The following is a 57,671-nucleotide window of genomic DNA, read 5'->3' as shown; positions in this document are numbered from 1 at the left end:
CCGCGAGCATCGCAGGCATTTGAACAAGCTTGCCTGTTTAAATGCCGAGAAGCGCAGTCGGCTTCAACGCCATGGATAGGCGGAGCGCGGAGCGCATAGCCTACCATGGCGTTGAGAATAACAGCCGCCGATAATCTGGCTGCGGAGCGGTCAGATTATCAGTATTAATACATGGAAAATTTTCCATGATATTGATTGTTATAGGTGGATTTATTTTCCACCTATTCCGATATTCTTTTCAAAACAAGGAAATTTTATCTATATGTGCTTTTTATCTCTCATTTTATTGTAATTACTGCATTATTCGATTTAATATGGAAAATCAATTTAAAAACAAAAATTCAACCAAATGAAATCATTAATCAGAACCCTGCTTTGAAAATTTTTATACATCCGCAGGCATAATACAGGGTTTGAGGCGGCGGTGGTTTGTCGAGGAGGGTGGTGTGTGAGGTGTTGGAAATCGTTGATTGATATTCTGTACAGGTTGTTAATGCAGTGGAGCGTTAAGACCGGCAAGTGTCTGAGTGAAACGAGTTTTGCCGGTTAGCGCAACGAAATTTAGAACCTGTAAGAATAGGTCAATCGGATGAACAACACCCCGCACACCACCCGGAATCAATGCCAGGCACTCTTGAACATTTTTGATCATTCTTAGGGTTGACAGAATGGTATAAACATAATAATTGTATGTGCAAACGTTTATTTTTTGAGGTGAATATGGAAAACAATGAAAATTTTCTAGAAAGCTGCCTGTTCTTTAATACCAATGCCTTGTCCAGGTATTTATTAAAAATCGCAGAGAAAGAGTTTAAGCATTTAAACCTCTCCCCTGCCCATGCATCCCTGTTATTGCTGGTGTATGACACACCTGGAATCAGTCCAAAAGAGCTAAGCTATAATCTCCATCTGACACCATCCACCATTACACGATTTGTAGATGCACTTGAAAAAAAAAAAATGGTTAAACGTACAACCAAAGGCAAATCTGCATTTATTTCTCCCAGCAAAAAAGGTCTTGAATTAAAAAGACCCATTGCAATTGCATATAAAAATTTATATCTGAAATACACAAAAATTCTTGGCTCGAATACAGCCAATCAATTATCTTTTGCCATTTTTAAAGCCAATAAAAAACTATCTGATTTTTTAGACGATAATGGATAAAAATTTTAAACTCATTATTGAATACGATGGTACAAATTTTTTTGGGTGGCAGATACAAAATGACAGAAAAACCATTCAAGGTGAAATTGAAAAGGCTTTAAGCCTGATTCTGAACCAGAAGATAAAAATTACAGGATCAGGGAGAACCGATGCAGGTGTCCACGCGTTCGGACAGGTGGCTAACTTCCATGCTGATACAAATATCCAGCCGCAAAATCTTAAAAAAGGTATTAACAGTCTGATCAAACACCCCATTGTGATCAGGGAATGCAGTATTGTGGATAATGATTTCCATGCCCGATACAATGCTGTTTCCAAAGAATATCACTATTTTATTTTAAACAGGGAAGATCCCTGTGCCATAGAAAGGCAGTATCAATGGCATATCCGACATCCGCTGGATATTGAGGCGATGAACAAGTGTTGTCAAGCAATTACAGGAATTTTTGATTTTAAATCTTTTGAAAATACAGGAAGCCCGCGTTCTTCTACCATTCGCGAAGTCTTTTTTTCAAGTATCAGCCATTTGGACAACAGCAGACTTGTATTTAAAATTTGTGCCAAAGGATTTTTAAAGTACATGGTACGAAATTTCATCAGTACCATTGTCCTTACAGGGTTAAACAAAATAACACCACACGAATTTACCAGAATACTCGAAGCAAGGGACAGAACGAAGGCCGGTCCGACAGCACCTGCTCATGGGCTGTTTTTAAAAAAAGTAAATTATTCGTGATCTTTTATTTTTTTGACATGATCATTGTAATAAGAAATGATATCCCGCCTGTAAATTAAACCGATCAGCCGGCCTGAATCATCTTCATCCATAACGGGTAAGGCATCAATATTTTTTTGAGTCAGTTTTAACAGTACGGTGTTCAGATCTTCGGAAGATGTGGTAAAAATCAGATCAGACACCATGATATCTTTCATCACAACCAATTGCTCAATATGGAGTGTGAAAATGACTTCTCTGACATCATTGGAGGAAAAAATGCCGGATAAATCACCCTTGCGGTTAATAACGGGGAAATAGTGCTGCTTGGTGCTTGAAAATATTTTTTTAAATTCACTGAATGCCATGTCTTCATTCACACATCTGACTTCTTTGATCAAGTGCCTTAAATTACCCACCTTTATGGTTTGAAGGATATCCATCATAAATTCACCCGCATGGGCAGGAGAATCAATCCTGGATTTGACCTGATTTTCAAAGATTGTCCATTTCTGACATAATAAATAACAGATGGAACATACCAAAAGACTCGGTAACAATAAGTGATAGGAATTGGTCATTTCACTGATAAAAATAATCGTTGAAATCGGTGTATTGGAAGCAGCCGCAAAAAACCCGGCCATACCGACAATAACAAATGAACCAGGGCTGGTGACAACCGAAGGGATAAGCAGGTGGAAGAGTTTCCCGACCGCTCCTCCCATGGCCCCTCCTATCACGATGGATGGACCGAATACGCCGCCGCTGCCACCGGAGCCAATGGAGAATGATGTGGTAAATATTTTTCCTATGGCCAATGCAATCAAAGTGGGGATGGCCACCTGGTTAAAAATGGCCTGTTGGGTAATTCCATAGCCAAATGAAAGGGTATAGGGAAGGAAAAAACCAATGATACCCGTAACCAGACCACCCAGAGCCGGTTTGAAATGATTGGGAATTGACATTTTTTTAAACAGATCAATCACTCCATAGAATACTTTAATGTAAAGAATCGCCGTCACCGCAAGTACGCCGGCAAGAACAAGATATGGTCCCAACTCCAATGGATTCTGAAATTTAAAACTCGGAGAATCAAACAAAGAACCCCATCCGAAAACAAGGCAAAACGTGCAATAGGCAACAACAGAGGAAATGCCTGCCGGAATGATGACTTCCGATTCAAAATCAGGATCACGGTAGAGGACTTCTGCGGCAAAAAGCGCACCTGCCAGAGGGGCACGGAATATGGATCCAACGCCAGCACCAATGCCGGCGGCCATCATGATTCTTCTTTCTCTTTCCGACAGCTTGAATTTAGTGGCCAGAAAAGATCCAAACCCTGCACCGATTTGTGCAATCGGCCCTTCCCTGCCACCGGACCCACCTGTTGTCAGTGTTAATGTGGAAGCAATGGTTTTGATGATGGGAATCCTGCCGCGGATCAGTCCGCCTTTATGATGGTAAGCATCAATGGCAGCATCGGTTCCATGTCCTTCAGCCTCTGGGGCAAATGTGTAAACCAGCCACCCGCTTATTAAACCGCCCAGAGCCGGTAGAATCAGAAGTATCCATCGATTAAAAGGGGTTTGGGTGGAGGGCAGAAGAAGATGCTCGCCTGCCGGAGCCCCGGGTCTGTATCCTGCCATCAGATCCAGGAAATAATGCATGCCAAGTCCGCACAAATAGTGGAAAACAATAGCGCCGCAACCGGCAATAATACCGATTAAGACAAAATAGAACAGCCATTTCCCTGCGACTGCAATATCTCCTGAACCGATCTTTTCTCTGAAACCCACGACCATTAACCTTTTCTCAGGTCATTAATTCCGCTCAAAATGATATCAAACAATATTTCCACATCACTCTCTTCAAGGCAGGAAAATGCCACCCGGATATTTTTTTTACCAATGGAAATCAAACCGGTTCCATAATTTTCAAGAAGATGAAGCCTTAATTCTTCTGCATCCACATCCTTAAGCCGGATACACATGAAATAACCCGAATTAAATGGATAGACATCAAAAGCAGTATTAAATTTCGGGTTTTTTAAGACCGCTTTCATTTTTAATGCCCGATTTTTAAGGAGCTCAAATTTTTCTTTTTTATAGACCTCATAATTTTCATCTGCCATGGATCTTAAAAGAATGGTCTGGCTCAAATGAGATGAATTGGAAATATTTCCCCGGATACATCCGCCGGTCTTCTTTTCCAGTGCTTCAAGAACCATGTCATCATCCCCATAAACACCATAGGTAATAAAGCCGGTCCTGAAGCCCCAGACATAGTCTTCTTTTGTGGCTCCATCAAGTTTAACCGCTACAAGGCGTTTGTCTGCGCCTGCAAGCTGGGTAAAAATGGATTCTTTACTGGTCTGTTCTTCAAAAAAAAGCCCGAAGTAAGCATCGTCACAGGCGGCAACCACATTGGTCCCCTGCCGTGCTATATCGATAAGAATATCTGCCACCCTCTGAGCCTCGGATACACTCAGAGAATATCCGCTCGGGTTATGGGGGAAATTTAAAACAGTGATAATTTTATCATTTTCCCTTGCCTGTTGACGAATTACTTCTTCAAAAGAATCCAGATTAAACCGGGTCAACTGATCATCAAAGGCTTTGTAATGAACAATACGTCCGCTGTTCCTGACACAAAAGGTCATACTGTAATTACCCCACATCATGTCAGGCAGAACAATCACATCGTTTGCGTTCACCCACATATCAGACAATATGCTGACCCCGTGGGTGATACCTGAAGTCACAACAGGAAGGCTGATTTTTTTATTTTTAAGGAATGGATTCTTTTTATAAAGGTCAGCCTTCCATTTGTTCCGAAGTGCTGGAATACCAAACGATGGTGCATAAGGCAAATAATTATCCGGTTCAATATCTTTAATATACTTTGTGATGGATGAAAGGCTTAATACGGTATTTTTCTCTTTGGCAATGCCGATGGTCGCATTAATTTTATCTGCTTTTTGTTTGGCTTCAGCACTCTGACTTAAGATGCCTTTTGGAAAAAACAGTGCTTTCCCCATATCAGAAAGCATTTCAAAAATGTGGGGGTTGGATCCATTAATAATTTGGTTTAGTTCTTGTGCAATAGGATTCATAATTCACTCTTTTAAAATGGTTGATTGATAAATAAACCGTAAACAATTCATTAAAGCCTTTGAACCTAAAAAAAACTCCGCAGCTTTATTAAGACGGAAACCACAGAGTTTAAATAAAACTGATATATAAAGATTATCTTCTTTTGGATGCTTTGATCGGATTAATCTTTTGTTTTTTAGTGTCTGAAACGGTTTTGATATGGGTCGCGATATTACAATTTCCGATTTTCCATTTTAATGATGGATCCGGAGCGGCAATGCAATATACACCGGTTTCAAATTCTGAAGTTCTCCCGCATCCCTTGCATTCATCAATGATGGGGAAACAGGCGCCTTCATTGTAGCTACAGCCTTTTGCTGTCATGAACACGCAGTCGTCACCTTCCCTAATAGTTGTACAAATCATAATAATAATCCTGTAGTTTAATTCTGTATGTTAATCCTGTAGTTTGAATTCCTAAATAGTCTCTTAAAGACTATAAACCTCAATCAAATATCACAACATTAAAAAACTGTCAATATTTGACTCGAATTTCTCTATAACTTTTTTATATGAAAAAAGGATTTAGTATTGTATATAAATATCAATCATTCAAACCGTTCAATAAACAAAGGGTTAAATAGTATTCAACCATGATAATAGATACAGCAAAAGAAGTATTAAAAATAGAAGCCGACAGTATTTTAAAATTAACTCAAAGTATTAACGCCTCTTTTGAAGAACTCGTTAATGCAATATGCGGTTCTACGGGTCGGGTTGTAGTCTCGGGAATAGGAAAATCAGGCCTTATCGGCAAAAAGATTGTTGCCACCCTCATCAGCACCGGAACAAATTCAATGTTTTTACATCCGGTTGAGGCCCTTCATGGCGACCTGGGGATGGTGAGCAAGGATGATATTTTTATAGCCCTTTCCAACAGCGGTGAGACCAGCGAACTCAATCAATTGCTTCCTGTAATCAAAGATATCGGGTGCAAACTTGCCGGATTTACAGGAAAAACCGATTCCCACATGGCAAAATTATGTGATATTGTCATTAATACAGGGGTTGAAAAAGAGGCCTGTCCATTTAACATGGCACCGACTTCCAGTACGACGGCCCAGCTTGCCATGGGAGATGCCCTGGCAGTTGTTTTGATTACCAAAAAAAAATTCAAGCAGAGCGATTTTATGAAATCCCATCCAGGAGGAGTTTTGGGACAGCGCCTTTCCTGCAGGGTTGGTGAAATCATGTTTAAAGCATCCACTGCCCCATGGGTATTGACAGGATCTTTAATGAGTCTTGCCATAGAACAAATGGATAAATTCAAGTTAGGCGCAGTGCTTGTCCTGGATAAAGAAGAAAAGCTTAAAGGAATTATCACAGATGGAGATATCAGGCATTACATAGCCAATAATCAATTAAATTTAAATGCCCAATCAGTTGACACGGTCATGAGTGAAAACCCCCGCACATTAAGCGTAGAATCTTTTTTATATGATGCTTTAAATCTTATGGAAAAATACCAGATTACAGTACTCCCCATAGTTGATAAACATAACAGGCTTGACGGACTTTTACATTTACATGATATTCTTGGAAAAGGATCTTTTCAATTTAACGGGGGGGGGCAATGAAAACCAAAAATTTTAATGCCGACATCCCAACTCTTGGTGAAGCGAAAATCATTTCCCCGTTTAAATACCACACAAAACCGGGGGAACCTGTAAAAAGATTTGTTTCAGATGACGCAAGGATAATTGTTGATGTTCAAATGGATCATTTGGCAACAACCCGGGGAGAAATTATCAGTTTTGATCAGGCAGGTCCAAGAGAAAAAATATATTTTGATCCAAGCAAACTGAAATGCGCCATTGTAACCTGTGGCGGGTTATGCCCCGGATTGAACGATATCCTTCGGTCCATGGTATTGGAACTTCACCACATATATAATGTTAAGACAATTTATGGGATCAGGCATGGTCTTCAAGGATTTATACCTGATTTTGAACATGATGTAATGGATTTAAATCCTGACTCTGTCTCCGGAATCCAGAATACGGGGGGATCAATTTTGGGTTCCTCAAGGGGAACCCAGGATATCAGTATGATTGTTGATTGTCTTGAAAGGATGAATATTGGTATTCTGTTCCTGGTGGGTGGAGACGGAACATTAATGGCATCAAAAAAGATAGCAGATGAAATCGATAATCGAAATTTAAAAATATCGATTATCGCCATTCCAAAAACCATTGATAATGATATTTATCTGGTATCCCGATCATTTGGGTTTGATACGGCGGTGGATGTTGCAACACTTGCCATAAAGGGGGCTCACAATGAAGCTGAAGCATATCCCAACGGCATCGGGTTGATAAAGCTTATGGGCAGGCATTCCGGGTTCCTGGCCGCTACTGCTGCACTGGCACAGCAGGATGGCAATTTTGTTCTCATTCCTGAGGTTGATATTTCCTTGAATGGAAAAACCGGATTTTTACAGGCCCTTGAAAACAGAATTATTCATCGAAAGCACGCAGTTATTATTGTGGCTGAAGGTGCCGGTCAAAATCTTTTTGATGATCAGAAAAAAGAGTTTGACTCTTCCGGAAATATTATTCTCCAGGATATTGGTCTTTTCCTTAAAAATAAGATTTTACAATGGTTTAAGGCAAAAGATGTTCCCATTTCATTAAAGTATATTGACCCAAGCTATATTATCAGAAGTCTTCCAGCCAACGCCAACGACAGTGTGTTTTGCGGTTTTCTTGGCCGTGATGCCGTCCACGCCGGAATGGCAGGAAAAACAAAATTACTGATCAGCTTTTGGAACAATCATTATGTTCATGTGCCCATGGATGCGTCAGCAGGAAAGAGGAAAAATATAGATCCGCATGGGCGGCTTTGGCAGTCAGTACTGGAAGCAACCGGCCAGGATGCTTGTTTCACCGATTGATTTCAACAAATTTTCCTTTTTTAATCGTCATAAGAAAAAGTTCTCTGTGAGCAATCCCATCCTTGTCGAAAATGGTATTACCGGTCACGCCTTCAAAAATACGCTTACCCTGTAGGGAATCCTTTAAAGTTTGCCTGGAATCAATCGTTTCATCCATGGCAGTTAAAAAAAGCATGGAAGCTGTATCATAAGATATGGCTTCTAAAAATTTGGGCTTTGTATCAAACAGGGATTCAAATTTTTTTACAAACTGGACTATAACAGGATTTTGGCTGCCATCAAAAAATCCGTCAGTAATGATGGTGTGTTTGTTATATCCCTTTGCTTCTTTCAAAAGGCTTTTATGATGCCACAAGTTTGTTCCAATAAGATACATGCCCCTGGCATCATTAAATGCGAGTTGCGGTAATATCAAATTCACTTTGGAAGGAGAATCGGGAATAAACAATGCGTCAAAATCAATTTGAATTTTTTCTTCCTCATTTTCTTCCTGGGTTTCAGATTCTATAGCAATTTGCAGTAAATCGATCGTTTGATCTTCATAAAGCGCTGCATTGTTTTCAGGCTCAACAGCCTCGGGTTTCAGGAAATCAGGAACCGGAAAAAATTGTCCGGTAAGCTTTTGTATCGGCTCTGCAAAATCTGTTTTCTTTCCGTCATACGGCTCAACACCCACAACTTCTCCATCATATTCATCCACGATATCCCAGAAAAGTTCCATATATTTTTTACCATATTTTTCGTTTGGATAGAGAATTGCCACCTTTTTTATGCCCAGTTTTAAAAACAAATACGCGCCAAGTGTTTGAACCTGCATTTCAGGTGTAATAAAATTTGCAAACAGGTAATCTCCCTGCAAAGGAAAGTCACTCTTTTGTGTTAACGCGATTATGGGTATTTGTAATCTTTCGGCTTCCCGGCCAGCCTGATTGACGGCCAGCAAAGGTCCGATTATCCCGGCAACATTTTTTTGATGTAATTGTCTGACACCTTCAACAGCCAGATCCGGGTTTGCCTGGGTGTCTTTTATAATAAGTTTAAATTCCCTGGAATATTTTTTTGACAACTCCTGTATGGCCAACTGAACCCCGGATAATGCCCTTTGACCAAAAACGGCATATTTTCCTGTCAACGGCAAAAGACATCCGATTGTATCCCTGTTGAAAAGCGATTTTTTGATAACATCCACAAGATCGGCCGCGTCTGAATAATAAGGGTGATCAGGATATTGAAATAAAAATATTTCAAGTACTTCTTTGGACTTAACAGCATTATTTTCCAACGCATAATTCAACCCAAACCAATATAGCAATAAGGGTCTTGGAATATGAATGTTTTTTATATCAATAAACTCCTCTATCTCTTTTGTCGGTGTTTTACTCAGAACCAGTTCAATTCGAAAAATAAGGGATGGTTTTTCATCCTCACTCGCTTGAGAAAGCGCCTGGTTGTAGGCAAATAAGGCGTCCTGGTAATTCCCCTTTAAAGAAAATTTTTCCGCTTCACTAGATAAAATTTCAATGATTGAAATCTTTGGCTGCTCATCTTCAATTTCTTCTTTTGGTGGAGCAGGCGGCACTTCATATCCCGTGTATTCTTCAATGGGTGGTTTTACAGGCAGCTGTGTACATGCAGACAAACATAAAATTACAATGCAAATGATTAAGTTTTTATAGTGTAAAAGATTTGGATATTCAGATTTCATTAATTTTAATACTTATTTAATTTGTCGTTTTTATTGTTATTCCATACTGTTTCGAACATGGACTATATGTAAAATAAAAAACTATGTCAAAAACTCTTTTATCAGCTTTTCAGCCAGGTTAAACGGGGACCGCATAAGCCAGATTATCTCTTTATCCTTACGGAACCATGTAAATTGTCGTTTGGCATATCTTCTTGTATCCCGTTTTAGCAATCGGACTGCATCTGCCCAATCAACTTCATTGTTCATGAACATGGCCATATGTTTATACCCAATGGATTGCATGGATTTTAAATCAAACGAATATCCCTTTTCAACTAAGGTTGTTACTTCGTTGAGCAGTCCTTGATTAAGCATGACATCCACTCTTTTGTTAATGCGGTCATATAATTTTTTCCTGTCCATGTAGAGTCCTATTTTAATACTCTTGTACCTTAAGTCATCAAAGCCATGGTTTTTTTGCCGGGCAGAGATTCTCTGGCCGGTTGTCTGATAAACTTCTAATGCTCTGATCACCCTGAAGGAATCATTCGGGTGTATTTTCTGGGCAGCTTTGGGATCACATTTTTCAAGCTTTTGATAAAGACTTAAACTACCCGCTTCTTCAAGGTCCCGGGTCAATTGAGACACTGTTTTTCCACAGATAGCCTTTGACCGGAACAATCCATGTAAAAGAGCCCTGATGTATAGTCCTGTACCACCCACAATAATGGGAATTTTCCCACGGTTTGTAATGTCTTCAATGGATTTATCCGCGGCTTTAACGTATAGGCCGGCATCAAAATCATCTTTGGGATCAAGAAAACCAACGAGATGGTGTCGTGCCTGTTTTAATTCTTCAGGATCTGGTTTAGCAGTACCAATATTCATATGCTTGTAAATCTGCATTGAATCAGCACCAATGATTTCTCCATTAAACCGCCGGGCAACTGAGATGGCAAATGTTGTTTTACCAATCCCGGTGGGCCCGCAAATGACAATAATTCTTTTCATAAGCAATGTTTACATTCGTTCGATAATTGTTGACAACCCTTGTTCTATAGCTCTATAACTCATTTTGTGCTATTTGAAAATGAAATTTATACTTATTATTATTTCAGTTGATAATACTTTTATTATTTTTTTTTGTATGATATTCACGCTGTATTAAATGATTAGTGTTATAAAAATAAAATTAAACCATATGGATGATTAGAATCAATATAACAAGTATTAATTTTAAAATCATATGTGTTTTGAGGATTTAGGAGAACTGGTTTATGGCTTTTGATCTTTTTTTTAATTCATCGCTTATATTACTTGCTATTGGGATGCTTTTTAAAATTGTCCAATGGTTTTCATATAAAATCGGAATTCAAGCCCAAAATTCTACTTTTACCGAAAGATTGGCTTCAAGCTTAAAAGCACTGCTTGGCATTATTTTTAGCCCCCAAATTGCAATTGTATTGAAGATATTTGTTCTTGATGTGCTTTTCCAACATAAAATCCTTAAACAGGATGTTTTACGCTGGATAATGCATATGCTGATATTCTGGGGGTTTATACTGCTGTTCTTTATGCATGCTCTGGAAGCTATTGTGTCTGATGCAATTTTGCCTTCTTATTATTCAACTGTTAATCCCTACATGTTTCTGAGAGATTTTTTCGGTTTTATGGTTTTGAGTGGACTTGCCATTGCCATTTGCCGTCGCTTTTTTATGAAAATTCATAGATTAAGCACGAATAAAATGGATGTTTATGCAATTTTTATTGTTGCTGTCATTATCCTGTCCGGAATTTTTCTAGAAGGTGCAAAAATTATCTCTTTTACCGATTTTCGAAACATGGAAGAAGATTTTTCTGCCCTTGAATATAAAGAAGACATACTGGCCCTGGAAGCGTATTGGGTAAAATATTACGGCCTTGTCTCTCCAAATGTTACCGATCAGATTTCACAGGAGACTCTGACAGCCGGCGAAGAAATACATAATGAAAGTTGTCTTGATTGTCACACAAGACCTCAATCTGCATTTGCCGGATATGCTGTATCAAAAATAATGAAACCCATAGGAGGGCTGCTTGACCGCATGGGGTTGGTTACATTTTTATATTACTTTCATATCCTTGCCTGTTTTATCGGCCTGGCTCTTTTGCCTTTTACTAAAATGCTTCATATTATCACCACACCCATCAGTTTAATTACAGGTGCAATTATGCAAAGAGACAAATCCAATCCTTTGAATATTGCAACGCGTCAGCTGATTGAACTTGATGCATGTGTTCATTGTAACACCTGCAGCAAAACATGCTCACAGGGTCCGGCCTTTGATATTAAAAACAACACGAACATCCTGCCTTCCGAAAGAATGCTCTCTCTTCGCCAGTATTATAAAACCAAAGATCTTGCTTCACCACAATTTACGGCAATTCAGGAAGGTATTTATCTTTGTTCGAATTGTGACAGGTGTACGGTCGTCTGTCCGGCCGGAATAAATCTTAAAGAACTCTGGTACGATGTCAGAGAGGAATTCATCAGGTCGGGCGCATTAATTACTCCCCTGATATTATCACCCTTTTCCTATAACCGTACATACAACCGGGATGATTTTGGTGCCACGCTTTCTGATATGCCGGCCAGACATGCCAAGAGCATTATCGCTTCCAGGTACAAGAAAAAAAGCCATTCAAAAGATGTCTTGTCCTTGACCGATACTGATAATGAATTTAAAGACAAAAGGGAGCGCTCTCTTCAGGACAGCACATTTTCATATTGTTTTTCATGTGAAAACTGTACCAATGTCTGCCCGGTGGTCATGAACTATGAAAAACCCGAGCAGGTTCTTGACCTGCTCCCTCATCAAATGATGAGATCAATAGGTCTTGGACTTGAAAATCTTGCTCTTGGATCTAATATGTTGTGGGATTGTATTACCTGCTATCAGTGCCAGGAGCACTGTCCCCAGAACGTTAAGGTAACTGATATTTTTTATGAACTTAAAAACAAGGTGTCCAAAGATTGTTTTTACTCTCAAAAAGAATAATGACATGTTCTATGCTCATATAGATACATAAAACTTAATTAAAACATTTGCACCATTTTAATAGTACAGCAATGGAAAAAAATATGAAAAAATTTGCATTATTTATCGGATGTAACATACCGGCAAAAGTTCAACCATACGAGACCTCAGCAAGGGCTGTGCTGAAAAAACTAGAGGTTGATATAGTTGATATAAAAGAGTTCAATTGTTGCGGTTACCCCATGAAGAATACAGATCAAACCGCATGGGTGCTGGCCTCAGCCAGAAACATTGCTTTGGCTGAAAATGCGGGGAAAGACATCCTGACCCTTTGTAAATGTTGTTTTGGAAGTCTTAAAAAAGCCAATGCGGTTTTAAAAGAGGATGATGGCTTAAAAGTAAAAATCAATAAAATTCTTGGCAAAGAAGGCCTCAAATATCAAGGGACCTCCTCGATATCACATTATTTATCCGTACTGCACGATGACATTACAATTGATGAATTAAACAAAAAAACAATTGATCATTATAAAGATCTTAACATAGCCACCCATTATGGGTGTCATGCCCTTCGGCCGTCTGAAATCATGAAGTTTGATGATCCGGCCTCACCGTCGCTTTTCGACAACCTTGTCAAAGTTACAGGGGCAAAGAGTATTGAGTGGGCATCCAAACTGGACTGCTGCGGGGCACCGGTTCTTGGGATTAATGACAGTTTGTCCTATGACCTTACCGAGAAAAAATTAGGCAGTGCCAAAAAAGCAGGGGCTGATTTTATTTGTGTGGCCTGTCCATGGTGTCACATGCAGTTTGATAAAATACAGAATCAAATTGTTTCAAAAAGAAATAAAGAATACAACCTGCCTTCAATTTTATATACACAGCTTTTAGGACTTCGTCTGGGTCTGGGAAAAGAAGAACTGGGAATTGACAGCCAAGAGAATCAAGACAATGAAAATTTGAATCAAGTTTATTCCAAACTTTTTGACACTAAAGAAAAAAAGTTGAAGAAAAAAAGAAAAAAGAAAAAATTAACTAAAAAACCTGTTGAGAAAAAAGTAGGCAAAAAAGAGACCCAAAGCGTTGAATAAAAATTTGTTATAAAAAAATATTGAAATTAGGTTGTTTACAGGAGAAAAAATGTCATCAAAAAAAATAGGTTCAATAATGGTCGTTGGAGGTGGAATTTCCGGCATGCAGGCAGCACTTGATGCGGCTGATTCCGGATATTATGTCTATCTTGTGGAAAAGTCTTCTTCCATTGGCGGGATTATGGCTCAATTGGACAAGACATTTCCTACCAATGATTGTGCCATGTGAATTATTTCACCAAAACTGGTCGAGGTCGGCCGGCATATAAATATTGAACTTCTAACCTTATCTGAAGTTAAGCATATCTCTGGTGAAGCAGGTGATTTTAAAGTAGATATTGTTCAACATCCAAGATTTGTTGACATGGATAAATGTATTGCCTGCGGTTTGTGCGCTGAAAAATGCCCCAAAAAAGTGGATGATGAATATGACGAAGCGCTTGGAAAACGAAAAGCAATATATGTAAAGTATGCCCAGGCAGTGCCTTTAAAATATTCAATTGATGCAAAGAACTGTATTTTCCTTACTATGGGAAAATGTGGGAAATGTGCAGAAGTATGCCCTACCGATGCCATCAATTATGAGGATCAGCAAAAGGAAATAACCTTGAATGTGGGTTCTGTCATTATTTCTTCGGGCTGCAAACCCTATGATCCGGGAGAGCATGATGTTTACGGATATACTAAATCCAAAAATATTGTAACAAGTCTTGAGTTTGAACGAATCCTTTCTTCTGCCGGACCTTATGAGGGACATCTGGTAAGGCCTTCTGATAAGAAAGAGCCTAAAAAAATAGCCTGGCTGCAATGCATCGGTTCACGGGACAATCATTTGGGTTCCAATGGATATTGTTCTTCTGTCTGCTGTACCTATGCCGTAAAAGAAGCGATGCTGGCCAAGGAACATAGTCATGATCCTTTGGATACCGCTATTTTCTATATGGACATCAGGACCCATGGTAAGGACTATGAACATTTCTATAACAGGGGCAGGGATGAATCCGGAATAAGATTTGTTAAATCCAAAATCACCCATATTGTTCCTGATTCTGAAACAGGCCTGCAACTCATTAATTACATAGATGAAACCGGAATCAGACAAAAAGAAGCATTTGATATCGTTGTATTATCCGTTGGACTGTGTATTGGAGAAGAAGCAATTGAGCTGGCAGGCAAAATGGATATTTCTCTTGATCATTACAATTTTGTTACTACCAATAGTTTTGAACCGGTTAAGACGTCAAAACCCGGTGTTTTCATCTGTGGTGCGTTTGAAGCCCCAAAAGATATCCCTTCTTCTGTTATTGAATCCAGTGCTGCTGCCGGGATGGCGGGCATCAACCTTATGGACGCTAGATGGTCTCTTACAAAAACTAAAGAAATCCCCGAAGAAATTAATATAACAGGAGAAGCACCGAGAATCGGTGTTTTTGTTTGCAGATGCGGGACCAATATAGCCGGTGTAGTTGATGTGCCTGCGGTTGTTGAAATGGCTAAAAAACTACCCTATGTTGAATTCGCCCAGGAGAATATGTTTTCCTGCTCCCAGGATACCCAGGATGCCATTACAAATATCATCAAGGAAAAACAATTAAACCGGGTTGTCATAGCTGCCTGTACACCTAAAACCCATGAGGGCCTGTTCCAGGAGACATTAACAAACGCGGGTATCAATAAATATCTGTTTGACATGGCCAATATCCGGAACCAGTGTTCATGGATACATGCCAAAGAGCCTGAAAAAGCGACTCAAAAAGCCAAAGACCTAGTCAGGATGATCACTGCAAAAGTTGCTTTGCACGAATCCTTAACAGAACCCACCCTTGAAATTGACCAGTCAGGATTAGTTATCGGTGGGGGTGTTGCAGGGATTGTAGCTGCAAAAACACTTGCCGATCAGGGATATCATACCCATCTAATTGAAAAAGAAGCCACGCTTGGCGGGCAGGCAAATAACCTTTATCAAACCTGGCAGGGTGAAGATATTCAAACGCATCTTTCCGCAATGATAAAATCTGTTGAAGAAGACAAATTAATTGATATCCATTTGAATACTGAAATAACCGATGTTGATGGATTTGTTGGAAACTTTGAAACTCATATCAGCAAAAACGGTGCCGCGGAAACACTGAAGCATGGTATTACAATTATTTCCACAGGTGCTTCCGAGTTAAAACCTGAAATGCATCTTTACGGAGAAGATGACCGTGTCATGACAGGGCTTGAATTAGACCAGAAAATTATAAATAATGATGAAGAACTGAAATCCACAAATACGGCCGTCTTTATCCAATGTGTGGGGTCAAGGATACCGGAGCGGCCTTATTGCTCAAAAGTATGCTGCACTCAATCCATCAGGAATGCTTTGAAATTAAAATCAATGAATCCTGCAATGAATGTATTTATATTGTATCGTGATATGCGTCCCTTTGGATTAAGGGAAGATCTTTATACTCAAGCCCGCACCAAAGGGATACAATTTATCAAATTTGACTTTGAAAAAGACCTTAAAGTGGCTGTCAATGAGGGTCAACTGCAGATTCTTTTTTCTGATACGTCTCTTAGAAGAAAAATGGAGATAAAGAGTGATCTGATTGTCCTGGCCTCTTCCATTATTCCTGAAAAGAAAAATAAACTTACCGCTCTGTATAAAATCGCACAAAACGCTGACGGCTTTTTCATGGAAGCCCATGCAAAACTCAAACCGGTTGACTGCGCAACAGATGGGGTATTCCTCTGCGGTCTTGCCCATGCACCTAAACCCATTGACGAGTCAATATCCCAGGCCATGGCTGCTGCTACAAGGGCGGTTACGCTTCTTGCCAAAAAGAAGATGAACATGGACGGGACTATCGCCTGGGTGGATCAGGAGAAATGCAGTTCATGCGGCGTATGTGTATCCATCTGTCCTTTTTCTGCCCCGTCTTTTACAACTGAAGGACGGTATGAGGGTAAGGCTGAAATAAACCCTGTTCTCTGCAAAGGATGCGGCCTGTGTGTTGCTTCCTGTAGATCAGGAGCCATACATCTTAAAGGATTTGATACCCATCAGATATTTGCCCAGATATTTGCCTTAGATGAAATTGAATCAGGCGATGCAGGACAAACAGACGATAAAAATGAAACAGGCAAAAAAGATGAAAAAAATGCAGCCACTGCTGCTGTATAAGGAGATATGAATAATGAGTGAAAAAAAATTAAAAATAATCAGTTTCCTGTGTAACTGGTGCAGTTATGGTGCTGCAGATCTTGCCGGTGTCAGCAGGATGCAGTATCCGGCTGATATTCGTGTTATTCGAATACCCTGCACGGGAAGAATGAGCCCTAAATTTATTCTATCCGCTTTCAGAGAAGGGGCTGATGCTGTATGGGTATCCGGCTGACATCCTGGTGAATGTCATTACCTGGATGGTAATTATTATGCCAGAAGAAAATTTGCGCTTGCCGGGAACCTCCTTGAACACATGGGGATAGAAAAAGAAAGGCTTCATTTTTCCTGGATATCTTCTGCTGAAGCAACCAAATTTGTGGATGTTGTAAAAGAAGTGACCCAGATTGTTGAAACAGTCGGGCCCAACAATAAACTTGTTAAAAAAATATCAGCCTAGGGACAAGCTACATGGACAGCTATACAACAAAAATAAGGGAACTTTCCGCCAATCTGTTAAAAGATGAAAAAGTCGATTTCATCATTGGTTTCAAGCAAGGGACTATACCCATGGCCGCAAGTCCGCATATTGCAAAAACCTCTGAACAGGCAGAACAATTCATATGGGACAACAATTGTCGGATTAATCTTGCCAACTATCTTACCAGCAGAAAGGAAAAGATAGGCATTATCGCCAAAGGATGTGATTGTCGAAATATTGTCACCCATATTATTGAAAACAAAATCAAACGGGAACAATTGCATATTATCGGTGTTCCCTGCAACGGCATGATTGATAAAATAAAGGTGTCGTCCTTATTTGATGAAGAAATTACCGGGTATTCAGAAACAGATGAGGTTATTACCATTAAAACCCTATCTGATGAAAAAAATATCAATAAAACCGAAGTTCTCAAATCAAACTGCATGACCTGCACACACAGGAATCCTGTCATTTACGATGAACTGGTTGCAGACCTTGTAGAGGAGCAGCAGATCGAAGATCAGTTTTCTGATGTTCGGTTGATTGAAGAAATGACTGCGGATGAGAAATGGAATCACTTTGATAATCTTTTAAAAAACTGTATCAGGTGTTATGCCTGCAGGAATGCCTGTCCGCTCTGCTACTGCCCGACATGTTTTGTTGATGAATCCGGTCCTCAATGGGTTGGCAAGGGCCAGGACCCTACAGATATAAGAACCTTTCATTATCTGAGAGCGTACCACTGTGCCGGTCGATGCACAGATTGCGGGGCATGTGTGGAAGCCTGCCCCATGGATATTAATGTCAGGGACTTTACAAGAAAATTGAACAAAGATTCATTAGAGATTTATGGATGGGAAGCAGGACTTACTCTGGAACAAAGACCTCCTTTGGATACATTTACACCGGACGATCCCAATGATTTTATCAAGTAAATAAAAAGGGCATACAATGAAATTTATATCAATTGATAAAAAAGACTGGGCCAAAGGCATTGAAGCCTCCAGAAAAACCTATACGCTTTTTGGTCCGGTTAAAGATAAAAATAGTTTTCTTATCAAAAAACTTGAAAATGATATCCTGCCTGAAATGGATTATAATGATTGCGTGATGTCCGCAAAATCGGTTATTTTCCCCCAGACTGAAAAAATGCTCGTAACCAGTCTGGATGAATCGCAGGAAGACCATCACATCATGAAAAAATCAGAAACCGATACGTCGCCCAGAGCGGTCTTAGGAATCAGGCCCTATGATGCAAAGGCAATGGAGCTGGTCAAACTTAATTTTGACACTGAGGACTATCGTGACCCCTATTGGTGTGACGCATACGAAGCCACTACCTTTGTAGGATTAGGCATCAATAAACCAGGGCCCTTTGATTTTTCGACATCCACTGGAAGCGGACCTTTTGAAGAAGCTGGCCTTGATGTACTTCTAGCTGATTTTGATGATAAATACCTGGCAAAAATCCTGACGGATAAAGGCGAGGCTTTTATGGATACTTGCGGGTTTAAAACCTCAGCCGATGAAACGGAAAGCGGTGTACTGTTTGATGTGTTGAAAAAAGAGGCTGAAAAAAATATTGCTTCACATATTGATACCGATAAATTAAAAGAAAAAATCCTCCTTGAGCTTCATGAAGCTCCTTTCTGGGATGATTTTGCATTTTCCTGTATTAATTGCGGTACCTGTACCTATGTCTGCCCGACTTGCTGGTGTTTTGATATCCAGGATGAAACCAAGCACAAATCATCCATCAGGATTCGTAACTGGGACACTTGTATGTCATCGTTGTTTACCCGGCATGCGACAGGGCATAATCCAAGGAGCACAAAGACCCAGCGGGTCAGGCAAAGGTTTATGCATAAATTGAAATATTTTCTTGATAAATACGACCAGGGTATTATGTGTGTCGGATGCGGCAGGTGTGTTAAAAGCTGTCCGGTTAATATCGACATACGCGAAGTGTGCAAGATGATGAACTCATATGAGAAACAAAATTAGCGAACAAAGGAGGAAACATGGAAAATCCCTATATGCCGTATCCAGTTCGCATTGATGATATTGAAATTGCAACTGAAGATAAATCCCTTAAAACATTTAAATTTATTTTTCTTAATAAAGGGGATGAAGAAAAATTTGCTTACCAGGCCGGACAATTTGCAGAGTTATCTATTCCAGGCGTTGGAGAAATTCCCATAGGAATTGCATCCTCTCCTGTAGAAAAAGGATTTGTAAAATTTACTGTTTTCAGAACCGGTGTTGTTACAGCCTATCTTCATAACATGAAGGTGGGAGATATTATGGGAATCAGGGGGCCTCTGGGAAACTGGTATCCCTGGGATAAACTGGAAAATAAAAATGTTGTTATTATTGGCGGTGGATTTGCATTTACAACTTTAAGATCCTCCATTATCTATATGCTTGATCCGGCCAACAGGAACAAATTCAAAAATATCGATGTGGTCTATGGTGCAAGGTCTCCGGGTATGTTGCTCTACAGAGAAGAGCTCTTTGAATGGGAAAAACGAGATGATATCAACATGCATATCACAGTTGATGGAACCGATGACCCAAACTGGAAATACCATACAGGCTTTGTTCCCACTATTGTCGAACAGAATGCACCAAAGGCTGATGAGGATACATATGCAATTATTTGCGGGCCCCCGATCATGATTAAATTCACCCAGCCGTCCCTGACCCAGCTTGGGTATAAGGAACATCAAATTATTATGTCTCTTGAAAATAGAATGAAATGCGGAATCGGCATGTGCGGCAGATGCAATATCGGGAAGGAACTGGTTTGTAAAGACGGTCCAGTCTTTACTCTTGAACAAATTAACCAGACTCCGAAAGAATATTAAATCAGGCTTATTTTATATTGACAAGTAACCATTGCTTAAGATATGTTTAGTTTTTAAATATTGAAGTAAAGACAGTATGTCTTAAAATGATAGTAAAAAAAACTTTTTATTGGAGGAAATTTTAAATGGCAACAGTCGAGTTTAACGGAGAATCTTTTGAAATAGATGAAGATGGTTTTCTTCTTGATTACAATACTTATTCCGAAGTTTGGGTTGACTATGTAAAAGGTCAGGAAGGCATCGAAGAACTTACCGACGAACACTGGACACTTGTAAAAGTTCTCCAGGATTATTACGAAAAAAATGGTATCGCTCCAATGGTTCGTGTTCTTTCCAAACTGACCAAGTTTAAACTGAAACACATCTACGAACTATTCCCGTCAGGACCTGGAAAAGGCGCATGTAAAATGGCCGGTCTTCCAAAACCAACCGGATGTGTATAGTTACACCTGAATTCGATACTTTTAATTAAGTATTTAAAGGCTCTGCATTTTAAATTTTGCAGGGCCTTTATTGTTTTGTTCAAGGAGTTAAGTTAGGATATGTCTGTAATTAATGATAAAAACCGAAAGATTCTTAATAACATCCAGGTTGATTTTCCTATTGATTCCAGGCCCTATAAAATTCTTGCCCAAAAACTTGGTCTTTCTGAAGATGAGTTGATCAAAAGAATTCATCAGATGAAGGAAAATATGCTGATCAGGCGTATTGGCGGGAATTTCAGTCCTGACCGGCTTGGATACCATTCAACCCTTTGTGCAGCCAAAGTGTCTGAAGATAAAATGAAGCTGTTTACAAAAACAGTGAATGCTTATTCAGGGGTAACGCACAATTACAAACGGGATCACGAATTCAATATTTGGTTTACATTTATTGCTCCTTCCGTTGAAATTATAAAAACCAATCTTGAACAAATTATTAAAACAACCGGCGTTGAGACCATATTAAATCTGCCCGCAACAAGAGTTTTTAAAATAAGTGCTAATTTTAAATTATGAAAACGATTAAAGCCGCTCTTATCGTTCAAAATTGCATTGCCGGAAACTTTAAAAAAAACCTTGAATCCACTCTTCAATTTATCTCCTCAGCAAGCGAAAAGAGTGCGAAAATTATTATTTTTCCTGAAATGAACCTAACAGGTTATGTTTCAAGCCCTGATATAACAAGTATTTGTAAACCCATAAATGATGACCTGGTAGACCTGTTTTCAACTAAGGCCAAAGATTTGAAAATAACTATACTTATTGGCCTGGCAGAGGAAAATCCCCAAAAAGAAATATATGCATCGCACCTGGTGTTTAACACTGACGGATCATTTGAAATCTATAGAAAAATCCATACAGCACCTTTTGAAAAAAAATATTTTACTGCAGGAGATAAAATTCCGATTTTTAAATCACATGGATTTAAGTTTGGCATCCAGCTTTGCTATGATGCACATTTTCCAGAGCTGTCACTGGCCATGGCTTTAAAAAAAGCAGATATAATTTTTATTCCCCACGCATCCCCCAGGGGCAGTGCACAGGAAAAATACGATTCCTGGATTCGGCATTTAAGAGCCAGGGCATTTGACAATGGACTTTATATTGCCGCCTGCAATCAAACCGGTGATAACTCCAAAGGACTTTCGTTCCCGGGAATAAGCATGTTAATCGGGCCGGATGGAAATGTCATCTACAAATCACTCGATGAAACCCAGGGAATCCATATTATCAATATGGAAAAAGCTGTTTTAGATCAGGTCAGATCACATAAAATGCGATATTTTCTGCCCAACAGGCGTAGTGATCTGTTCAAAATCTAAATTTTGCGTGTGACCTTTAGGTTATTCTTTTATTTTCTCTTTGCGCGTTTGTATATAAGCATCTCTTATAGCGACATAAGGGTCTAAGGCCGCTTCCTTTAAGGCTTCATAATCACCCAGACGGAATGATGTGGCATTTATTGAATCATAGGCTTTAATTCCAGTGGAAAGCTCCCAGGGTTCTACGTAATTGACCGGGGTTAAAAAATAATCGCCCACAAGTCCGACCGTATCCCTGAATGTTGATGGGCCTAATATGGGAAGTACCAGATAAAATCCATTACCAATGGAATAGGAACCAAGAGTCTGTCCCAGATCTTCATTGGATGTGCGAAGGCCAAATTCATTTTGAGCCATCTGGCCAAATCCTAGAATACCAATAGTTGAATTGATCAAAAAAATTTCAATTTCAGTCCCGGCATCCATTATTTTTCCTTGTAAAAAATTGTTTACAAACCGGACAGGAAAAAGAAGATTATGGAAAAAATTATTCACCCCTTTGCGCACCGGGACAGGTGTAATGGCTTTATAACCTGTGGCAATGGGTTTGATCGTTGCAAAATAAAGAAAATCATTAAAAGAATACATCGCATAATTAAAATAATAGATTGGATCAGCAATGGATTGAGGTTCAATGATATCATCATAACTCTCAAGAAACTCTTCGTCCAGTTCCTCTAGAACAGGAACTATAATTTGGCCGTCCTGAGCAGAAACACTTGGATTCAAGATAAAAACAGACAAAATAACTGCCAAAACCGAAAAACAATATTTTTTTCCCATTGTTGACTGTTTCCTTTTAACCCTCTACGTAACTTTAATAGAATGACTATTTTTCATCTTTATTAAAGATGAATTTTCTGACAAGAGATTCAAGATCAAGCGATGACTCTGTAAGCTCTATTTCTTCTCCAGGTTCAAGCATAATATCGGAACCTCCGGGTAAAATATCAATGTATTTTTGTCCGATTATACCAGAAGTCTTAACGGATGCAATGATATCATCGGAAAGTTTAATATTTTTATCAATACTGAATTCTACTTTTGCAAGCAGACGTTCTTTATCAATACTGACGTTTGAAACAGTGCCGATTTCTACTCCAGCCATTTCAACACTTGCTCCTGTTTTAAGTCCGGAAACAGACGTGAAAAATGCATGGACCGGATATCGTTTGTCCTTAATAAAATTTATTTCACCAAGAACAACAAACAGGTATCCCGCGCATAACAATCCAATGATGACAAAAAGTCCTACATAAAACTCCATTTTCCGTTTATTCATGTGTTTCCTTTTTAACTATATCTTCAATCTAAATTATTTTAGACGTCTTCCCCTCCTACAAAGGTATCTAAAATTTTGCTGTGTGAATCAAAGATATCTTCTTTTGAGCCTTCAAACTTTATAATGCCATCGTCCAGCATGGCAATTCGTTGGACAAGATCAAAAATTTGAGGGATATCGTGAGTTACAATTACGGCAGTAAATTCAAATTTTTCCTGGTATTCCTGAATCATTGAATGCACATCTTTTTTTCTTACCGGATCAAGCCCGGTTGTAGGTTCATCAAAAAGAACAATTTTTGGATCAGTCACAAGAGCCCTGGCAAGTGCAACCCTTTTTCGCATGCCACCGGAAAGCTGTGCGGGAAACTTTTTTTCTGTACCGGTTAAACCCAATTGTTTCATACGCGTAAAAACTTTTTCTTTTACCTGGTTTTTGGGAAAATTTGAATTTTCAACCAACGGCAAAGCAATGTTATCATATATGGTCATGAAATCAAACAATGCGTTATCCTGAAACATATAGCTCAATTCTTTTTGAAAAGATATTTTCTCTTCTACCGATAGTTGATGGAGCGGAACTCCATTAATAAGTATCTGCCCTGAATCCTGCTGGACAAGACCTATAATATGTTTTAGCAGTACGGATTTACCCGTGCCGCTTTTCCCGATGATGGCAATGATTTCACCTTTGTAGATCGATAAGTTAACACCTTTTAAAACATGATCGGTTCCAAAACTTTTCATGATATCTATAAATTGTATGAGAGGGACAGTCATATTTTAGACCAAAAAAAACGTAATAATATAATCAAAGATAAAAATAAAAATACAGGATTGAACAACTGCATTTGTCGTCGACAAACTAACACCTCGGGCCCCAAAGCCACTGTATAAATGAGTATAAAATCCCCTGTAACAGCATGTCGTGGTGACAACAACAGCAAAAACAAAGGATTTGTAAAACCCTCCGCTAATATCCTGCATTTGAATACTTTTAATAACCGTGTCCATGTAAACATATCGATTAAGTCCAAGCATGATGGAGCCGGAAATAAACCCCCCTATAATGCCGACAACATTAAAAAGTGCGGTCAGCAATGGAAAACTGATGATAGAGGCAATAATTCTTGGTGTAAACAGAAATCTGACAGGATTTATATGCATGGTTTTAAGAGCATCAATCTGCTCTGAAATTCTCATAACACCAATTTCTGCTGCCATGGCGGACCCTGCCCTTGCCGTGACCATAATCGCTGTGAAAACCGGCCCGAGTTCACGAATCAACGTCAAAGAAACGGCAGAGCCCAAAGCAGCTTCTGAACCGAATTGAAGCAGCGAATAGTATCCTTGAAGGCCTAAGACCATCCCGGTAAAAAGTCCTGTTAGAATAATAACAAAAATAGATTTCGACCCAATAAACCATGTATGGTCAATAATTTTGGCAAACTGGACCGGAGCGATGAAAATATTCATCACTCCGGTCCAGAAAAAAATAACTATCCTGCCGATGGATTCCAGCAGCTTTATAATTTTGCTGCCAACTTTTTCAATGAGTTTTACTAACATGGTTTTTATATATATCTCCTATGTTTAGAAAATTCAAGATTCCAGCTGCCTCAATTACTGTTTATTTTGTAATAATATATAATATCGTGTTGGTTTCAGATTGACACGTATTAAAAAAAATAGTACGTATAAAGGAATTATTGCACACCCATTTATATAAATCATAACAGGAGTAGCATATGGCTCAAAAAATTACATTAAGCATTCCCGATTTGCTTCATGAAAAATTAAAAGAGTGGCGGACTTCTTTCAACCTTTCAAAAATGTTCCAAGAAGCCGTAGCAGATGCTATCCATAAAAAAGAAGAGTTTCAAAAACGATTTTCAGAAGATTTCGATATGCCTGAAATTATCAAACGGCTCAAACATGAAAAACTGATCTGGGAAAAAAAATATTACAAGCTGGGCAAAGCAGAAGGTCTTCGATGGGCAAAAATAGCCCATTATGAAGATCTTTTATACGTATTGCAATTTGATGGTACGTATCGATTAATTTCTGATCCTAAAATGAATCAATACTTTGAACAGATCTACCACTCAACAAATTTTGTAAAATATTCAAGCTCAGATTCAGTTGATCATGAACAAATGTTTATTGATGGTTGGTTTAAAGGGGTTTTGGGATTCTGGGACCAGGTAGAGGAAAAATTATAATAATGAAATCTTCGTCACATATTCTCGGTATTGATGTTGGCTCTGTCTCTATTCATATCGTGGCGCTAAATGATGAGGGCAATATTGTTCATACAGGCACCTGTTATCATCATGGAGAAGTAAAACAATGTCTTTCAAAATTAATCAAAAATATTAATTTAAAAACCATAGGGCATGTTGCAGTTACTGACGCTACCCCTTCTTTCATTAAGGCAAACCAGTTTTATGACGAACAATTAACACTCATCCGCGCTGCCAAATATTATCATAAAACATTTGATGCGATTTTACACATCGGCGGGGAAAAATTTTCATTAAGTCGGTTTGACGGGAATCAAAATTATATTGGAGCCAAACATAACACATCTTGTGCTGCCGGCACAGGAAGTTTTCTTGATCAGCAGGCCCGAAGATTAAATCTGCTGGGTGGATCTCACGAACTGAGCAAAAAAGCTTTTGCAAATTCAAAAAAAATACCTGATATCGCCACCCGTTGTGCGGTTTTTGCCAAAACAGATCTTATCCATGCCCAGCAGGAAGGTTACAGCATTGAACAAATCTGTGACGGCCTCTGTTATGGTCTTGCAAAAAATATTTCCAACACTCTTTTTCAATATAAACAGGTCGGTAAAAAAATTCTTTTTTGTGGTGGCGTTTCTCAAAACAGGTCTGTTAAAAACCATCTTGAAAAGATCACAGGGTATCAATTTGTCATTGATTTAAAATCAATATTTTATGGTGCGGCAGGTGCAGCACTCTGTTTACTGGACGATCTGGCTAACAAAAAAAAAATTGAGAAAAGTGACTTCATATCTATAGAAGATTTTTTTATATCATCAAAAAAAGAAAAGGTTCTTTCCTATCCGGAACTTAAACTTAAATTTTCACAATACCCTGATTTTAAATGCTTTTCCTCTTATATTAGCGAGGATGTTGAAGCCGATATTTATCAAAATCCAGACTTAATCGATACCAAAGAAGGATATTTAGGACTGGATGTAGGTTCAACAAGTACCAAAAGCATCCTCATCAATCAGGAAGGGATACCCATTGCCGGATTTTATACAAAAACTGCATCACAGCCTGTGGTAGCTGTTCAAAAAATTTTCAAAGCCTGGGATCAGTTTTCCAAAACTTATGGAGTTCAAATCAAAATTAAAGGCTGTGGGACCACAGGGTCTGGGCGAAGAATCAGCGGCAAAATCATTGGCGCGGATATTGAACCCGATGAAATTACTGCCCATGCAACAGCAGCGGTTAGTTTAAACAGGAACGTGGATACAATTATCGAAATCGGAGGCCAGGATGCCAAGTTCACCTTGCTTAAAAACGGCATTGTCACCTCTTCTGTCATGAATACCGTATGTGCGGCAGGAACCGGAAGTTTCATAGAAGAGCAGGCCTTAAAACTAGATTGCCCTCTCTCTGAATATTCTGATCGAGCAGAAGGAGTCTGCTCTCCTGTAGCCAGTGACAGATGTACTGTTTTCATGGAACGGGATATTAATTATTATTTTGCGCAAGGATATAAAAAAGACGAGATTCTCGCCTCGGTTCTACATTCTGTAAGAGACAACTATCTGACAAAAGTGGCCACTATCGGCAAAATAGGGAATTGTATTCTTTTTCAAGGTGCAACGGCCAAGAACAAAGCACTTGTTGCGGCATTTGAACAAAAATTGAAAAAACCGGTTCATGTATCAAAATATTGCCATCTGACAGGTGCGCTTGGCGTGGCCTTATTATTAAGAGAAAAACAAATCAAGACATCCGATTTTAGAGGATTTGACTTATGGAAACAGCAGATTCCGGTACGCCAGGAAACCTGTGAACTCTGCACCAATCACTGTAAATTAACCATTGCAGACATTGGTGATGAAACTATTGCATATGGTTTTTTGTGTGGTAGAGATTATCAGACAAATAGAATGGTCCCAAAAGAAAACGCCTATAACCTGTTGAAAATAAGAAACCAAGCAATTCCCAAAATAGAAAAACCAACAATTAAACATGACTTTGTCATTGGTATTCCTCAAGCACTTCACCTCTTTGAAGACACTGATTTCTGGGTCCACTTTTTTTCCAGGCTGGGAATTAAAACAACAACAAGTTCAAAACTTAAAGATCCTGTAAAATCAGGGAAAGGTATTGCAACTGCAGAATTCTGTGCTCCTGTGGTGGCCTTGCATGGTCACGTTCAGTATTTAATGGGTAAAGCAGACTATATCTTTCTGCCATTCTATTTTGAAGAAAAACCAGAGGGAAAAAATAGACGCAGGCAGTATTGCTACTATACTCAGTTTGCTCCATCGATTATATCCTGCCTTTCGGATTTTGACAAAAAAAGGATACTCTCACCGATTATCAAATATCTTTATACAAATTTTCATACCAAATTGGAATTATATAAATCTTTGAAAAAAATATCCTCGGACTTTTTATTTTCATTTTTTGATATATCAGCCGCATATGATAGTGCATTGGAATTTAAAGAAAATTGTCAGTTAAACAGAAAAGCTTTATATCAGCAATATAAATCCAAAGATTCAAATATCAATGTTGTTCTTTTGGGAAGGCCCTACACTGTTTTGACCAAAACAATGAACAACAATATTCCCCAACTTTTTGAAAACCTTGGTGTAAAAACTTTTTTCCAGGATATGCTTGATTTTGAAAACCTGGATTTTTCCCAAATTGATCCTTTATTAAAGGAGATCCACTGGAAATATGCTGCACAAGTTCTTAAAGCTGCATATATTGTTGCAAAGAGTGATCATCTTTATTCTGTATATATCAGCTCGTTTAAATGTGGGCCAGACTCTTTTGGTATCGACTATTTTAAACAGATAATGGAAAGTTATAATAAGCCCTATCTTGTACTGGAACTTGATGAGCATGACTCCAGTGTCGGTTATGAGACAAGGGTTGAAGCAGCCGTGCATGCATTTACAAATCATAACAATTCAACTTTAAAAGAAAAAAAGAACGATATTTCTCTTCTTCATCCAAATTTTTTATCAAAAATAGAAAACAAAACCATTATTTATCCAAACTGGGATTCATACTCAGGCAGCCTGATTGTTTCTGTTTTAAGGAATGAAGGATTCAATGCTTTTTTAATGGAAGAAACCCATGAAACCCTGAAAAAAAGCATTCTGACCAATACGGGACAATGTATTCCTTTAAATGCAGTGGCAGCAGGATTTATTCATACTATAGAAAAAAACAATCTTGATCCGTCAAATTGTGTGTTATGGTTAAATCCATCGGATATTGCCTGCAATATTAAGATGTATCCCTATCATATAAAAAAGATTCTTGAGAAAAATGGTAACGGGTTTGAAAAATCTGGAATTTACAAAGGCCAGCTATCGTTATTTGACCTTTCCTATAAGGCTGCAACCAATGCATATTTTGCCTATATGTTTGGAGGATTGCTAAGAAATATTGGATGCAAAATCAGACCCTATGAAATACATAAGGGCGAAACAGATCGGGTACTTCCAAAAGCCTTGAAAATTCTGTGCAATGCTTTTGAAAAGTCAGAGCCCAAAGAAGAAGCATTAAAAAATGCTATCCAGATGTTTTCAGACATTGAAACAAGAACCGAATCAAGGCCTAAGGTTGGAATTTTCGGGGATCTCTATGTTAGAGATAATAACATTATGAATCAGGATCTGGTTCATTTTATTGAAGACAATGGTGGTGAGGTCATTACAACATCTTACTACAAATATGCCAAAATTATCGCTAATTCTTATTTCAAAAAATGGTTCAAAGAAGGAAAATATTTAAGTTTGTTTTCAAATGGGGCGCTTCTTGTCGCCATGCAGGCCATGGAAAAAAAATATTATAAATATTTCGAACCCATTTTAAGTAAATCTGCATTTGAAGTAAAGGACTCTTATGAGAATATCCTTTCCGAATATGGCATCCTTCAGGAACATACGGGTGAATCCATGGATAATATATTAAAAATTCACCATATTATCAATGACTATCCTGATTTAAAACTGCTGGTTCAGACCAACCCGGCATTCTGTTGTGCCGGGCTTGTTACAGAAGCCATGTCACAAAAAATTGAAGCAAAAATCAATGTGCCCATAGTGAGTATCACATATGATATTTCAGGTGGCAATAAAAACAAAGTGATTGTCCCATTTCTCAAGGATTCAGGGAAAAGGCATTCTTACCACAGCAGTCTGAAAATTTCTGTCTGACAGTCAGCTTATCCATCTTTATAGGTTAAGATGCTATGGTTTTTACCATCACTGGATATGCAAATCGCCCCATCTTCATCGGTCCGCAAGATACGTATTCCCATTTTATTGTATCTTTTTAAAACCTTATAATGAGGGAAACCATAACTATTACGCCAACCGCAGGATATGATGACACTTTCGGGTTGGACTTTCTCAAGGAAAAACTTAGTGCTTGAAGTGGAACTCCCATGATGAGGTGACAACAACATACTCGACTGGAGATCAGAATCATTTCTGGCGCTTAAATTTTTTTCCCGCTCATTTAAAATATCTCCTGGAAAGAGCATTGAAAAATCTTTGTATATCACTTTGAAAACAAGAGAATTATTATTAAAATCATATAAGGGGATGTCTTTAGATGACTCGTAGAACAAAAGTCTTGTTGTGCCAAAATCCATTTGTTTCCCCTCATTTAAAGGATTCAATATCCTTATATTACGCTTTTTGCAGGTTGTGATCAATTCCATATAATTTTTTGAATTTCTCTTATCTGAATTTTTAATCAAAGCGTTAACATCAAAATTTTGTAAGATAAAAAGAAGACCATTTAAATGATCAGATTCAGGATGGCTTAAAATAACATAATCCAGAGAACGTATCCTTTTTTTCCATAAAAAAGGAGCAACAATAAATCTTCCTGTATCAAATGAGGATATCTCTGAAAACCCTCCGCCGTCCACTAAAATATTTTTGCCTTCAGGTGTTTGAATAAGAGCACTGTTGCCCTGCCCCACATCGATTATAGTGATGGTTAAATTTGGCTTCGATGTTTTTTGCAACCTGTCATTTGAAAAATTAAAGGCAAGCACTAAAAAACTTAAGGCGAGTAAATATGCGGGTATTTTCCTTTGTCCTTTCAATACAAAAAAAATTGAAGCGAAAAATGAATAAATCGCAGCTATTTCGATCCATTGCAATGTGGCGATCCTTGACCATGAATTGGGAATGGAAACAAGAAACTCAGAAAATGTGATTAAAAACGAAATAAGCTGGCTGCAAAAATTGATGATAAAAGTTGCAAACCAGGGGAAATATGGGAAGCAAACCAAAGAGACAAGCCCTGATGGCAGCACGATAAATCCCAAAACAGGTATAGCAATCAAATTTGAAATAAGTGCAATTGTAGATACAACATTAAAATAATGGGCGGTTAGTGGCAGTGTCCCCAGGCTTGCGAAAAAGGTTACAAACATCATCATCACTATTTTTGAAAATAGATTTTTTTTAAAAACAAATGGAACTTTTGTTAACAAAGAAAGGCCACAGATGATAAAAACAACAGCAATAAATGATAATTGAAACGATATGGAAAACAGTGCCGCGGAATCCAGTATTAATATGAGAATTCCTGCAACAGAAAGACTTGAAAGAATATCTTTTTCTTTTTCGGAAACAAATGAAACCAACAGGACAATTATCATTATGAGTGCGCGTTGGGTAGAAGGAGAAAATCCAGAAAAAATGGCGTAGATTGTCAAAGGAACAATGGTTAATATGCCGGCAATTTTCTTAGATCTTGCTGCAATTAATAACAGTGGCATGAATGATAAAACCCGATAGAAAAAATAAAAGAAAAGAAGACTGACGATAGAAAGGTGAAGACCTGAAATTGCCAGAAGGTGACTGATTCCGGCTTTGGAAAACAAATCCCGCATGTCAGGAGGAATGACTTCTTTCTTTCCGGTAATCAGTGAAGCCATTATTTTGCCGGTTTTTGAGCTTTTAGTATGATTTGATATAAAATGATAATAATTTGTCCTGACTTTCTCTGTTTTTCGAACCAATTGTGAGAAAAAGTCTATTTGATCCGTACGTGTCAGGATTTTAATTTTTTTTATGTCAGTGTAGGCTGTACCATATATTTCCTGGAGTTTTAAAAATCTTTTATAATCAAATGCTCCGGGATTCATAAAGTTTCGAACGGATCGAATCGATGATTTAAACATGATAATATCGCCAAACTCCGGGCTTTTTTTGGACAATCCGTATATATTTAAATTAATCTTGCCCGTAACCTTTTCTTTTATACGATCTTTTGTCTCTATTGTTTGGCAAAGAAGAATGATTTTTTGTTTTTTTTCATAGTGCTTTGCGAACGAAACGACTCTGCCGGTAATAACAGTTTTTTTTGAATCCAGATAATTGGAAATATGATGAGACGGCACATCAGGAAACAACTTGATTTGAATAAAAAGATATCCAACGCTGAAAACCAAGCCAAGAATAAAAATAAAAATCATTTTTTTATTAAAATAAAAAACCGGAAAGGACAAGACCAACAAGGCGGCAAAAACAAAAAAAGAAAGCGTTTTATTATCAGGGGAAAGATTTCCCGCTAAAATTCCGGCAATCAGTGAAAGGAAGATGAAAAAAGATGCGGGCTTTAAAGGTCTAAAAAACATTTTCACACCATCTCACCTTAAATCTTTGAGGTTTACTTAAATACGTTCTATATCTGCACCAAGCAATGATAATTTTTTTTCAATGGCTTCATACCCCCTGTCCATATGATATACCCGTGAAATGACCGTTGTCCCTTCGGCAACAAGCCCTGCAATAACAAGGGATGCGCTGGCCCTTAAATCGGAAGCCATAACCTGCGCGGCTTGAAGTCTTTTAACCCCTCTAACCATCGCAATATTCCCACTGGATATTGAAATGTCAGCCCCCATTCGAAGGAGTTCATTGGCATGGACAAAACGATTTTCGAAAATAGATTCATGAATCATGCTGTTCCCATCTGCAATGGTCATCAAAGTCATGAACTGAGCCTGCATATCAGTTGGAAAACCGGGATATGGCAGTGTTTTAATGTCGACACTTTTAATGGGTTTATTTCCGACTATTCTGATACTGTCTGTAGCGGTCGTAATAACTGCACCAGCGGCTTTAAGTTTATTAATGAGACCGCCAATGTGATCAGGCTCACACCCTTTAATGAGAACATCTCCGCCAGTCGCAACGGCTGCTACCATAAACGTACCGGTTTCAATCCTGTCTGGAATAACTTTGATATCAACTGAAGAAAGGTTTTTCACCCCGTCAATGGTAATAATGGCGGTTCCAGCCCCATTTATTTTTGCGCCCATTTTGTTTAAGGCCTCTGCAAGAGCAACAATCTCCGGTTCTTTTGCGGCATTCCTCAATACACTGGTCCCTTTTGCCAAGGTTGCGGCCATCATTAAATTTTCAGTACCAGTGACAGTAGGCATATCAAAATAGATTTCATTACCAATAAGTCTACCTGCTTTTGCTTCAATATATCCATGTTCGATACTGATACTAGCGCCCAGGGCTTTAAGACCTGAAAGATGCATATTTACAGGTCTTGCCCCGATAGCACACCCTCCGGGCAAAGATACCTTTGCATGACCGAATCTTGCAACTAAAGGGCCCAAGACAAGAATGGAAGCTCTCATTTTCCGGACAAGGTCATATTCCGCTTCGATTTTCTGAATAGAGGATCCATCAACTTCAAAATACCCTTTTGAAACCTTACAAGTCGCACCCAAGTCCTCCAAAAGGAGCCTGATACTGGTAATATCCATCAGGTCGGGTACATTGGCAAAACATGTTTTACCATTAACAAGAATACTTGAGGCGATCAAAGGAAGTGCTGCATTTTTAGCACCACTGATGTTCACTTCCCCTTGAAGTTGTCTACCGCCGGTGATTTGAATTTTATCCATAAAATGTGCTAACTTTTCTGTGATTTTAAAAAAGGGCTTTGGTTAAAAGGCCAAAACCCTTTAGCGTTTTGTGGTACCTGGGACGAGAATTGAACTCGTACAGGCAATTTGCCCGAGGGATTTTAAGTCCCTTGCGTCTACCAGTTCCGCCACCCAGGCATGATTCTTGGCATTTTTATATCATTTTTCGAAATTTTGCAAGCTTAAAACCACAGGATTGTCTCTTTGAAATATTTCTGATAAAAAGGGATTCATGAAACTGATTAAGTCTGAAAAACTAATATTGGCATCTAAATCACCCAGAAGGAAAAAACTCCTTGAACAAATCGGGATAAGGATAGAAATTTCTCCTTCAAATATTGATGAAGAGGCTGTCTCAATCAAAAACCCTGAAAAACATGTTAAAGAACTTTCATTTTTAAAAGCAAAAAATGTGGCTCTTTCATATCCTGAATCCTGGATTTTGGGTGCAGATACAATTGTTGTCATCCAGGACCAGATCCTTGGCAAACCGCAATCTAAAACAGATGCCATTGCAATGCTTAACAAACTAAATCATTGCAAACACAGTGTATATACAGCTTTTTGTGTGATCAATCAAAAAACCGATTCCATGGTTGTGAAATCCGTTGAGACAAAAGTATACTTTAAGTATTTAACCGATCAGGAGATACAATGGTATGTTGGGACAGGCGAACCGTTTGACAAGGCAGGAGCTTATGGTATACAGGGAATTGGTGCGTTTCTTGTTAAACAGATTTCAGGCTCATATTCCAATGTTGTAGGATTACCTGTTTGTGAGGTTGTTGAAACACTTATGAATTTAAATATCATCCAATTTAAGGACTAAAACCTTTATGCCAACTATTAAAGATAACTTCGATAGAGTCAACAAACAAATTGTGGATGCAGTCATGTCCTGTGGTCGTAAGCCTGATACAATACAACTGATCGCTGTCAGTAAAAGAAAAAGCGTAAAAATGATAATGGAAGGAATCCAGGCAGGTGCGAAACATTTTGGAGAAAATTACATTCAGGAGGCAATTGAAAAAATAGATGTTATTGGGAAAAACAAAATTTGCTGGCATTTTATTGGACATCTTCAATCCAATAAGGCGAAATTTGCTGTTAAATATTTTGAATATATTCATACGGTCGATACATTAAAACTTGCAAAATCAATAGATAAACAGGCAAAGAAAATTGACAAAATTCAAAAAATACTTGTCCAGGTTAATATTGGTAAAGAAGAAACGAAATCCGGAACCCGAACAGAAGAAACAATTGAACTGATAAAGCAAATCAGCACATTTGAAAATTTATCCTTACAAGGATTAATGTGCATGCCACCTTATTTTTCAGACCCTGAAAAGGCCAGGATCTATTTTAAACAATTGGGCCTGCTTAAAGAAAAAATCATGGCACGGAAATTGGGTAATGTGACAATGGAACACCTGTCCATGGGAATGAGCAATGATTTTAAAGTGGCCATAGAAGAAGGCTCTACAATGGTAAGGGTCGGCACCTCAATATTCGGGAGAAGAGATTGAAGCTTTTACTTCATACCTGCTGTGCGCCCTGCTCCATTTATCCTCTCAAGGTTCTAGAACAGATGGATATGGATGTAATGGGGTTTTTTTATCGGCATAATATTCACCCGTTTCAAGAATGTCAAAAAAGGGAGGAGACATTAAAACTATACTCTCAATCTATTGGGTTAAAGGTAATTTATCAATCAGATTACAAGATCGAGAAATTTCTTCAATCCGTTATTTTCAGGGAACAGGACCGATGTCGATACTGCTACTATGACAGGCTCAAGGCAACAGCCCTTATCGCCAAAAAAGGAAAGTTTCAAGCATTCAGCACCACCCTTTTATATAGCAAATTCCAAAATCATGCCCGCATTAGAGAAACAGGGGATGCGGTTGCCAAAAAATATGGCTTAACATTTTTTTACCATGATTTCAGGGAAGGCTGGAAATTCGGGATTGAAGAATCTAAAAAACTTAACATGTATCGGCAACAGTATTGCGGCTGCATATACAGTGAAAAAGAAAGATATTTCAAAAAATAATCATACGAGCAGATTAGCTGGGCTTAACTCTTTTAATCTGCTTGAGTATATTCACGAACCGTTGATCTGCACTGTCAAGCCTTCCCGCGAGAACAACAAATAAATGTTTTGCTACGTCAGGGTATTTTTCTATCACCTCAAACAATTTATCACCGGGAAACCGTTTAACCAATGATCGTCCTTTGGATATAATTGATGCGGATCTGGGTTCTCCGGTAAGCGCTGACATTTCCCCGAAATAATCATTTGGTTGAACAATTTCAGCAATTTTTTTGCCATCTTTAACAACATATAAACCGCCTTGAACAAGCTTAAAAAAGTCAATGTCTGTATTGCCTTCCCTGATAATAAAAGCTTTGTCTTCGTATTGTTCAACATCAGGGTTAATAAGATAGCTTGGCAATGCCTCCTTGGTAATATTGGTCTTTTTTACGACTTCCTCAAGCGATGTCTCTCCTGTTCTGATTTTTTTGAGTCCAGCGTCCCGTAATGTAACCATTTTTTCCTTTATGGCAACCTTTCTGAGCTGGTCTTCAGGCACTTCGGCGCTAATGGCCTTCCCCACCTCATCGGTGACTTCCATTAATTCATAGAGCCCCACCCTGCCCTTATATCCGGTTCCATTGCAATGACTGCACCCTTTGGGGCCATATATTTTTAAATCTTTGATTTCATCTTTTGAAAACCCATGAAATTCGAGGTCTTTTGAATTATGACCCGTAACAACCTGTTTACATTCAGGGCAAAGCCGTCTGGCCAGTCGTTGGGATAAGACCATAGTTACGGAAGATGCCACCATATACGGAGGAATGCCAATGTCAACGAGTCGTCCTATGGTTGAAGGACAGTCATTTGTATGAAGGGTTGCAAAAACCAGATGACCTGTCATTGCGGCCTTAATCGCAATCTCGGCCGTTTCAAGATCTCTGATTTCCCCCACCATAATGATATCAGGGTCCTGCCGCAAAAAGGCTCTCAAGGCTGCCGCAAAAGTCATACCGATCTCTTCTTTCACAGGAACTTGATTAATCCCTTTAAAATTAAATTCAACGGGATCTTCTGCGGTCAATATTTTAATATCATCTTTATTCAACCGGTTCAGTACTGAGTAAAGCGTTGTTGTTTTCCCGCTTCCTGTGGGACCTGTAACAAGAATGAGTCCGTATGGTCGTGAAATAGATCTTTTCAGACTGTCAAACGTTGCCGGATCAAAACCAAGCTTGGTCAAATCAATGTTCAAAGCGCTTTGATCAAGAAGACGCATAACAATGCTTTCACCAAAAAGTGTCGGCAAGGTAGAGACCCTGAAATCAATGAATTTTTTTCTTCCGAATCGAAGTTTTATCCTGCCGTCCTGGGGGATTCGTCTTTCTGCTATATCAAGTTCTGCAAGAATTTTGATTCTTGAAATAACTGCATTTTTTATACTGATCGGAAGGTTCATGGCTTTATACATGGATCCGTCAAGCCTGTATCGCACTTGAAATGCCTTATAAAAGGGTTCGATATGAATATCACTCACCCCCTCATTAATGGCTTTGGTAAGGATACCATTCACAAGCTTAATAATGGGTGCATCCGATGCCATGAATTCGCTCTGATACTCATCCAAAACATCAGATCCGACTTCAACCTCTTCTGCCGCCTCAGAGACCAAGGATCCGAAATCATCGACAGAAGTAACTGGCTCATCATCTTCAAAATCTTCCTCAAAATGAAGAAGGCTTTTATATTCTTCATCATTGATTTTATAAAAATCTCGAAAGGCTTTAATCACATCATTTTCAGTCGACACGCAAACCAGAATCATTTTCCCGGTTTTTTTCTGAAGGTCTTCAACAACAGCGGTATTTGTCGGTTCAACCATGGTAATGGACAGTTCTTCACCTTTGAATCCAAGAGGAAACACCAAGGCGGCTTTGGCTATCTCATAGGGCAAGATCTCCAATACTTCAGGGTCAGGCTTGATGTCAGAAAGTCTGATAACATTATAATTATAAAGCCGGCCAAGAACGTTGACGATCGTATCAGGATCGATAAATCCCTTATTTAAAAGGATACTGCTAAGTCGTTCATTGGTTTTTTTTTGAATGCGTAATGCCTCATCCAGCTGCATACTGGTAATCTGGCCTTCTTTTGAAAGGATTTCTCCAATTTTAGTCTTTCCTGCACCGGATTGATCTTTTATTGTTGCTTTCAGGCTGGATGATTTGTGCATAATTAAAAATCCTTACATTATTTATAATTTTTATAAATTCTAATACCACCTGCTAAAATTAAAAGCCCACCTAAAACATAAAAACACAACCTGAGAAGAAAAAGTTTTTGTCTGAAAAATTCAATGGTTTCTACTTGCAGCATCACTTGAGGTATGCGATAGAAAACACCTAATCCCACTGCAGCCAAAATAATACCATAATAAAATCCAAAATTCTTTTTGTCCATCTTAAATTAATGCCTTTCAAATTCTTCTAACTGATTATTAAATAATTTTTCAATTTTTTCAAATAAATCCATCTGAGTTTCAAGATCCTCAAATAGTATTTCATTCAAATTTTCAAATTTTGCAAGCTTTTTAGCTAAACTCTGAATTTTCTGGCCATCCTGATTGTTTGACGCCTCTATAAATGCTTCATTGATTTCGGTTATCACCGCTTCATTTTCATCAATATCATTTTCCAGCTTCTCAATTTTTTGCTTTAATGGTTTAATTTTTCTTGATTTTTGTGAAATGATTTCTGATTTTTTCTGGCGGAGTTCCTTTTTTGATAAGGCAGAATTTTTTATTTTTTTTTCAACGAAACCATTTCCTTCCTCCCACCCCTCTTTATCTAAAAACTCCTGATACGTTCCTTCAAAAACTTCTACGGTGTTGTTTTTGAATACCACAAGCCTGTTCGCAAGAGAATGAAGGAACATTTCATTATGCGTTATTATAACCACAGCCCCTTCAAAATTATCAAGGGCACAGACAAAAGAATCACAAGACTCTATATCCAGGTGATTGCTGGGTTCATCAAGCAGTAATAAGTTCAAGGAACTCATCAGCAATTTACCCAGCATTACCCTTGATTTTTCTCCACCGGATAATATGGATATTTTTTTCAAAGCACTGTCTTTTTCAAACATCATGGCCCCACAGATATTCCTGGCGGTCTGTCTGTCTGAATCAATCGAAGAGAGGACAAGCTCTTCTTCAACAGTAAAATTGTCATTCAAAGATTGAACATTTGTCTGTTCAAAATATCCAAAGTGCACGCCCGGATTAATTTTGATGCTGCCTGAAATAGCGTTAATATTTCCACTTATCAACTTTAAGAGAGTTGTTTTCCCTTTTCCATTTTTGCCAATAATAGCAATCCGATCATCAGGATAAACTGTCAAAGAAAAATTGTGAATCAATGGTTTGTCAATTTGCCAGCCAAAAGACAAATCCTCTATCATTAATATCTGCTTACCGGAAAAAGGAAGATAATTGAATTCAAATTCAAGATTTTTCAACTTTTGGAGTTTTTCTTTTGTTCGGGATTTTTCCAGCGTTTTTATCCGTGATTGTACCATATTGGCCAGACGGGCTTTTGCTCGAAATCTTGTGATGAAGTGTTCAATCTCTTTTTTCCGTTTTTCTTCGTTCTGCCTTGTTTTTTCATAGACTTCTTCATCCTGGGCAACCTGTAAATAATATTTAGATGTATTCCCCTTGATTTTTTTTATTTTATGCCTGTGAATACCGGCAATATGCATCACAACATTATCCATAAAACCTCGATCATGTGTGATCAGCAAAACTTCCCGAGGCCATGAAATAAGAAACTGTGAAATCCATCTGATGGATGTAATGTCAAGGTAGTTAGTCGGTTCATCAAGTATCAAAAGATCCGGTTTTGAAACCAATACTTTAGCAAGATTAAGCCTTACTTGAAAACCGCCTGAAAATTTGCAAGGATCTTTTGTTAAATCATCCTGAGAAAACCCAAGCCCGGCCAAAATTTTTTCAGCCTTCCAGTAATGGCCTTTTTCGTGGTCTAAAAGTCCTAACATGGCTTCGTCAATCACACGGGTTTCAGTAAAAAAAATCTTTTGCGATAAAGAACCAATTCGATATCCTGAAGGGTAAGAGATACTTCCTTCATCCGGGTGATCCCTGCCGGAAATCATGTTTAACAATGTGGTTTTCCCATGGCCGTTTCTGCCAACCAGTCCGACTCTTTCACCGGAATTGATCTGAAAGCCTGTCTTCTCAAACAGGATCTGATCTCCAAAACTTTTTGATATGGCATCAATATTCAGCATTCTTATCGTTCTTTATTATGATTATTCCTTCTTTATTTTTTAGCAAACATGGTATCATATCATTGTAATAATAATTTATAAACAATAAGAATTAACCCCATCCACCGCCTGTTTTTTACTGAGCTGTCTAAGTATAAATCGAAGAAATTAGGGATCAGATAAATATTGACCCAAATAGTTTTTAATGATATACAAAATAGTTTTTATGCAATACCTGATAGACAGGTGTTGATTTTTGCATTAATCCTTGCTCTGACTGATTGTCAGGGCTTTATATCCGTAAGGAGAAAAAATGAGGAAGTATGAAACTGTTTTTATTTCTGACCCTGATCTTCAGGATCAAGCTCGTGTCGACCTGTTTGATAAAGTCAGAAATATCATTGCCCAAGAAAATGGTATTTTTTTAAATTTTGATGAGTGGGGCAACAAAAAGCTTGCCTATGAAATCAAGAAAAAATTACGTGGTCATTATGTATGTGTCACTTACGGCGGAACCGGTGATCTTATAAAAGAACTTGAAAGAAACCTCCGTCTTAATGATGATGTGCTCAAATTCATGACCATCCTTCTTTCTGATGATGTAACGGCGGAACAACTTGAAAAAGAAGCTCAAGAAGCAGAAAACCAATCCGAACAGGTAGACGAGACAGAAAAAAAATCTGTTGAGGAAAAGCCTGTTGAGGAAAAGACAGACAAAAAATCTGTTGAAGAAGAGACTTCCAAAGAAGATAAAAAAGTTGAAGAAACCGAAAAAGAAACGGAATAATTAAGATTGGAGGATAATAACAATGTATAATAACCGTAGAAATCAAAAAGGCGGTGGTAAAAATAAATTTTATCAACGCCGCAAAATATGCAGATTCTGTGTGGACAATGATCTTGAAATAAACTACAAAACTCCGAAAGCACTCAGACAATTCATTACAGAACGCGGAAAAATAATTCCCAGAAGAATCACGGGTACCTGTGCCAAACATCAGCGCCAGCTTACTGTTGCCATCAAGCAATCTCGCCAGATAGCGCTGCTGCCGTTTGTTGGCAGACCTATGTATTAAAAAGCAGGAGTAATGCAGGTGACTGGTACGCTAATACAACCCGCTATAATTAAGGATGTTCTATCCGGTATCCTTTTATGTATATTGATCATTTCCGTCATGTATGTCATGCCGTTGATCGGTATCTTTGCCTGGATGTTCCTTCCTTTGCCTGTTCTGTTTTACAGGCTTAAGACTGGAAGAAACGGTAGCGGTATTATCATGGTGGCAAGCCTGGCTGTGCTGATTGTGTTTACCAATAACGTTGCATTTAATACGCTTTACTTTGGTTCCTTATTGATGACAGGTTTTTTCCTTGGTGAATTCATAGAAAAACACTTAAGTATTGAAAAAATTATGCTATACACAAGCTTTGCAGTTCTTGGAACCTGCATAGTTGTTTTACTTATTTATTCTTTGACTCAAGCCCAGGGAATTGAACAATTAATTTCAAATTATGTATCCAGATATCAAGTTTTATCAACCCAACTTTTTTCAGAATCGGCTCAACTTTATCCGGAAATAAAAGTTGACCAGCAAATGCTCGAAAAAGCAAGTTCATTGTTTGTTGTTATTTTTCCGGGAATATTTATCAATTCATACCTTACTATGGTATGGCTTAACATTCTATTAATAAAAAAGTTGCTATTGAAAAAAGGGATTCTTATCAAAAGTATTGAAAATTTAAATCAATGGAAAGCACCCGATTATTTGGTATTTGGTGTAATCGCATTATCTGTTTTAATATTTTTACCCGTAGATGTGTTAAAATTACTTTCTGTGAACTGCTTGATAATTTTAATGTTTGTATATTTTTTCCAGGGAATTGCGGTGGTATCATTTTTTTTTCAAAAAAAGAACGCTCCTTTTGCACTAAAGTTTTTTCTTTACATCTTAATTGCAATTCAACCTCTTTTTATGTTCCTTGTCATCGGATTCGGATTATTTGATACTTGGATCAATTTTAGAAAACTTGATACGGCTACATGATAAAAAAATAAACTAAAAGTCAGCCTCATTGAAGAAAAACGGCTGAACTTTTTTGGAGGTTTAAATGAGAGTTATATTAAAAGAAACGATTGACACGCTTGGCATCGCAGGAGCAGAATGTGATGTGGCGCCCGGTTATGGCCGCAACTATCTTCTGCCTCAAGGCAAAGCCATTCTTGCTACACCCCAAAACAGAAAAGTCATGGAACAGGCAAAAGCAAAATTTGAACTTCAGATTGCCAAAGAGAAAAAAATTGCTGAAGAAATGGCTGATAAAATTAAAACCGTTGTATGTACAATTAGCGCCAAGGTTCATGAAGAATCTCGTCTTTATGGATCCGTTACGACCCATGACATCAAAGATTCTTTAAACAGTCAAAACATTATGTTGGAAAGACGTTCCATCCTTCTTGCCGAACCCATAAAAGAAATTGGTGAGTACAAAGTGCCCATTCGTCTTTACAAGGATGTTGAGCCTGAAATTACAGTAAATGTCATTGCTGAAGAAGAAAAATAATATTTAAACTGCATCCGGGGAAATTTTAAAATTTCCCCGGATGCTCCTTTTGAAAAGTATATTGTGCCCATAAAAAATAAAATAGCCACAGACCCACTTCTGATCAAAACACCACCCCATGATATTGATGCGGAAGAATCAATATTAAGCGCTATATTTATTAATAATGACAGCCTTGATGATATTATAGACATAATATCTTATGAGGACTTTTATAAAGGTGCCCATAAAAAAATATTCAGGGTAATTATAGAGCTTGCCAACAGAGAAGAACCTGCAGATCTCGTTACGGTTGCCAATCGGCTCAAAGAAAAAGAAGAACTTGAAAGTATCGGTGGAGTTGCCTATCTTGCAGCCATTTCTGATGCAGCTCCGATTGCTGTGAATGCGGTCCATTATGCCAAAATAATTAAGGGCAAGGCGTCTTTAAGGCAACTAATTACTGCTTCTTCAGGTATTATCGAAAGATGTCTGGAAGACAAAGGTGATTTTGAAGATATTATTGATTTTGCCGAAACCTCTATTTTAAATATTTCAGAAAAAAAATCAGGGGGTTCCTTTCAAAACTTAGGAGATTTGATCAATTTAAATATTGATAAACTTGAAGAGCGACAGGGAAAAGACGGGGGGCTTTCAGGGCTTTCCACCGGATATGTAAAATTAAACAATATTACATCTGGATTGCAAAAATCTGATTTGATTATTCTGGCAGCAAGGCCCAGCATGGGAAAAACAGCCTTTGCTTTAAACATTGCCAGAAATGTTGCCATTGAGGAACACAAACCTGTTGCCGTTTTCTCCCTTGAAATGTCCAATGAGCAGCTTTCCATGAGACTTCTAACTTCAGAAGCACGCATAGATTCAAACAGGCTTCGAACCGGTTTTATCAGCCAGGAGGACTGGCAAAATACAACAGATGCGGCAGGTATTTTAAATGAACTGCCCATTTTTATTGATGACACACCCAATATTACTGTAATGGAAATAAGAGCAAAGACAAGAAAACTTTATCAAAAACATAATGAACTTGGTCTGATTATTGTTGATTACCTTCAATTGATGAAGCCCCCATTTAGGACCGATCGAAGAGACCTTGAAATTGCTGAAATCTCAAGATCTTTAAAGGCGCTTGCCAAAGAGTTGAATGTTCCGGTCCTTGCATTATCCCAGCTTAACCGTATGCTTGAACAGCGGTCTGATAAACGTCCCATGCTGTCTGATCTTCGTGAGTCCGGTGCTCTGGAACAGGATGCAGATATTGTTGCATTCATTTACAGAGATGAGGTCTATAATAAAGAATCGGATAATCCTAAAAAAGGTACGGCTGAAATCATTGTTTCCAAAAACAGAAACGGAGCAACAGGTACTGCATTTATGCATTTCAAGGGTCAATATACACGGTTTGAAGAACTTGCACCAAATTCATACCAGGAATTTGAATGAAGAAAAAACTTACCGGTAACACTTCCAGCCTGAGAAACACCCAGATTAAACGAATTGAAAATCTCTATAACTACAGCACGCCACCCGAGTATATTATAGATCCGAAACTTGCACTTCTTTTAGCTGAAATTTCCCATGATACCAGACGGCAGATCGGTCTTCTCATCGACCGAAACGGGAAAGTTGTTTATGTTATTGTCGGAGAGTCCCACAGAATTGTCATTCCAATAACTGCAGGCTTTATGGCCCTTCCCGGCAGGCTCAAGGGGCTGCGCCTCATTCATACCCATTTAAAAAAAGAACCCTTGACAAGGGATGACCTCACTGACCTTGCTTTGTTGCGGCTGGATTATATCACGGCTATTTGTATCACGCCGGGGGGCAAGCCTGGAACCGTTTATTCCGGGCATATTCTTCCGGATGAGAATTCAGCGCCGTATCAGGTTGTAGCACCCGGTACCATTCATCAACTGAACATTGATTGCCTGGCTCAAATTCTGGCGCTTGAATCTGAACTGACCAGAAAAAATTCTTTATACAAGCCTGAATCAGGCACCGAAAACGCATTTTTGATCAATGCAACGACGTCAGATCCCAAAAAATCCTGGGCTTTGATGGAAGAACTTAAAGACCTTTGCAAAACAAGCCGTATCAACGTGATTGGTTCAGCCATCCAACGAAGAAAAACCATTGATTCAAAATTCGTTGTCGGTAAGGGAAAACTTTCAAGCCTGATCATTCAGGCGATTCAAAAGTATGCGACCCTGCTGGTGTTTAACAGGGAATTATCTGCTTCCCAGATTCGTTCTATTACTGATTTTGTTGAAATGAAAGTCATTGATCGAACCCAGTTGATCCTTGATATCTTTGCCAACCAGGCTAAATCAAGGGAAGGTAAATTTCAGGTCGAGCTTGCCCAGATGGAATACCTTCTGCCGCGACTGATTACTAAAAATACGGCCATGTCACGCTTGACAGGCGGCATCGGCGGCAGAGGACCCGGCGAAACTAAACTTGAACTCAATCGGCGAAGAGTCAGAGACAGGATCAACCGGCTGAAAAAAGAAATTGTCAAAATCCATAAACAGCGCCATCAGCAAAAGGCCCGGCGCAAACGAAAGGATTTACCCATTATTTCAATTGTCGGCTATACAAATGCCGGCAAATCAACACTTTTGAATACATTAACCCAAAGCAAAATTGTCGCAGCCAATCGTTTGTTTGCCACCCTTGATCCGTCCAGCAGACGATTGAGATTTCCTAAAGATACAGAAGTCATTATCACGGACACTGTCGGATTTATCCAAGATCTCCCCAAAGAACTGATGCAGGCATTTCATGCCACCCTGGAAGAACTTAAGGATGCAGACATTATCTTGCATGTGATAGACATCAGCAATCCTCGTTACAGCCAACAAAAAGAATCTGTAGAAAAAATTCTTAAAAATTTGAAATTAAATAAAATCCCTACCCTCTACGTCTTTAATAAAATAGACCGAATTGATCTTGATTCTTTTGATGACAAATGGTTGCTAAAACAAGGTGTTCTTGTTTCCGCCACCAAAAAACAAACCCTGAAACCATTGGTTAAAAAATTGGAGTCAATGGTTTCGATATAAAAAAAATTAGATGTTGACCAATAGAATTTTTTACACTAAATATGGAAAAAACAATCTATATATGGAATGAATATGGAAATAAAACAACTGGATCAGATACTCATCAATAATTCGATTAAAAAAGACTCCATAGACATACCGGATTGTTTTGGAGAATTTAATAAAAAAAACAAACTTTGTTCAAACTATTGCTCAATATCCATACGATGCTGCGTCCTGTATAATAAAAATCCGAAAATTGATATTTTGGAAAAATTATTAATCCACAACCATTATGCGATAAAACTCCAATAATTTTTGTTTTGGTCTATGGGGGAGAGTCAGGTCAAAAATTTGTGAATCCAGACGGTTAGCGGTTCCTTACATTCACTAAAAAATCTTGCCCGGGTTTAATATATTCTGGGGATCAAATACTCTTTTAATCCCTTTCATTAGTTCAATTTGTGTGGCACCGATTTCGCGGGGCAAATATTTCATTTTGGTCATACCGACTCCATGTTCTCCGGTAATGGTTCCCCCTAAGCTTAATGTCGCATCAAAAAGCTCATCAACGGCCTTTTCTGCCCTTTTTAACTCATTTTCATTCGCTTTATTATACATGATATTGCAATGGATGTTTCCATCCCCTGCATGACCAAAGCTAACCACTTTTAAGCCGGATGTTTTTTGAATCTTTTGGGTGACCTGAACCATGTCCGGTATTTTATCGATAGGGACAACAATATCTTCGTTAATCTTGTTGGTTGCAATTTTGTACAACACCGGAGACAATGCTTTTCTGGCATCCCATAGTTTTTGCGCCTCTGTTTGATCTTTTGCAACTATGACATCCAGAGCATCATAGGAAAAACACAATGTTTTAATATTTTGGGCATCTTTTTCAACACTGCTGACATCTCCATCCAGTTCTATTATCAACAAAGCTTTAGTATTTTCAGGCAAATCAAAACTGAAATAGTCTTTTACAAGATCAAGACACGCTTCATCCATATATTCAACACACCTTGGGACAACAGTTTCCCTCATAATCCCGGATACAGTTTTGGCAGCCTTTTGTACAGTGTCAAAAAAAACAGCCATTGTTTTAATAGTTGCAGGCAATGGCAATAGCTTTAATGTAATTTGGGTGACCACTGCCAATGTACCTTCAGACCCCACAATCAGACGGGTCAGATCATAGCCGGCAACCCCTTTTACTGTGGCAACTCCTGTTTGAATCACTTCCCCCGAAGGCAGCACTGCTCTTAATCCCAAGACATAATCGCGTGTGACTCCATATTTTACCGCTCTTGGTCCACCTGCGCATTCGCCAATATTTCCCCCAATGGTACAAACAGATGAACTTGCAGGATCTGGTGGATAAAACAAACCTTTTTCTTCTACGGTTTTATGGATATCAGAAACAATAACGCCGGGTTGAACTCTCACTAAAAAATTATTTTCATCAATATCAAAAATTTTGTTCATGCGGCTTGTGACTATTACAAGGCCGCCTTTTACCGGTACAGCACCTCCTGTCATCCCGGAACCGGCCCCACGGGGTACCACAACCAATTTCTCTTTTGATGCCAGTTTTAAAATTCGAGCGACCTCTTCTTCTGATTCCGGAAATACGACGGCATCCGGAAGAAAAGAGTTTCCCGTAGCATCATAGGAGTAACACAACAATTCTTCTTTTTCTTTTGTGACGTTTGGTTTTCCTGATATCTTTTGAAGATGCCTGTAAATAGAATTAGAAAATCCCATTTAAAATTTTCCTGTTTCAATTTTTTTAGAAAGATAATTTACTTGTTTATAAAGAACACTTTTTTGCTTTAACTCTCTTTCAATTGCATTGATGGCATATATGGCCGTTGCATGATATTTATTAAAACTTGTACCAATCTTTTTAATGGGTTGATCTGTATATTTTCTGGAAAGGAAAATAGCCATTTGGCGTGGTTTTACAATTCTTTTTTTCCTGGAAGCTGAGACAATATCTTTTTCAGAAACTGAATATTCTTTGCAAACCATTTTTTTAATTGATTCAACAGTAATTCGTTTCTTTGCTTTTGTAATGTTTGCCAGAACACTCTTTGCAAGTTCAATATCAATATTATATCCCATTAACTGTCCTTTTGCAGCCACGCCAAACAGACCGCTTTCAAGCTGTCGGACATCATCGCACAATTCCTGGGCAATATACTCGGTTACCTGGTTGGGAATGTCGTATCCAAAAACCTTTGATTTCTTTTTTAATATCCTGACCCGGGTTGTGTAATCCGGTGCATCAATTTCCGTGATAAGTCCAAGGGTTAACCGAGACTTTAGCTGGTCATTTAGTTTAGGAATATCATCCGGAAGCTCACATCCTGAAAAAATGATCTTTTTGTCTGCTTCAAGAAGATAATCCAATGTCATGGCAAGTTCTTTTTGTGTCGCATCCTTTCCGGACAGAAACTGAACATCTTCAAGAATTAATACTTCACATTTTTTCCTGTATTTTTCTTTGAACTGCGCTATGGTATTATTTCTCAAAGAAAATATCATTTCATTGGTAAAATCTTCTGCTGTTATATAATAAACTCTTTTGGAAAAATTATTTGTAATGATATAATGTCCGACGGCTTGGGATAAATGACTTTTCCCAAGACCGGTTTTTGCTAAAAGATAGAGGATACTCGAGCCTTTTATTTTTCCCTGGGCAAGGGATAATAATGCAGAATAGGCAAAATTTGAATTGTCCCCCACCACAAAATCATCAAAGGTGAATCCTTTTTTGAACATCCGTCCACTGTTAAACCTTACGTTAAGCCCGGGCAGATGCATTTGCTTTAATTTTTTTGATGATAAAGGAACCGCTGGATATGCGCTTACTTTTTTGTTTTTTCCCGGCGAAGCCAATTTTCTTTTGGCGGATACTTTAAATTCAATATTGATGTCATTAATTCCTATTTTTGAAAACTCTTCTTTAAATATCGAAAGATAATTATCTTTTAGCCGTTTGATAAAATAGGGGTTCGGGCTGGATAGTTTAATATGATGATTATCATGCTCAAGAAGCTCGACAGGGTCTATCCACATCCTGTAACTATGATCGGGTAATGTCTTTTTGATTTGACATTTTACTTCTTCCCAGAACGATCCCATATTTTCCAAAAAAAGCCTCTTCCTTTCAACTGCGAATTGAAACACTGGTTTATAAAGCAAATTTAATACTTACTAACGGATAAAATGGATATTTAAAAAAAGTATGTTTTTTAATTAATGAAATATATTTTATTGGTCAAATCTAATAAGAACTATTAGCTTAATATTAGATTTTTGTTTGGCATAATTTTTTAATCATTTGATTTTATTAAATTTTTTCTGTGGAACAAAAATTTTTCTAAAAATTACAACCACTTCGACAACTAGTTATTTTTCCAAGAGATTTTAACATTTCAAAGCAGATTTTTAATTTCTAAAAAAATAAATTTCCTTTGATTTATTCCGTTTTTCTTTTAATTGCTTCAAATTCAATAAAAATTATATCTTTTTTTAAAACCTGAATTTAACAGTAGTTTCACAATTTCATGACATAAATTATATTTACACTTTCATTTTCCAATAGTATATTGCACTTTGTTTTGCAGTATTAAACCTTAATATTATAGATATTTTAATGAAACATTCAAACACCCTTCCAATTATTGGCATTACCATGGGAGATCCTGTTGGGATCGGCCCCGAGATACTGATAAAAGCGTTAAACGATCCCAAACTTTATGCCTTGTGCAAGCCTGTGGTTATTGGAGATTCACACATTATAAAACAGGCATTGAAACTTTTAAACGTCACCCGTCATATTAATATCATTGATGATCCAAGACAAGGCAATTACCTGTTTAATACAGTGGATCTAATGGACATCTCCGATATTGATATGGACTGTTCCGATCTTTCAGGACCAACCATTGAAACCGGGACTGCCATGCAGGACTATATCATTAAAGGAATTAACCTTGCACTGAACAACCACATTTCAGGCCTTGTAACCTGTCCCATCACAAAAACGGCTTTGAAACTTGCAGGGTCTCAATTTCACGGCCATACGGAATTGCTGGCTCACAGGACAAATACGAAGGATTATGCCATGATGCTGGCAGGCAAGAAACTTAAGGTTGTTCTTGTCACTATTCATATTCCGCTATCCCAAGTGTCTGCCCATCTTACCATAGAAGGTATTATCAAAAAAATAAGATTAACCCATACCTCTTTAAAAAAACGGTTTAATATCAAAACGCCTAAAATTGCCGTTGCAGGATTAAATCCCCATTCTGGGGAAGACTCCATGTTTGGGCGGGAGGAAGAAGATATCATCGCTCCAGCTGTCAGGCTTGCAAAGGAGGAGGGAATAAAAGTCTTCGGCCCCCTGCCCCCGGATACTGTTTTTTACCAGGCTGTCAATGGATGGTATGATGCTGTGGTTAGCATGTATCATGACCAGGGCCTTATTCCATTCAAGCTCATCCATTTTAAGGACGGTGTAAATACTACACTTGGCCTTCCTATTATCAGGACATCAGTGGATCATGGGACAGCTTATGATATAGCCTGGCAAGGAATCGCAGACCCTTCAAGCCTGATAGAAGCCATTAAAATGGCAGCATTCCAGGCCAAAAATAAAAAGCCCCAATAGAATAAGATTGATCAATGGATAAAAATAAAATCATCATTGAAGGTGCCCGGCAACATAATCTTAAAAATATTAATGTTGAAATACCCAGAAACAGCTTGACTGTTATTACAGGGCTTTCAGGATCAGGGAAATCAACGCTGGCTTTTGACACATTGTATGCCGAAGGCCAGCGACGATATGTTGAGTCCCTTTCAACCTATGCCAGACAATTTTTAGGACAGATGGACAAACCAGATGTGGATGCTATTATCGGGCTTAGCCCTGCCATATCCATTGAACAGAAAACTGCCACTCACAACCCCAGATCAACAGTTGGTACGGTCACGGAAATTTATGACTATCTTCGATTGTTATTTGCAAGAATTGGCAAATCTTATTGTTATAAATGCGGTTTACCCATTTCTTCCATGTCCATTGACCAAATAACTGACAGGGTTATGGATCTTGATAAAAAATCAAAAATTGTAGTTTTGGCTCCTTTGATAAACGGACAGAAAGGTTCCCATGAAAAACTGTTTTTAAAAATAAAAAAAGATGGTTTTGCCCGGGTCAGGGTTGATAGTAAAATCTATTTAATCGATGATTTTCCTAAACTTATAAAAAACAAAAAGCACACCATTGACGTTGTTGTAGACCGACTGATCATTAAAAATGGTATTGAAAAACGCCTGACAGACTCCTTGGAACTTGCTCTTTCGTTGTCGGAGAGGCTTGTAACCATACTTGATCTGACCCGAAACGAGGAAACCCTTTTCAGTGAAAAAGCATCATGTGTTAAGTGCGGGGTCAGTTATCCTGAATTTACACCGGCGTCTTTTTCATTTAACTCGCCTCAGGGGGCCTGCCCCAAGTGCGACGGTTTAGGGTCAGTCACCCAGTTTGATCCGGATCTGATTGTCCCGGATCAAGCGCTTTCTTTAAGGCAAGGAGCGATAATCCCCTGGGAAAACAGGGATTCAGTTCAGTTTATGGAGTTTCTTGATGCCCTGGTTACCCATTATAAAGAAGATATTTATAAACCTTTCAAGGAATTGTCACCTGAATTTCAACAGGTTTTGCTCTATGGATCAAACAAAGAAGAAATACCTTTTTATGTTGAAAGAATGGACAAAAAAATCGTTTATAAAAAAACCTTTGAAGGCGTGATTCCAAACCTGAAAAGACGGTATCTTGAAACAGACTCCAGCTATATGAGAGAAGAAATAAAAAAATTCTTGAATTTTAAACCCTGCTCTTTTTGTAATGGAACAAGACTCAATAAAGCATCCGGGTCTGTCAGGGTCGGGGATAAAACCATCTGGGAAATTACGTCTCTTTCCATACAGCAGTCAGTTCAGTATATCTCATCCTTAAGCCTTAAAGATAAAGACCAAATTATCGCAGCCAGAATTATCAAAGAGCTTGCGGAACGCTTAGGTTTTTTACAGGATGTCGGCCTTGAATACCTTAGTCTAGGCCGATCGGCTGCAACGCTGTCCGGCGGCGAAGCCCAAAGAATCCGTCTTGCCACCCAAATCGGATCTAAACTGACAGGGGTGCTTTATGTGCTGGATGAACCCAGTATCGGGCTCCACCAAAAGGATAATGCAAAATTATTGACCACCTTGATGAACCTTCGGAATCTTGGCAATACCGTATTGGTTGTTGAGCATGATGAAGAGACTATCCTTTCTTCCGATTATGTGATTGATATCGGACCTGCGGCAGGAATAAACGGCGGTGAGGTTGTTTTTGCAGGTCCTCCTGAAGAACTTATCAAATGTAAGACTTCATTAACCGGTCTTTATCTGTCCGGTAAAAAATATATTAAAATTCCTGAAAAAAGAAGAAACGGTATTGGAAAGTCACTAAGCATTTATCAGGCAAATTCAAATAATCTTAAAAAAATTGATGCCTCTTTCCCCATAGGATGTTTTACCTGTGTAACCGGTGTTTCAGGATCAGGAAAATCAACTCTTGTTTTATCCACACTTTATCAGATTCTTGCAAACAGGATCAACCGTTCCAGAAAAACTCCCGGCAGTTATAAAGATATCAAAGGCCTTGAACATCTTGATAAAGTGGTTCATATTGATCAGTCTCCCATTGGGAAAACACCCCGAAGCAACCCCGGTACTTATACCCAGGTTTTTAACACTATCAGGGATTTGTTTTCCAAGACCCGCGAATCAAAAGCAAGGGGATACAAACCCGGGCGGTTCAGCTTTAATGTCAAAGGAGGCCGGTGTGAAGCCTGTACCGGTGATGGTATCATTAAAATTGAAATGCATTTTCTACCTGATGTCTATGTGGTCTGTGATGTCTGCAAGGGGAAACGATACAACAGGGAAACTCTGGATATCAGATATAAAGGTAAAAACATTGCCCAGGTTCTGGACATGACCATTAATCAATCGATTCGGTTTTTTGAAAATATCTCGTCTATCAGAACCAAACTTGCAACCCTCATAGAAGTCGGACTCGGATATATAAAACTTGGCCAGGCCGCCACGACCTTGTCTGGAGGAGAAGCTCAAAGAATAAAGCTGGCAAAGGAGCTGTCAAAAAAAGGAACCGGTAAAACCATCTATATACTTGATGAACCCACCACAGGGCTCCATTCAGATGATATTAATAAATTACTATTTGTTCTAAACAAACTGGTCGATTCAAAAAATACAGTGGTCGTGATAGAGCACAATCTTGATGTCATCAAATGTGCGGATCACATCATCGATCTTGGCCCTGAAGGCGGGGATAAAGGCGGAGAAATTGTTGCATTGGGAACACCTGAAGAAATCGCTCAAAATAAAAAGTCATACACCGGCTATTATCTGAAAAAAATGCTAAACAAATAAGATAGGAAACAACTGCACAGATTGTCCTAAAAAATTCTGCAAATTCTTATTCAATGATACAGACATCTGAATCACAAGGACATGCCCCATCAACCTCACAGGCATATGCAATTCTTGATGCCTGATCAAACAGGGTCTTTTTAATCGGCTTAAATGAAAAAGATATCATATTTTCTTTTACACTTTCTTTATCAGGTAAATTTTCAAACCCGGTAGCCATTACTTTTCCTGAATTTCCATCAAGGGTCTCAGCATCCTCTCCATTGGTGACAACAACAATGGGGATCTGGTAAGGTTTAATTATTCTTGATACTGCCAGGGTAGAAAGTCTCCTGGTGACAAGGGAGCCGGGTGCATATTTTATCATTGCAATGGTTTTTCTCTGATATTTGACAAGAAAATCAACTTTTATGGCAGCCTTTTTATGACCTGCAACAACCTCAAGGATTATATTGCTTTTAATATCTTTTTTTTCAAATCTGCTGTCCATCACAAGACTTTTTGCAATTTTCTGCCGGTATCTTTCATCAAGAGTGTCTGCTAAAACAGAACCGGTCAAAAAATCATTGAGTTTTCCAAGAACCAAATGATGGGAATTCGATTGATTTTCCATTTATGTTACCACCCCGGTTTAAATTTAGTGAAACCAACTTGTAAATATCACAAGTCTTTATACCCTTTTTTACTATTTCAATGGTAAGGCTCCTGAAAAAAATTACAAGTTTTAAGCTGGAAAAACTGGACTGTAAAATTCTTTTTTTATGCAATTGTCGGGTTAGCTATTTGAAGTTTTAAGCAATAATGATATATTAATTCGTTTGAAAAAAGCAGGAGTGAAATTTATGAAAACCGTCTACAAAGAATATAGGGTTGATAAAACCAAGATCGGATTTATCCGGTTTATTTTTGAGGGCCATGAAGGTGTGGCAATTGCAACAACTCTGGACCCCCAAAAGGGGCATATTCGACTTGCAATCGCACCGGATCGGCTGAAAACTGCGCAAATGATCGTTGAAGAGTTTAAAAAGGATTTTGTATTTAATGAAGTATAATGGATATGCCTATATATATACGATTGGCTGTCAGATGAATGTATACGATTCTGAAAAACTGGCCTCAATTTTAACTTCTTACGGGTTTGAAAAAACCAATGATATGGATAAAGCTGACATTGTTGTTTGCAATACCTGTTCGATTCGGCACAAGGCAGAAGAAAAAGCATTTAGTTTTCTGGGCAGATTTGCCAAAATTAAAAAAAGAAAACCTCATTTGATCACAGTCATGGCAGGGTGTGTGGCCCAGCAGGAGGGGAAAAAAGCATTTGATCGGATTCCACATCTTGATATTGTTCTAGGAACCCAGGCATTTTCAAGATTTGGCCAGTCTATTGATGCGGTAAAATCCGGGAAACAGCGAGTGGTGGATACGAAGGACTCCCAGATGATTTATGAATCCTTGCCGGACACCTCCTGTTTTGACGAAAATAAAACATCCAGATTTGTCACCATTATGCAAGGGTGTGATAATTTTTGCACTTATTGTGTGGTGCCCTATGTCCGGGGCAGAGAAAGAAGCCGCAAACCCGAAAGTATTATAGAAGAAATCTCTTTGCTTGCCAAGGCCGGTGTCAAGGAGGTAACCCTTTTAGGACAGAATGTAAATTCCTACGGTCAAAAAGAAGACCAAATTTCATTTGTGCAGCTTTTGGCTAAAATAAATAAAATAAACGGAATTCATCGAATACGATTTGCCACATCCCATCCAAAGGACCTTTCCATGGATCTGGTTTATGCCATCCGGGATCTTGATAAAGTCTGCAACCATCTTCATCTGCCGGTACAGTCCGGATCAAATAAAATTCTTAAAAAAATGAACAGAGGGTATACCCGGGAAAAATACATGGATAGGATTTTGGACTTAAAAAAACAATGTCCTGATATTGCACTTTCCACAGATATTATTGTTGGGTTCCCATCGGAAACCAATGAAGACTTTAATGATACGATGAATCTTTTACGTGAGATTGAATTTGATTCCATATATGCTTTTGCCTATTCTGACCGATCATCCGCGCCTGCAGCAAAATTTTCCGAGCAGATTGATGAAAAGGAAAAACGTGAAAGGTTAAATACTCTCTTACAATTACAGGAACACTATACTGAAAAAAAGAACAAAAAACTGATCGGAAAAACATTAGAAGTCCTTGTTGAAGGCAAAAGCATAAAAAAACGAGATGGATTTAAACAGATCCGAAAAAATCTGGAACAGATGGTCGGACGAAGTGAGTCCAATAAAATCGTGCATTTTCCATCCGAACATGTCACTATAAGCGATATTATCAAGATTAAAATTGAAGAGGCATATCCCCATTCACTGTGGGGCCATCCTGTAGGAGCTTGACTATAAATGAAAAAGAAAGCTGTGAAGATCGGACAGAATACCCTCTGTCCGTGCGGAAGCAAAAAAAAATATAAGAACTGTTGCCGAAATAAAAAAAAAGAAATCAGTATAAAGGAAGAATACAAACAAAGATATGATATCCATTTAAAAGAACCTCACCAGATCGAAGGCATTAAAAAATGCGGAGAGCTTTTAATGTCTATTCTCAACCGGGTTGAAAAAATGATTAAACCCGGGCTCAAAACAGAAGATATCAATACCTTTGTTCATGAAGAAACCATTAAGGCCGGAGCGATTCCTGCACCCTTAAATTACAGAGGGTTTCCTAAAAGTGTCTGTACCTCGGTCAATGATGTCATCTGCCACGGCATACCCGGTGACCGTATTTTAAACGACGGCGATATTGTCAATGTGGATATCACACCCATACTTAACGGGTATTATGCAGATGCCAGCAAAACCTTTTTTGTGGGAACGCCTACTGAACAGGGAAAAAAAATTGTCCGCATAGCTGCCGAATCCTTAAAAAAAGGGATTGAAACAATAGCTCCCGGTGCGACATTGGGAGATATCGGTTTTGCCATTCAAAGTTATGCAGAGTCTTTCGGCTGTTCTGTGGTTCGGGAGTTTGTCGGTCATGGGGTGGGCATTGATTTTCATGAGCAGCCCCAGATTCTCCATTTCGGGACCAGGGGAAAAGGCACCTGCCTTGTTCCCGGCATGGTGTTTACCATTGAACCCATGATTAACCTGGGAAAAAAAGAGCTTCATATACTTGAAGACCGGTGGACAGCAGTCACCGATGACGGGTCTTTGTCGGCACAGTTTGAACAGACCCTGCTTGTAACTAAAAATGGATGGGAAAGCTTGACACCTTACGAGCTTTAAAAGCTTGGCAATTACTTTTCCATTTTGCTTTTGTTCTTTTGATCAGGTGGAATAGATGGTTTTTCGTAAAAACAAAAAGCCCCTGGACGGTATTCTGTCCTGGGGCTTTAATTTTTTAAGTCACCAAGATGACTCTTTTAAAACAAATAAAACGGTTAACTATAACACGGTTACATTTGTTGCTGCGGGGCCTTTCTGTCCATCTTCGATGTCAAATGAAACGCGGTCCCCTTCATTCAAGGATTTAAATCCTGTTGAATTGATACCTGAGTGATGCACAAATACATCTTTTCCCTCTTCCTGTTCGATAAATCCAAAACCTTTTGTGTCGTTAAACCATTTTACGATACCATTAGCCATGTTGGCAGTCTCCTGTAATAAAAATAAAAATAATACCAGTTTCTAACTTTAAGGGTAATACCACTTTTTTTGTTGGGAATATACACCTTTCGGATGAAACCTCTGCGCTTTACATAAATCAGCGCGAATCTTGTTATAATATACAAATAACGGAAAAAGTCAAGCATTAAATAAATTTTAATTCAGGGTATGATTGTTGACCTGAAAAAAACGAGCGGTGAAAGTAGATTTGTTGAAATTTCTTTACAGGCATTGGAAATAGTGGTACGGAATTCTTGATTTAAATTTTTAAATGCTTCTGGTTGTATATCACTCAATTTCCCATGGTATCCAGCCCTGCACAATTACTTGAAAATCATCAATAACTATTTTGCGGAGGAATACCAGTGAACTTAATAAAAGTACTTAGCAAGGTAAATCAAATTGAAAAAATATCGTTTTTGAAAATACTGGATAAATATAGCGAAGAGAACAGAGAGCAAAACCCAAAGATTGATAAAATTTTATCGGATAGTGACAATATTCTTAAAAAAGCAGAAGATACCAATATTGTACGATTATTCAATTTGCTTAGAGATGAGTACACAAAGCATCTGAAGCATGGCATAGAGTTTAGCAATTTTCAAATAGATGTGGTCATTGAAATTTTTATTCGAGATGGAAATCAAATGATGTCTCGTGACTGGTTCGACAAATTATACAAAAAGTCATTGAAAAATCTCCATCAACATATCAAATCAATAAAAACACAAATAGAAAAAGATAAAACGAATATATCACAAGAAAGAAAACGAGATTATATAATTTTCAAAAATTGTGTCAATACCGCCTATACAAACGATATTGAAAACAACAGAGATCAACGGCTATCATGGGAAGAAAAAACAATACTTCACACACTATCAAAAAGCCTTGATCTGTCGAATGAAGAGAAAAAAGCAATTACCTACTCAGTCTGAAGTTTCCCATAAAAGCATCATGCCACTAGCCGGAACAGAGCGGCTACAATGGAATTATTAACCAGTTTGCCACTTGGCGGGCAAAGTAATGTAAAATTATCATCCAGCGCGGCTT

The 57,671-nt window shown here is 38.3% G+C and carries 49 protein-coding genes, 1 tRNA gene and 1 pseudogene; 32 read left to right on the top strand and 19 right to left on the bottom strand.

All coding sequences use genetic code 11. The features are described from left to right. Positions 1-720: 720 nt before the first annotated feature. Entirely contained in the window at positions 721-1,167 is a 447-nt protein-coding gene (locus HGJ91_RS07395; protein ID WP_291347073.1) for a MarR family transcriptional regulator, read from the top strand. Continuing rightward, a complete protein-coding gene (gene truA, locus HGJ91_RS07390) occupies positions 1,160-1,903 on the top strand; it encodes a tRNA pseudouridine(38-40) synthase TruA (RefSeq protein ID WP_291347072.1) in 744 nt (247 codons plus the stop codon). The genes HGJ91_RS07395 and truA overlap by 8 nt, the downstream gene beginning before the upstream one ends. Here the strand turns inward: truA and HGJ91_RS07385 are convergent. The 3 genes from HGJ91_RS07385 to HGJ91_RS07375 all read right to left on the bottom strand — a co-directional run bounded on the left by HGJ91_RS07385 (position 1,894) and on the right by HGJ91_RS07375 (position 5,400). Beyond that, positions 1,894-3,678, bottom strand: a complete 1,785-nt coding sequence (locus HGJ91_RS07385; protein WP_291347071.1) for a chloride channel protein — start codon at positions 3,676-3,678, stop codon at positions 1,894-1,896. The genes truA and HGJ91_RS07385 overlap by 10 nt on opposite strands. A gap of 5 nt (positions 3,679-3,683) precedes the next feature. Further along, positions 3,684-4,994 (bottom strand): aminotransferase class I/II-fold pyridoxal phosphate-dependent enzyme, encoded by a 1,311-nt coding sequence (locus HGJ91_RS07380; protein ID WP_291347070.1) that lies wholly within the window; start codon positions 4,992-4,994, stop codon positions 3,684-3,686. Between the two features lie 133 nt (positions 4,995-5,127). After that, on the bottom strand, positions 5,128-5,400 hold the full coding sequence (locus tag HGJ91_RS07375; RefSeq protein WP_291347069.1) for a PxxKW family cysteine-rich protein: 273 nt from the start codon (positions 5,398-5,400) through the stop codon (positions 5,128-5,130). Positions 5,401-5,627: 227 nt separating this feature from the next. Between HGJ91_RS07375 and HGJ91_RS07370 the strand changes: the two genes are divergently transcribed. Continuing rightward, complete coding sequence (locus HGJ91_RS07370; RefSeq protein WP_291347068.1) at positions 5,628-6,611, top strand: KpsF/GutQ family sugar-phosphate isomerase; 984 nt, start codon at positions 5,628-5,630, stop codon at positions 6,609-6,611. After that, positions 6,608-7,927, top strand: coding sequence for an ATP-dependent 6-phosphofructokinase (locus HGJ91_RS07365; RefSeq protein WP_291347067.1), 1,320 nt, complete (start codon positions 6,608-6,610; stop codon positions 7,925-7,927). The genes HGJ91_RS07370 and HGJ91_RS07365 overlap by 4 nt, the downstream gene beginning before the upstream one ends. Here the strand turns inward: HGJ91_RS07365 and HGJ91_RS07360 are convergent. Next, the gene (locus HGJ91_RS07360) at positions 7,917-9,566 is read right to left on the bottom strand and encodes a penicillin-binding protein activator (protein WP_291347066.1); all 1,650 of its coding nucleotides are present in this window, start codon (positions 9,564-9,566) and stop codon (positions 7,917-7,919) included. The genes HGJ91_RS07365 and HGJ91_RS07360 overlap by 11 nt on opposite strands. 147 nt (positions 9,567-9,713) lie before the next feature. Beyond that, positions 9,714-10,625, bottom strand: a complete 912-nt coding sequence (miaA, locus tag HGJ91_RS07355) for a tRNA (adenosine(37)-N6)-dimethylallyltransferase MiaA (protein WP_291347065.1) — start codon at positions 10,623-10,625, stop codon at positions 9,714-9,716. A gap of 266 nt (positions 10,626-10,891) precedes the next feature. On the opposite strand from miaA, the gene HGJ91_RS07350 reads away from it, so the two are divergent. From HGJ91_RS07350 to HGJ91_RS07300, 10 genes and pseudogenes are all read left to right on the top strand, one after another. Beyond that, positions 10,892-12,652, top strand: coding sequence for a 4Fe-4S dicluster domain-containing protein (locus tag HGJ91_RS07350; protein WP_291347064.1), 1,761 nt, complete (start codon positions 10,892-10,894; stop codon positions 12,650-12,652). 83 nt (positions 12,653-12,735) lie between these two features. Beyond that, positions 12,736-13,722: a CoB--CoM heterodisulfide reductase iron-sulfur subunit B family protein gene (locus HGJ91_RS07345; protein ID WP_291347063.1), complete on the top strand. Its 987-nt coding sequence runs from the start codon at positions 12,736-12,738 to the stop codon at positions 13,720-13,722. Between the two features lie 49 nt (positions 13,723-13,771). Next, positions 13,772-16,807: pseudogene (locus HGJ91_RS07335) on the top strand (FAD-dependent oxidoreductase); the annotation flags it as partial. Between the two features lie 97 nt (positions 16,808-16,904). Continuing rightward, the gene (locus HGJ91_RS07330) at positions 16,905-17,330 is read left to right on the top strand and encodes a hydrogenase iron-sulfur subunit (protein WP_291347061.1); all 426 of its coding nucleotides are present in this window, start codon (positions 16,905-16,907) and stop codon (positions 17,328-17,330) included. Positions 17,331-17,341: 11 nt separating this feature from the next. Next, on the top strand, positions 17,342-18,289 hold the full coding sequence (locus HGJ91_RS07325) for a 4Fe-4S dicluster domain-containing protein (RefSeq protein ID WP_291347060.1): 948 nt from the start codon (positions 17,342-17,344) through the stop codon (positions 18,287-18,289). Between the two features lie 16 nt (positions 18,290-18,305). Then, positions 18,306-19,358, top strand: coding sequence for a 4Fe-4S dicluster domain-containing protein (locus tag HGJ91_RS07320; RefSeq protein WP_291347059.1), 1,053 nt, complete (start codon positions 18,306-18,308; stop codon positions 19,356-19,358). 17 nt (positions 19,359-19,375) lie between these two features. Continuing rightward, complete coding sequence (locus HGJ91_RS07315) at positions 19,376-20,221, top strand: FAD/NAD(P)-binding protein (protein ID WP_291347058.1); 846 nt, start codon at positions 19,376-19,378, stop codon at positions 20,219-20,221. 125 nt (positions 20,222-20,346) lie between these two features. Next, entirely contained in the window at positions 20,347-20,664 is a 318-nt protein-coding gene (locus tag HGJ91_RS07310) for a TusE/DsrC/DsvC family sulfur relay protein (protein ID WP_291347057.1), read from the top strand. Positions 20,665-20,763: 99 nt separating this feature from the next. Further along, positions 20,764-21,219 carry an AsnC family transcriptional regulator gene (locus tag HGJ91_RS07305; protein ID WP_291347056.1) on the top strand — a complete coding sequence of 152 codons (456 nt, stop codon included), beginning with the start codon at positions 20,764-20,766 and terminating at the stop codon, positions 21,217-21,219. Next, the gene (locus tag HGJ91_RS07300) at positions 21,216-22,025 is read left to right on the top strand and encodes a nitrilase-related carbon-nitrogen hydrolase (protein WP_291347055.1); all 810 of its coding nucleotides are present in this window, start codon (positions 21,216-21,218) and stop codon (positions 22,023-22,025) included. Before HGJ91_RS07305 ends, HGJ91_RS07300 begins: the two co-directional genes overlap by 4 nt. Positions 22,026-22,046: 21 nt before the next feature. Here HGJ91_RS07300 and HGJ91_RS07295 read toward each other — a convergent pair whose 3' ends face one another. Genes HGJ91_RS07295 through HGJ91_RS07280 form a run of 4 tightly spaced genes read right to left on the bottom strand, consistent with a single transcriptional unit; the run spans position 22,047 to position 24,875 of the window. Continuing rightward, the gene (locus HGJ91_RS07295) at positions 22,047-22,808 is read right to left on the bottom strand and encodes a VacJ family lipoprotein (protein ID WP_291347054.1); all 762 of its coding nucleotides are present in this window, start codon (positions 22,806-22,808) and stop codon (positions 22,047-22,049) included. Positions 22,809-22,854: 46 nt separating this feature from the next. Continuing rightward, positions 22,855-23,307, bottom strand: coding sequence for an outer membrane lipid asymmetry maintenance protein MlaD (gene mlaD / locus HGJ91_RS07290; RefSeq protein WP_291347053.1), 453 nt, complete (start codon positions 23,305-23,307; stop codon positions 22,855-22,857). 38 nt (positions 23,308-23,345) lie between these two features. Continuing rightward, positions 23,346-24,086: an ABC transporter ATP-binding protein gene (locus HGJ91_RS07285; protein WP_291347052.1), complete on the bottom strand. Its 741-nt coding sequence runs from the start codon at positions 24,084-24,086 to the stop codon at positions 23,346-23,348. A 3-nt stretch (positions 24,087-24,089) separates the two neighbouring features. Next, the gene (locus HGJ91_RS07280) at positions 24,090-24,875 is read right to left on the bottom strand and encodes an ABC transporter permease (RefSeq protein ID WP_291347051.1); all 786 of its coding nucleotides are present in this window, start codon (positions 24,873-24,875) and stop codon (positions 24,090-24,092) included. A gap of 179 nt (positions 24,876-25,054) precedes the next feature. On the opposite strand from HGJ91_RS07280, the gene HGJ91_RS07275 reads away from it, so the two are divergent. Then, positions 25,055-25,528 (top strand): hypothetical protein, encoded by a 474-nt coding sequence (locus HGJ91_RS07275; protein WP_291347050.1) that lies wholly within the window; start codon positions 25,055-25,057, stop codon positions 25,526-25,528. 2 nt (positions 25,529-25,530) lie between these two features. Next, on the top strand, positions 25,531-29,748 hold the full coding sequence (locus HGJ91_RS07270; RefSeq protein ID WP_291347049.1) for an acyl-CoA dehydratase activase: 4,218 nt from the start codon (positions 25,531-25,533) through the stop codon (positions 29,746-29,748). An 8-nt stretch (positions 29,749-29,756) separates the two neighbouring features. On the opposite strand, the gene HGJ91_RS07265 is transcribed toward HGJ91_RS07270, so the two are convergent. The 3 genes from HGJ91_RS07265 to HGJ91_RS07255 all read right to left on the bottom strand — a co-directional run bounded on the left by HGJ91_RS07265 (position 29,757) and on the right by HGJ91_RS07255 (position 33,638). Then, positions 29,757-32,192 (bottom strand): DNA internalization-related competence protein ComEC/Rec2, encoded by a 2,436-nt coding sequence (locus HGJ91_RS07265; RefSeq protein ID WP_291347216.1) that lies wholly within the window; start codon positions 32,190-32,192, stop codon positions 29,757-29,759. Positions 32,193-32,228: 36 nt separating this feature from the next. Next, the gene (gene murA, locus HGJ91_RS07260) at positions 32,229-33,479 is read right to left on the bottom strand and encodes a UDP-N-acetylglucosamine 1-carboxyvinyltransferase (RefSeq protein ID WP_291347048.1); all 1,251 of its coding nucleotides are present in this window, start codon (positions 33,477-33,479) and stop codon (positions 32,229-32,231) included. 71 nt (positions 33,480-33,550) lie between these two features. Next, positions 33,551-33,638: transfer RNA gene (locus tag HGJ91_RS07255), tRNA-Leu, on the bottom strand. Positions 33,639-33,732: 94 nt separating this feature from the next. Between HGJ91_RS07255 and HGJ91_RS07250 the strand changes: the two genes are divergently transcribed. From HGJ91_RS07250 to HGJ91_RS07240, 3 genes are read left to right on the top strand one after another with little or no spacing between them, the layout of a single operon-like run. Beyond that, on the top strand, positions 33,733-34,329 hold the full coding sequence (locus tag HGJ91_RS07250) for a nucleoside triphosphate pyrophosphatase (RefSeq protein ID WP_291347047.1): 597 nt from the start codon (positions 33,733-33,735) through the stop codon (positions 34,327-34,329). 7 nt (positions 34,330-34,336) lie between these two features. Then, on the top strand, positions 34,337-35,029 hold the full coding sequence (locus HGJ91_RS07245; RefSeq protein WP_291347046.1) for a YggS family pyridoxal phosphate-dependent enzyme: 693 nt from the start codon (positions 34,337-34,339) through the stop codon (positions 35,027-35,029). Next, the gene (locus HGJ91_RS07240; protein ID WP_291347045.1) at positions 35,026-35,556 is read left to right on the top strand and encodes an epoxyqueuosine reductase QueH; all 531 of its coding nucleotides are present in this window, start codon (positions 35,026-35,028) and stop codon (positions 35,554-35,556) included. The genes HGJ91_RS07245 and HGJ91_RS07240 overlap by 4 nt, the downstream gene beginning before the upstream one ends. 13 nt (positions 35,557-35,569) lie before the next feature. Here the strand turns inward: HGJ91_RS07240 and pilB are convergent, their stop codons facing one another. Genes pilB through HGJ91_RS07225 form a run of 3 tightly spaced genes read right to left on the bottom strand, consistent with a single transcriptional unit; the run spans position 35,570 to position 39,849 of the window. Beyond that, positions 35,570-37,774: a type IV-A pilus assembly ATPase PilB gene (gene pilB / locus HGJ91_RS07235; protein ID WP_291347044.1), complete on the bottom strand. Its 2,205-nt coding sequence runs from the start codon at positions 37,772-37,774 to the stop codon at positions 35,570-35,572. A gap of 17 nt (positions 37,775-37,791) precedes the next feature. Then, complete coding sequence (locus tag HGJ91_RS07230) at positions 37,792-38,001, bottom strand: hypothetical protein (RefSeq protein ID WP_291347043.1); 210 nt, start codon at positions 37,999-38,001, stop codon at positions 37,792-37,794. Between the two features lie 6 nt (positions 38,002-38,007). Next, complete coding sequence (locus HGJ91_RS07225) at positions 38,008-39,849, bottom strand: ABC-F family ATP-binding cassette domain-containing protein (RefSeq protein WP_291347042.1); 1,842 nt, start codon at positions 39,847-39,849, stop codon at positions 38,008-38,010. 292 nt (positions 39,850-40,141) lie between these two features. Here HGJ91_RS07225 and rpsF point away from each other — a divergent pair, with 292 nt between their 5' ends. The 7 genes from rpsF (at position 40,142) to HGJ91_RS07190 (ending at position 45,746) form a co-directional block, all read left to right on the top strand. Further along, on the top strand, positions 40,142-40,615 hold the full coding sequence (rpsF, locus tag HGJ91_RS07220; protein WP_291347041.1) for a 30S ribosomal protein S6: 474 nt from the start codon (positions 40,142-40,144) through the stop codon (positions 40,613-40,615). Between the two features lie 22 nt (positions 40,616-40,637). Next, positions 40,638-40,904: a 30S ribosomal protein S18 gene (rpsR, locus tag HGJ91_RS07215; protein WP_291347040.1), complete on the top strand. Its 267-nt coding sequence runs from the start codon at positions 40,638-40,640 to the stop codon at positions 40,902-40,904. Between the two features lie 18 nt (positions 40,905-40,922). Next, positions 40,923-41,873, top strand: a complete 951-nt coding sequence (locus HGJ91_RS07210; RefSeq protein WP_291347039.1) for a DUF2232 domain-containing protein — start codon at positions 40,923-40,925, stop codon at positions 41,871-41,873. Positions 41,874-41,937: 64 nt separating this feature from the next. Beyond that, a complete protein-coding gene (gene rplI / locus HGJ91_RS07205; RefSeq protein ID WP_291347038.1) occupies positions 41,938-42,390 on the top strand; it encodes a 50S ribosomal protein L9 in 453 nt (150 codons plus the stop codon). A gap of 63 nt (positions 42,391-42,453) precedes the next feature. After that, positions 42,454-43,833, top strand: a complete 1,380-nt coding sequence (dnaB, locus tag HGJ91_RS07200; protein WP_291347037.1) for a replicative DNA helicase — start codon at positions 42,454-42,456, stop codon at positions 43,831-43,833. Next, positions 43,830-45,452: a GTPase HflX gene (gene hflX, locus HGJ91_RS07195; protein WP_291347036.1), complete on the top strand. Its 1,623-nt coding sequence runs from the start codon at positions 43,830-43,832 to the stop codon at positions 45,450-45,452. The genes dnaB and hflX overlap by 4 nt, the downstream gene beginning before the upstream one ends. A 72-nt stretch (positions 45,453-45,524) precedes the next feature. Beyond that, positions 45,525-45,746 carry a hypothetical protein gene (locus HGJ91_RS07190; RefSeq protein WP_291347035.1) on the top strand — a complete coding sequence of 74 codons (222 nt, stop codon included), beginning with the start codon at positions 45,525-45,527 and terminating at the stop codon, positions 45,744-45,746. A gap of 75 nt (positions 45,747-45,821) precedes the next feature. On the opposite strand, the gene HGJ91_RS07185 is transcribed toward HGJ91_RS07190, so the two are convergent. Together HGJ91_RS07185 and dnaA are read right to left on the bottom strand one after the other, a co-directional pair. Next, a complete protein-coding gene (locus tag HGJ91_RS07185; protein WP_291347034.1) occupies positions 45,822-47,198 on the bottom strand; it encodes an FAD-linked oxidase C-terminal domain-containing protein in 1,377 nt (458 codons plus the stop codon). Then, positions 47,199-48,581, bottom strand: coding sequence for a chromosomal replication initiator protein DnaA (dnaA, locus tag HGJ91_RS07180; protein WP_291347215.1), 1,383 nt, complete (start codon positions 48,579-48,581; stop codon positions 47,199-47,201). 514 nt (positions 48,582-49,095) lie between these two features. On the opposite strand from dnaA, the gene pdxA reads away from it, so the two are divergent. After that, positions 49,096-50,112, top strand: a complete 1,017-nt coding sequence (gene pdxA / locus HGJ91_RS07175) for a 4-hydroxythreonine-4-phosphate dehydrogenase PdxA (protein WP_291347033.1) — start codon at positions 49,096-49,098, stop codon at positions 50,110-50,112. 14 nt (positions 50,113-50,126) lie between these two features. Further along, a complete protein-coding gene (gene uvrA / locus HGJ91_RS07170) occupies positions 50,127-52,949 on the top strand; it encodes an excinuclease ABC subunit UvrA (protein ID WP_291347032.1) in 2,823 nt (940 codons plus the stop codon). A gap of 46 nt (positions 52,950-52,995) precedes the next feature. Here the strand turns inward: uvrA and HGJ91_RS07165 are convergent, their stop codons facing one another. Next, positions 52,996-53,562, bottom strand: a complete 567-nt coding sequence (locus tag HGJ91_RS07165; RefSeq protein WP_291347031.1) for a type I restriction enzyme HsdR N-terminal domain-containing protein — start codon at positions 53,560-53,562, stop codon at positions 52,996-52,998. A gap of 229 nt (positions 53,563-53,791) precedes the next feature. Here HGJ91_RS07165 and HGJ91_RS07160 point away from each other — a divergent pair, with 229 nt between their 5' ends. Genes HGJ91_RS07160 through map form a run of 3 tightly spaced genes read left to right on the top strand, consistent with a single transcriptional unit; the run spans position 53,792 to position 56,237 of the window. Next, positions 53,792-54,001 carry a DUF4911 domain-containing protein gene (locus HGJ91_RS07160; protein WP_291347030.1) on the top strand — a complete coding sequence of 70 codons (210 nt, stop codon included), beginning with the start codon at positions 53,792-53,794 and terminating at the stop codon, positions 53,999-54,001. Then, positions 53,991-55,349 (top strand): tRNA (N6-isopentenyl adenosine(37)-C2)-methylthiotransferase MiaB, encoded by a 1,359-nt coding sequence (miaB, locus tag HGJ91_RS07155; protein ID WP_291347029.1) that lies wholly within the window; start codon positions 53,991-53,993, stop codon positions 55,347-55,349. Before HGJ91_RS07160 ends, miaB begins: the two co-directional genes overlap by 11 nt. A gap of 6 nt (positions 55,350-55,355) precedes the next feature. Next, positions 55,356-56,237 (top strand): type I methionyl aminopeptidase, encoded by an 882-nt coding sequence (map, locus tag HGJ91_RS07150; RefSeq protein ID WP_291347028.1) that lies wholly within the window; start codon positions 55,356-55,358, stop codon positions 56,235-56,237. A 159-nt stretch (positions 56,238-56,396) separates the two neighbouring features. Here map and HGJ91_RS07145 read toward each other — a convergent pair whose 3' ends face one another. Further along, the gene (locus tag HGJ91_RS07145; protein WP_291347027.1) at positions 56,397-56,597 is read right to left on the bottom strand and encodes a cold-shock protein; all 201 of its coding nucleotides are present in this window, start codon (positions 56,595-56,597) and stop codon (positions 56,397-56,399) included. A gap of 386 nt (positions 56,598-56,983) precedes the next feature. Here HGJ91_RS07145 and HGJ91_RS07140 point away from each other — a divergent pair, with 386 nt between their 5' ends. After that, positions 56,984-57,556: a hypothetical protein gene (locus HGJ91_RS07140; RefSeq protein ID WP_291347026.1), complete on the top strand. Its 573-nt coding sequence runs from the start codon at positions 56,984-56,986 to the stop codon at positions 57,554-57,556. Positions 57,557-57,671 lie beyond the last annotated feature (115 nt).

Origin of the sequence: Desulfobacula sp., from assembly GCF_014237455.1 — a bacterium.
Classification (GTDB): Bacteria; Desulfobacterota; Desulfobacteria; order Desulfobacterales; family Desulfobacteraceae; genus Desulfobacula.
This window is presented reverse-complemented; position numbering and strand designations above follow the sequence as displayed.

Coding starts and splice junctions, on each gene's coding strand:
- miaA (WP_291347065.1), bottom strand. CDS start 10,625: ATGAAAAGAATTATTGTCATTTGCGGGCCCACCGGGATTGGTAAAACA.
- map (WP_291347028.1), top strand. CDS start 55,356: ATGAAAAAGAAAGCTGTGAAGATCGGACAGAATACCCTCTGTCCGTGC.
- HGJ91_RS07145 (WP_291347027.1), bottom strand. CDS start 56,597: ATGGCTAATGGTATCGTAAAATGGTTTAACGACACAAAAGGTTTTGGA.
- HGJ91_RS07245 (WP_291347046.1), top strand. CDS start 34,337: ATGCCAACTATTAAAGATAACTTCGATAGAGTCAACAAACAAATTGTG.
- pilB (WP_291347044.1), bottom strand. CDS start 37,774: ATGCACAAATCATCCAGCCTGAAAGCAACAATAAAAGATCAATCCGGT.
- HGJ91_RS07350 (WP_291347064.1), top strand. CDS start 10,892: ATGGCTTTTGATCTTTTTTTTAATTCATCGCTTATATTACTTGCTATT.
- HGJ91_RS07305 (WP_291347056.1), top strand. CDS start 20,764: ATGTCTGTAATTAATGATAAAAACCGAAAGATTCTTAATAACATCCAG.
- HGJ91_RS07185 (WP_291347034.1), bottom strand. CDS start 47,198: ATGGGATTTTCTAATTCTATTTACAGGCATCTTCAAAAGATATCAGGA.
- HGJ91_RS07315 (WP_291347058.1), top strand. CDS start 19,376: ATGGAAAATCCCTATATGCCGTATCCAGTTCGCATTGATGATATTGAA.
- mlaD (WP_291347053.1), bottom strand. CDS start 23,307: ATGAATAAACGGAAAATGGAGTTTTATGTAGGACTTTTTGTCATCATT.
- HGJ91_RS07160 (WP_291347030.1), top strand. CDS start 53,792: ATGAAAACCGTCTACAAAGAATATAGGGTTGATAAAACCAAGATCGGA.
- HGJ91_RS07365 (WP_291347067.1), top strand. CDS start 6,608: ATGAAAACCAAAAATTTTAATGCCGACATCCCAACTCTTGGTGAAGCG.
- HGJ91_RS07285 (WP_291347052.1), bottom strand. CDS start 24,086: ATGACTGTCCCTCTCATACAATTTATAGATATCATGAAAAGTTTTGGA.
- HGJ91_RS07295 (WP_291347054.1), bottom strand. CDS start 22,808: ATGGGAAAAAAATATTGTTTTTCGGTTTTGGCAGTTATTTTGTCTGTT.
- rplI (WP_291347038.1), top strand. CDS start 41,938: ATGAGAGTTATATTAAAAGAAACGATTGACACGCTTGGCATCGCAGGA.
- HGJ91_RS07395 (WP_291347073.1), top strand. CDS start 721: ATGGAAAACAATGAAAATTTTCTAGAAAGCTGCCTGTTCTTTAATACC.
- HGJ91_RS07230 (WP_291347043.1), bottom strand. CDS start 38,001: ATGGACAAAAAGAATTTTGGATTTTATTATGGTATTATTTTGGCTGCA.
- dnaA (WP_291347215.1), bottom strand. CDS start 48,581: ATGGGATCGTTCTGGGAAGAAGTAAAATGTCAAATCAAAAAGACATTA.
- rpsF (WP_291347041.1), top strand. CDS start 40,142: ATGAGGAAGTATGAAACTGTTTTTATTTCTGACCCTGATCTTCAGGAT.
- HGJ91_RS07165 (WP_291347031.1), bottom strand. CDS start 53,562: ATGGAAAATCAATCGAATTCCCATCATTTGGTTCTTGGAAAACTCAAT.
- HGJ91_RS07375 (WP_291347069.1), bottom strand. CDS start 5,400: ATGATTTGTACAACTATTAGGGAAGGTGACGACTGCGTGTTCATGACA.
- HGJ91_RS07265 (WP_291347216.1), bottom strand. CDS start 32,192: ATGTTTTTTAGACCTTTAAAGCCCGCATCTTTTTTCATCTTCCTTTCA.
- HGJ91_RS07275 (WP_291347050.1), top strand. CDS start 25,055: ATGGCTCAAAAAATTACATTAAGCATTCCCGATTTGCTTCATGAAAAA.
- uvrA (WP_291347032.1), top strand. CDS start 50,127: ATGGATAAAAATAAAATCATCATTGAAGGTGCCCGGCAACATAATCTT.
- HGJ91_RS07320 (WP_291347059.1), top strand. CDS start 18,306: ATGAAATTTATATCAATTGATAAAAAAGACTGGGCCAAAGGCATTGAA.
- pdxA (WP_291347033.1), top strand. CDS start 49,096: ATGAAACATTCAAACACCCTTCCAATTATTGGCATTACCATGGGAGAT.
- HGJ91_RS07325 (WP_291347060.1), top strand. CDS start 17,342: ATGGACAGCTATACAACAAAAATAAGGGAACTTTCCGCCAATCTGTTA.
- miaB (WP_291347029.1), top strand. CDS start 53,991: ATGAAGTATAATGGATATGCCTATATATATACGATTGGCTGTCAGATG.
- HGJ91_RS07310 (WP_291347057.1), top strand. CDS start 20,347: ATGGCAACAGTCGAGTTTAACGGAGAATCTTTTGAAATAGATGAAGAT.
- HGJ91_RS07380 (WP_291347070.1), bottom strand. CDS start 4,994: ATGAATCCTATTGCACAAGAACTAAACCAAATTATTAATGGATCCAAC.
- HGJ91_RS07300 (WP_291347055.1), top strand. CDS start 21,216: ATGAAAACGATTAAAGCCGCTCTTATCGTTCAAAATTGCATTGCCGGA.
- rpsR (WP_291347040.1), top strand. CDS start 40,638: ATGTATAATAACCGTAGAAATCAAAAAGGCGGTGGTAAAAATAAATTT.
- HGJ91_RS07345 (WP_291347063.1), top strand. CDS start 12,736: ATGAAAAAATTTGCATTATTTATCGGATGTAACATACCGGCAAAAGTT.
- HGJ91_RS07370 (WP_291347068.1), top strand. CDS start 5,628: ATGATAATAGATACAGCAAAAGAAGTATTAAAAATAGAAGCCGACAGT.
- HGJ91_RS07270 (WP_291347049.1), top strand. CDS start 25,531: ATGAAATCTTCGTCACATATTCTCGGTATTGATGTTGGCTCTGTCTCT.
- HGJ91_RS07225 (WP_291347042.1), bottom strand. CDS start 39,849: ATGCTGAATATTGATGCCATATCAAAAAGTTTTGGAGATCAGATCCTG.
- truA (WP_291347072.1), top strand. CDS start 1,160: ATGGATAAAAATTTTAAACTCATTATTGAATACGATGGTACAAATTTT.
- HGJ91_RS07190 (WP_291347035.1), top strand. CDS start 45,525: ATGGAAATAAAACAACTGGATCAGATACTCATCAATAATTCGATTAAA.
- murA (WP_291347048.1), bottom strand. CDS start 33,479: ATGGATAAAATTCAAATCACCGGCGGTAGACAACTTCAAGGGGAAGTG.
- HGJ91_RS07280 (WP_291347051.1), bottom strand. CDS start 24,875: ATGTTAGTAAAACTCATTGAAAAAGTTGGCAGCAAAATTATAAAGCTG.
- HGJ91_RS07250 (WP_291347047.1), top strand. CDS start 33,733: ATGAAACTGATTAAGTCTGAAAAACTAATATTGGCATCTAAATCACCC.
- hflX (WP_291347036.1), top strand. CDS start 43,830: ATGAAGAAAAAACTTACCGGTAACACTTCCAGCCTGAGAAACACCCAG.